Raw genomic sequence first — 57671 nt, 5'->3', positions numbered from 1 at the left:
AAACGACTGCGGCGAAATTCCGGTTGTAGATGATTCCGGCACACTGGTCGGAGTGATTACCGATCGTGACATTGCTTGTCGCTGCGTCGCAGACGGCAAGTCTTCTGACACGTCGGTAGAAGACGTGATGACAAGCTCTCCGATTACTGTCACACCCGACACGAGTGTCGATGATTGTCGCAGCAAAATGGAGGACAACAAAGTTCGGCGGCTTCCTGTTGTGGACGAGAGTGGCAAATGTTGCGGCATCGTTTCACAAGCCGACATTGCTCGGCACGCGAACGAAAAAGAGACCGGCGATCTGGTGCGTGAGGTATCGGAACCCACCGAGGAAGCGTCAAAGTCAGGTTGCTGTTAGGCAAATTTGAGCAATAGGTTTGGGCTTCGGGTTTGCTGAAGCGAAAACATAAATCTGACCTTTGTCTTCAGCCTGATAACCGACTTGCACATCGTATGCGTTCGGACTATCCCAAACCGGTGACGTATATTCGTGCTCTTACTTTGATCTGCTTCAGCTTCGGCCTGTTTGTGCAGGACGCAGCACAGGCAGCTGTTCCGCAGATTGAAGTGGCCGGAACGACTGATTGCGCTGAAATGGTGCAAGGCATGCCCAATCACACAATGCCCGAGCAGGTGATGGCCGATAAGGACAATGCCGAGCAGCACGGGCCTTGCTGCGAGATGACACTCGATTGTCTCGTTGCGATGAATTGTTTTCCGCCCCTGGCGCTTACCGGCTCGGGACTGGCGCATACAGAACCGCTTTTTGTTGCGCCTCAGTACCTTTCCGCGAGTGCCAGCAGGCTCGAGAGCCAGCCGCTACCGCCGGAATCGCCACCTCCACAACGCCAGCTCACCATCTAGCATTTCCCGGGCGGTGCATCGCATCGCTTGCGAGCTTGACGGATAAACAGGCCCAGCGCCCGGTCGATTGACCGCGTGCGCCGTGGACCTTCCCGGTCAGCTTGCTTTGAAAGAGTGAGAATTATGGATTGGCGAATTGGCTGGGTGCCGTTTTCGGCCCTGCTCGCCGCGCAGACTGCACAAGCACAGTCTGTCGGATACGAGGAAGCACTTGCAGCGGTACGGGGCGAACAGCCCGTTCTGGAAGCTGGCGCGCTGCGTGTTCAATCACGGCGCGAAGCAGCAGAGGCGGCGGACGAGCTTCCCGATCCGCGTGTGCGTGCAGGGATCATGAACCTTCCTGTGACCGGACCTGCCGCGTTCGACCCAGACCGGCAACTCCCCACGCAGATCGCAATCGGTATCGAGCAGGAAATCCCCAATCTCGCCCGTCGACGGGCGAGGTTCGGCGTTGCCAGTTCGGAAGTGCGCCTCGCCGAGGCACGCCTTGGCATGGCCGAGCGTATTCTTCTCGCCGATGCGGGAACGGCCTGGGTCCGGCTCCATTATGCGCAAGCGCGGCTTCATCTTGCCCAAGGCGCGCTCGACGAACTGAGAGCATTCGTTCCGGTGGCCAACAGTGCTGTCGCTTCGGGGTCGGCCCGCCCGGCAGAGAGTCTGGCCATCCGGCGCGAGCTACTCGGAATTGAGGATGCGATTACCGCTATCGAAGCCGAGCGCGACGCGGCGCAAGCGCAGATTTCCCGATATGTACCGCTCGCAGATCCGGTTGCTCTGGGTGCCGCGCCATCGGCTGTCCTCGATCAGGAACGGCTGCGGTTCGAGCTCGAGAGCAATCCCGAAATCCTGCTGGCCGATGCCGAACGAGGCCGGGCCGAAGCCGGTGTCGCGCTCGCACGCGCCGAGAAACGACCCGATTTCGGCGTGAGCGCCACCTATGGTCGCCGCAACCCCGATTTCGGCGATGCGGTGTCGATCATGGGGTCCATTACACTACCGATCTTTACCGACCGGCGGCAGAATCCGCGCATTGCCGCAGCCGAATCCGAGGCCGCCGCCGCATCGGCCGAGCGCGAGGATCGCAGGCGCGCCTTGGTTGCCGGCTTCGAAGCCGATCTGGCCACTTGGCGCAGCACAGTGCGGCAATGGGAACGCGCGCGTGACGAGCTTCTCCCGCTGGCGCGCGACCGCGCCGACCTCGAGACAGCCAGCTTCGCGGCCGGGCGTGCCGATCTCGTCGATGTCATTGCGGCGAAATCCGCGCTCGCGCTGCTCGAACTGGAGATACTCGAGCGCGAACAGGCAGCTGTCGAGGCGGCGGTGAGGCTGCGACTCACCTACGGGGAGAGCAGGCCATGAACTCCGCGCTCGAACGATTCACACCGCGCCAGCGCATGTATGCGGCTGGGCTTGGCATTGCTCTGGTCAGTTTGTTGGCGGGCTATGGTTTGTCCACGCTCGGCGGCGAGAGCGGCGGCGGCGATGCAGCGACCGATACGGGCTGCGAGGACGTGCTCTACTGGTACGATCCGATGGTCCCTGATCAGCGCTTCGACGAGCCGGGCAAATCTCCTTTCATGGACATGCAGCTTGTTCCCAAATGTGCGGGCGGCGACGCGCAGGGCGCCGGGGGTGTGAGCATCGATTCGACGCTCGTCCAGAATTTCGGGATCCGGACTGCTGAAGCGGAATATGGCGTGCTGGAGCCCGAAATCAGCGTCACCGGCACGCTCGCTTATAACGGCAGCGAGATGGCGATCGTTCAGCCGCGCGCCGGCGGCTATGTTCAGCGGACCTACGGCCATGCACCGCAGGACCTGATTGCCAGAGGCGCTCCGATCGTCGACATTCTGGTGCCCGAATGGGGCGGCGCACAAAACGAGTATCTTGCTGTTGCCGCAACCGGCGACGAAGCGTTGACCCGGGCCGCTCGCGAGCGCCTGCGGCTGCTTGGCATGCCGGACTCGATGATCGCCTCGGTCGCCCGAAGCGGACGGCCGCAAACGATCATCACCGTCACTGCACCGCAATCGGGCGCGATCACGTCGCTCGGGGTAAGGCCGGGCATGACCGTGGCGGCGGGCCAATCGCTGGCCGAGATCAGCGGGTACAGTCCGATCTGGCTCGAGGCGGCGGTACCCGAGGCACTGGCTGGCAACGCGCGTGTCGGGCAGCCGGTGAGCGCCACGCTCACTGCCTTTCCCGGCGAACGGTTTGCCGGACGCATCATCGCCATTCTGCCGAGCGCGCAGGATGCGAGCCGCACGATCACCGTGCGGGCAGCGATGCCCAATCCGGGCCTGCGGCTCAAGCCTGGCATGTTTGCCCAAGTGATGCTCGCGCCTGAACGGCGCGAAGCGCTGCTGGCCCCTTCGGAAGCTGTCATTCGCACCGGCGAGCGGACCCTGGTGATGATCGCGCAGGAAGGCGGCGGCTATCGGCCCGCCGAAATCCGTATCGGCCGCGAAGCGAACGGACGGACCGAAGTCCTTGCCGGGCTGGCTGCAGGAGAGAGAGTGGTCACCTCGGGCCAGTTCCTGCTCGATTCCGAAGCCAGCCTTGCCGGCATCGACGTGCGTCCCGTCGATCAGGCACCATCCGGTGCGAGCGAAGACCGAGGATCGGACGATGCAGATGAGCCACAGACTTATCGCGCGACCGGGACGATCGAGCGCATAAACGCCAACAGCGTGACCTTGCGCCACGGTCCGGTGCCTGCGCTCGAATGGCCGGCGATGACCATGCCCTTCGCCAGCGAAGGACCGGAACAGCTGCGCGGTTTCGCGCGCGGCGACCGGGTCTCCTTCACATTTGTGCAAGCCAGTACGGGTCCGCGCATCGTCTCGATCCGGAAAACCGGGCAATGATCGCGCGCATTATCGATAGCTCGATCGCCAATCGCTTTTTCGTGGTGCTGGCAGCGATAGGGTTGGCGCTGGCCGGTTTCTGGGCGGTACGGACAACGCCCGTCGATGCCCTGCCGGACCTTTCCGATGTACAGGTGGTGATCCGCTCGAACTATCCAGGTCAGGCGCCCCGTATCGTCGAGGACCAGGTGACCTATCCGATGGCCACGACCATGCTGTCGGTCCCCGGTGCCAAGACCGTGCGCGGCTATTCCTTTTTCGGAGACAGCTACGTCTATGTGATCTTCGAGGACGGGACCGACCTCTACTGGGCGCGCTCTCGCGTTCTGGAGTATCTGAACCAGGTCCAGAACCGCTTGCCCGACGGGGTTCAGAGCACACTCGGCCCTGATGCAACCGGGGTGGGCTGGATCTACGAATATGCGCTGGTCGACCGCAGCGGCGGTCACGACTTGGCCGGGCTCAGGAGCCTGCAGGACTGGTTCCTGCGCTACGAGCTGAAAACCATTCCCGGCATCGCCGAAGTCGCCAGCGTGGGCGGCATGGTCAAGCAGTACCAGATCGTGCTCGACCCCTATCGCATGGCTTCGCTGGGCGTGACGCACGCGCAAGTGGTCCGCGCGGTGCAGGCAGGCAATCAGGAAACCGGGGGCTCTATCGTCGAAATGGGCGAGGCCGAATATATGGTCCGTGCCTCGGGCTATCTCGGCACGCTGGCGGATTTTCGCAGCATACCCTTGCGCGCCCAAGCGGGCGGCACTCCGGTAACGCTGGACGATGTGGCCAATATCCAGATCGGCCCGGAGCTGCGGCGCGGCATTGCGGAACTCAACGGCGAAGGCGAGGTTGCCGGCGGTATCGTCATTCTGCGCCAGGGCGCCGATGCGCGCAGCGCAATTGCGGCGGTCGAAGCGAAGCTCGAACAATTGCAGGCAAGCCTGCCCGAAGGGGTCGAGATCGTCACCACCTACGACCGTTCGCAATTGATCGATGCTTCGGTCGAAAACCTGACCTCCAAGCTCATCGAGGAATTCATTGTCGTTGCCCTGGTGTGCCTGCTGTTCCTGTGGCACGCGCGCTCGGCACTCGTCGCGGTCGTCACCCTTCCGCTCGGCGTGCTCGCGGCCTTCATCGTGATGCGCTTTCAGGGCGTAAACGCGAACATCATGTCTCTTGGCGGGATCGCCATCGCGGTCGGCGCGATGGTCGATGCTGCGGTGGTGATGATCGAGAACGCCCACAAGCATCTGGAGCGCTGGGCCGAGGAGAACCCTGACACGGTTCTGTCCGTCCAGGAGCGCTGGCGGATCGTCGCGGATGCCTCGAAGGAAGTCGGCCCGGCGCTGTTTTTCAGCCTGCTGATCATCACCTTGTCGTTTCTGCCGGTGTTCACCTTGCAGGCGCAGGAGGGACGGCTGTTCGCACCGCTGGCCTTTACCAAGACCTATGCCATGGCGGCTGCTGCGATCCTGTCGATCACTCTGGTTCCGGTGCTGATGGGATGGCTGGTGCGCGGAAAGATTCCGGCAGAGGACAGCAACCCGGTCAATCGCGTGCTGACCCGGGCCTATCGGCCCGGGCTAGACTGGGTGATGCGCCGCCCGAAGACCGCTTTGGTCATCGCTGGGCTGGTCTTCCTGACCACGCTCGTTCCCTTCTCGCGGCTTGGCGGCGAATTCCTGCCGCCGCTCGACGAAGGCGACCTGCTCTACATGCCCAGCGCCCTGCCTGGATTGTCTCCCGGAGAGGCGTCAGCGCTGCTACAGCGCACCGACCGGCTGATCATGACCGTACCGGAAGTCGAAACCGTGTTCGGCAAGGCCGGGCGCGCCGATACCGCCACCGATCCCGCCCCTCTCACAATGTTCGAGACGACCATCCGCTTCAAACCACGCGATGAGTGGCGCGAGGGCATGACACCGGATATGCTGGTCGAGGAACTGGACCGCGCCGTGCAGGTGCCTGGCCTTGCCAATGTCTGGGTGCCGCCGATCCGCAACCGGATCGACATGCTCGCAACCGGGATCAAGAGCCCGATCGGGGTCAAGGTTTCGGGCGAAGATCTCGGCGAGCTGGAACGCGTCGCGCTCCAGATCGAACAGGCGGCAAAGAACATTCCCGGCGTCAGTTCTGCGCTGGCTGAAAGGCTGTCGGGAGGCCGCTATGTCGATGTCGATATCGACCGGCTGGAAGCGGCCCGCTACGGTCTCAACATCGCCGACGTGCAGCAGATCGTCTCCGGCGCAATTGGCGGTGCCAATGTGGCCCGTACAGTCGAAGGCCTCGCAAGATACCCGATCAATGTTCGCTATCCGCGCGAGATCCGCGACAGTGTCGACGAGCTGCGCAATCTGCCGGTGCTGACCCCGTCTGGTCAGCAGATCACGCTTGGTACCGTTGCGCAGGTGCGTGTGACCAGCGGCCCGCCCATGCTCAAGAGCGAACAGGGCCGTCCCACAAGCTATGTCTATATCGATGTGCGCGGGCGCGATCTGTCTTCTGTGGTTGGCGATCTGCAGGAGGTTATCGCGGCCGAGGTCGATCTGCCTCCGGGCGTCAGCCTGTCCTATGCCGGGCAGTTTGAATATCTCACGCGGGCCTACGAACGTCTGCAGATCGTCGTTCCGGCTACGCTCGCGATCATATTCCTGCTGCTTTACCTGATCTTCCGCCGGTTCGACGAGGCGCTGCTCATCATGGGCACCTTGCCGTTCGCGCTGACAGGCGGCTTCTGGCTGCTTTACCTGATGGGATACAACCAGTCGGTCGCGACCGCCGTCGGCTTCATCGCGCTGGCCGGGGTGTCAGCCGAATTTGGCGTCATCATGCTGATCTATCTGAAAGCTGCGCTGGAGCGGCGCGGTGAGGACCCGGATGCGGAGGAAGTCTCCGCCGCCATCCGTGAAGGGGCATTGTTGCGCGTCCGGCCCAAGGCAATGACCGTCGCGGTCATCCTCGCCGGCCTGTTTCCGATCCTGATCGGCACTGGGGCTGGCTCCGAAGTGATGAGCCGCATCGCCGCGCCGATGATCGGCGGGATGATCACCGCGCCGCTCCTGTCCATGTTCGTGCTTCCCGCAGCCTATCTGTTGCTGCGTCGTCCCCGGCCGGAACGGCCAACCCAACCCCAAGGAGAAGAAGAATGCGTCACACAACCCTCATAACCCTATTGGCCGCGCCGCTGGCGCTGGCAGCCTGCGATTCTGGCCAGGACACTGCCGAGATGGAGGACATGCCGATGGCTGAAGATGCAATGATGATGGACGGCCAGGATATGCCGATGGCGGATACCGGCAACGCAATGCAGTCCGCGAGTGCGCAAGGCACCGTCACCGCCATCGACGCCGAAGCGGGTACGATCACCGTCGACCACGGCCCGGTTCCCGCAATCGAATGGCCGGCAATGACCATGGCGTTCGAAGCCGATGAGCAACTGCGCAGCGAAGTAAGCGTCGGTGAGGGAATTGCCTTTGAATTTCGTACTGGTTCTGAAGGCAGTGTGATCACGTCGATCACGAAGGAGTAAATCGGTTGGGTGGTGCCAGGCAAATCTGGTGCCGCCCATCGCGAAACAGGAGGAGCATGATCCGGATACCGCGCATCACCCAGGCATTCCCCGTGGACCGCCGCACACTGATCAAAAGCGCTGGTTTTGCTGCTGCAGGCTTTGCCGCGTTCCCGCTTGCGGGATGCAAGGCGCAAGACGCATCGATGCTGGACAGCACTCCAGGGTCCAATCCGCTCGCTATACCGCCCTTGCAGCGTGGCGAGATTGAGCAGGGCGCACGGGTTTTCCGCCTGTCTTTGACACCGGGCCAGAAGGAATTCGTCCCCGGTGTTGCTTCGCCCACCATCGGCATCGACGCACCCTATCTGGGACCGACGCTTGAAATGCGCCGGGGCGAGTGGGTGCAGTTTCATATCGACAACAAGCTGGCCGAAGGCGCTACGGTCCATTGGCATGGTTTCGAACTTCCTGCCGCAGCCGATGGCGGACCGCATCAGTTGATCCGTCCCGGCGAACGCTGGAGCCCCTCTTTCGAAGTTCGCCAGCGGGCTTCGCTCTACTGGTGTCATTCGCATTTGGAACGCGAAGCCGGGCCGCAGGTCTATGCCGGGCTTGCCGCGCCGATTTTTGTTCGCGATGACGAGGAAGAGCGCCTCGACTTGCCGAGCGACTATGGCGTCGACGACATTCCGCTGATCGTGCAGGACCGCGTCATCGATGGATCCGGCCGCTTGGTGTACCCGCTGAGCATGCACACGCGGATGATGGGCGTGCGCGGGAGCCGGATATTCGTCAACGGCACTGAAAACGCTGTGTTCGACGCACAGACAGGCCAATTGCGGCTGCGCATCCTCAATGGATCGAACGCCCGCCTTTACGATCTTTCGCTCGAAGGTGATCGTTCGATGCAACTGATCGCGAGCGATGGCGGCTTGCTCGATCGTCCGCACATCGTCCGCTCGGTCAGGCTCGCCCCGGGGGAGCGCGCGCAGGTAATTATCGATCTCTCGGAAGGACGCCCGCTTCGCCTTCTTGCCAGCAGTCCCGAAAACGCCATGGACATGATGGGCGGACGCGGAATGATGGGCGGCGGGATGACGGGGCGCGGCGATAGCGGCGATGCTTCCGCAGACGTGTTTCAAATCCTCGATATCAGGCCGGCAAGTTCGGCCCAGCGCATCAGGGTGCCGACACAACTGGCATCGCTTGCTCCACCCGACCTGTCGTCAGCCGTCCGAACCCGGCGTTTCGTTCTCGACATGGGCATGATGGGCGGCGGAATGTCCATTAACGGTGCGGCGATGGACATGGATGTGATCAACGAACGTGTGCCCGTCGGCCAATGGGAAATCTGGGAGATCGCCAGCGCTTCCATGATGGCCCACCCGTTTCATATCCATAACGTCCAGTTTCGTGTGATCGACCGCGATGGCCGAGCGCCCCCACCATTGGAAACCAGTTTGAAGGATACCGTGATCGTCAACCCGCGCGAGCAGGTACGCCTTCTCCTGCGTTTTGAAGAACACACCGACCCAGACCTGCCCTACATGTATCACTGCCACATTCTCGAACACGAGGATGCAGGCATGATGGGGCAGTTCGTAGTCGTGAAGAGCTAGGAAGGACAGGCGATGAGCAAGAACGAGAGCGTAATCGAGGGTACTGCGATCGACCCGGTTTGCGGCATGAGCGTTGCAATCGACGGGGCTCAGCATATCGCGACGCATGATGGCGCGAAACACTATTTCTGTTCGCCGCGCTGTCACGACAAGTTCGTCACCGATCCCGAGCTCTATCTCTCGGGCGCGCATCTCGACGCGGTCGAGGATGTGCCCGAAGGCACGATCTACACCTGCCCGATGCACCCTGAAATCCGCCAGCCCGGGCCAGGTTCATGCCCGATTTGCGGCATGGCGCTCGAACCGGAAACGGTTTCGCTGGGCGATGGCCCCGACCCCGAACTGGTCGACATGCGGCGTAGGTTCTGGTGGAGCGCACTGCTTACGCTGCCGCTGTTCGTCTACGCGATGAGCGACATGGCACCGGGGCTCAGTTTCGACGGGCTGATCGAACCTGCCTGGGCGCAATGGGCGCAGTTTGCCCTTGCCACACCGGTTGTTCTTTGGGGAGCCTGGCCGTTCTTCGTTCGGGCCATCCAGTCGCTCAAGACGCGCAATCTCAACATGTTCACGCTGATCGGGTTTGGCGTTGCCATCGCCTATCTGTTCAGCGTGGTGGCGACGGTCGCGCCCGATCTGTTCCCTGCAGCGTTCCGCGACCATTCGGGACGGGTCGGGGTCTATTTCGAGGCGGCAGCGGTCATAACCACGCTTGTCCTGCTCGGACAGGTCCTCGAGCTCAAGGCCAGGGGCTCGACCTCGAGCGCCTTGCGCGCATTGCTCGAGCTGGCACCGCCCAGCGCGGTCAAGATCTTCGGCTCCGGCGATGAGCGCGAGGTGCCGCTCGACCAGCTGGCCACAGGCGATCGTCTGCGCGTCCGCCCCGGCGATAAGGTTCCGGTCGATGGAGAAATCGAGGAGGGATCGAGCGCGATCGATGAATCCATGATCAGCGGCGAACCGCTTCCGGTCGCCAAACAGGCTGGCGACACAGTCATCGGCGGCACAGTCAACCAGACTGGTGGGTTCATTATGCGCGCAACCGGCGTGGGCAAGGACACGATGCTGTCCAAGATCGTCCAGATGGTGGCCGAGGCGCAGCGCAGCCGCGCACCGATCCAGCGACTGGCGGATCAGGTGGCGGGCTGGTTTGTGCCTGCGGTGGTGGTGATAGCCATCGCCACCTTCGTGGTCTGGGGAATCTGGGGTCCCGCACCTGCGCTTGCCTATGCGCTGGTCAATGCCATTGCGGTCCTGATCATCGCTTGTCCCTGCGCGCTTGGTCTCGCTACGCCGATGTCGATCATGACCGGCACGGGCAAGGGTGCCCAGCATGGCATCCTGATCCGCAATGCCGAGGCGCTGGAGACACTCGAGAAGATCGATACGCTAGTGGTCGACAAGACCGGCACGTTGACGATGGGCAAGCCCGATCTGGTGGCGGTGACGCCAGCAGAAGGAATCGACGAAGCCGATTTCCTGGCTGCGGTTGCAGGCGTCGAAATGGGGAGCGAACATCCGCTGGCCCACGCCATCGTCGAAGGTGCGCGGACGCGCGGGGTCTCGCCCGCCAATGCCACGGATCTCGCTTCGACGACCGGGGAAGGTGTTGAAGCCAATGTCCAGGGCCGCCGGGTTGCGATCGGCAATGAGAAGATGATGCGGCGCGTCGGGATCGATGACGAGGCCTGGCTCGGCACGGCCGAAAGTGGCCGCAGGCAGGGTCAAACAGTGATGTTCGTGGCATTCGATGGCCGTCCGGCAGGGCTCATCGCGGTGGCCGATCCGATCAAGCCTACCAGTGCAGCGGTCATTGCGGCGCTGCATAAGCGCGACATCCGGGTCGTTATGCTCACGGGCGACAGCCGCGGCACTGCCGAAGCGGTCGCCCGTGAAATGGGAATCGACGAAGTGCATGCGAATGTCTCGCCCGAAGACAAGCACCGCAAGATCGAAGAGCTGAAAGCGCAAGGTCGCCGGGTCGGCATGGCCGGGGACGGGATCAACGATGCTCCTGCGCTGGCTGCCGCCGATGTTGGTATTGCGATGGGGACCGGCACCGATGTCGCAATCGAAAGCGCAGGCGTGACGCTGGTTCGCGGCGACCTGACAGGAGTGGTGCAGGCCATCGTGCTGTCGCGTGGGACGATGCGCAACATCCGGCAGAACCTGTTTTTCGCCTTCGCTTACAACACACTCGGCATTCCGGTCGCGGCAGGCGTGCTGTATCCCTTCTTCGGAGTGCTGCTCAGCCCGATGATTGCGGCCGCAGCCATGAGCCTCTCTTCCGTATCGGTGATAGGCAATGCGCTGCGGCTGCGGGGTCTGCGCCTCGAAGTCTGACAGGCCAAACTTCAGCCATGCGCGTTTTTCCAAGCGCCCATGGAACCGAGATAGATGTCGAGGCGCTTGAAGCCCTGGCTTGCGAGCCAGCCTGCCGCAACGCTCGCCCGCATGCCGCTCGCGCACATCAGCGTGTAGTGGCGGTCGCGGTCGAGCTCTTTCCATCGCTTGTTGAGCTCGCCAACATAGATATGCTCTGACCCGTCGATGCTTGCATCTTGTCGTTCGTCCGCGTCGCGCACGTCGAGCAAAGTCCATTCGCAGCTGTCTTGATCGAGCCTGCGCGCGACTTCCTCGGTGCCAATCATGGGAATGCTGCGCATCGCTTTGCCCTGAGCAGCGGCTGGAACCACGCCGACATAGCCGCCGACAACATTATCGAGACCGATGCGCACCAGATGGGCCATGGCGTGGGCTAGCTGGTCTTCCTCGGAAGCGACGAGGGCAATCCTGTCGCCTTCACCGAGGAACCATCCGGCAAAGGCCGGTATCATTCCCACCGGAAGGCACATGGCACCCGGCATATGACCGGCGGCATAGGCGAGCGGCTCGCGCACATCGACCAGGTGATCGGCGCCGCTCTCGCGAAGGTCGTCCAGCCCCAGACGCCTTGGCCGCATAATCCGCGGCGCGGCATCGGCCCCTTCGAGGTTAAGCCGTTCCATCAGCCGGAAATAGGGAGGTTGGTAGTGGTGTTCTGCTACCTTCGCCTTGATGAACTCATCGCGGTCGGAGATGCGCAGGCGCGGGTTGTTGCGCCGCTCGTGGCCGATTGTCGAGAATTCCCGGTCCGCCATTCCCGACCCGCAGACCGAGCCCGCACCATGCGCCGGGTAGATGATCGCCTGGTCGCCGAGGCGGCAAAGTTTCTGCAGGGAGTCGAAAAGAAGGCCCGCGACTTCTTCCTTGCGCTCGGGATAGAAATCGGTGCGTCCGACATCGCCGACGAACAAGGCATCGCCGGTAAAGACGCCGACCGGTCCCTCGGAATATTCGCTGTCATGGATGACGAAAGCGAGATGATCGTCGGTGTGTCCAGGTGTTTCAAGCACTTCGATCTTCAATTGACCCAGCTCGAAACAATCGCCTTCGCGCGTAGTGTTGGCGAAGGCCACGTTTCCGGCCGGATTGGGACCGTGGTGAACCGTCGCACCAGTCAAGTCCGCAAGGATCGGCGAGCCGCTGAGCAGATCCTCATTGCGATGGGTTTCGAAGATATGCGTTATCTCCAGCCCTTCAGCCCGGGCCCTTTCGACATAGACCTCGAAGTCCCGGCGCGGATCGATGACCGCTGCCTGTCCGCCCGAACCGATGATGTAGGAAAGGTGCGAGAGGCCAGGGGTTTTGATCTTCTCCAGAAACATACAATTTTCCTTGTCTGTTGCTCAAAACTTGTAACGTTCGGGCTTGTTACAGAACGATAAATGATACGACGCTCAATCGATACCGAGTTCGGCCTTGATGGCACCAGGACTTTCGAAACGTTCGGCTTCGGGCCTGCCGATGGCAGGCTTTGCGTTGATCCAGGTGTCTTCGCACACGAATTCAAGCAGGCTCGCCGCGAGATCAGCATGACGGCACCGGAAACAGCCTTCCGCCAGCCGCTCGTCCGTAATCACGGCGTCGCCAGTGTAAGGCTCATCCAGCAGCCAGCCCGGCCGTGCGGCCGTCCATTTAATACCTTGGGCGTCGCTGAGCATCACTTCCATGGAGCGCATCTGCTCGAGTATATTGAACAATGCAGGCTTGGCAGTGAGTTCAAACCAGGCCGGGACGCTCGACTGATGTTCGACGAAGGCAGCGGAGATTACGGCAATGCGGTCGATCTTCGCTTGTGCCATCGCCTCGAGCAGGTTGCGCGTGCCATCGGTATAGAGCGGCGGTGGATCGATCGCATTGCCCGGACCGAAAGCGACACCGAGGGTCGAGATAACCGCGCGGCAGCCATCGAGATCGCCCGCGAAATTATCCGACAGCACATCGCATTCGATATATTCGAAGTCGCCCACCCGCTCGCCTGGCCCAGGCACGGTGTGTTCAAAGGCGCGGATCGGTATGTCTCGGGCAATGGCACGCCTCAAGAGCTCGGTGCCGGTCTTCCCGCCTGCGCCGAAGACAGCGATGGGCCTCGTATCGGTCATCTGCTTGTTCCTGTAAAAATGGTGAGGGCGACGAAGGGCGGAGGCGCGGGCGCATGGGTTAGCCGACGGCCCGCCCATGCGCCCTGCCAGTATCAGGCTCCGTCGGCCGGACAGGTGGTATAACCCCAAAAGCCGAACTCATCCTTGGCTCTTGGTGCTGCCACGATCATCTCCTGCATTTGCAGGCCCGCATCGCCTTCATCATCCAGCATGCGGGTTTTGATCCGAAGCTCGCCGTTCGCATAGCTGCCAGGGCCATCGGCGGTCACGGGGATCAATTTGCCATTGATCTTGATCGCTCCGCCCCCGTCACCGTCATAGACAAACGAGGGAAAGGCCACTTCGGTCAGGCGGAACTGGCAGGCCTGTCCTGCGCCCAGAGCAGCAAGGTCCGCGTCATTCATGGTCCCGGGAAGCATGAGGCCCGGGTCAACATTTGCCAGTGCACTGGCCGCGTCCTCGATCGGCGCGGCAGTGGCAGGCGGGTCGAGCTGGGCTTCGCGGTCGTTGCCCGGAGCGGTGTTCGAATTGCAGGCGGCAAGCGGCAGCGCGATGAGCGCCGTGAAAGCTATCTTGTTCATGGCTGCATCTCCTCGGGCAGGCGTTCTTCGGTTCGAGGACCGTTCTGCTCGATATCGTCTATGAGGTATTTCATCTCGGCGATTTCGCGGCGCTGTGCGACAATGATGGCCTGCGCGAGTTCGCGCACGCGAGGATCTTTCAGGCTCGCGCGTTCGCTGGTCATGATCGCGATTGAGTGGTGCGGGATCATTGCTGCCATATATTCGGTATCGTCAACGGTGGTCTGGCTGCGCACCAGCCATAGTGCGAGCGCGAACACAAAGGCCCCGACGCCCAGGATGATCAAGTTCTTGGTCCGGTCCTTGTACATGCCCCACATGAAGAGCAGCATGACAACCATCATCATCGCGCCCATGACGAACATCATCCAGAAGCGCGTTTCGCTCCAGAAAAGATCATCGACGGTAAAGGTGTTGGCATACATCAGGAAGAACATGATCACGGTCGAGGTCGACACCATGGCCATGAATCGCCAGTAGCTGCCGCCCCCTCCCTTGTCCGAGTGGGAGGTCTTTTCGGTCATGCTTTTTCTCCTTTTTGCATCATGGTCCAGAATAGCTGCGCCGAGCAGCTGATGAGAGCGAAGCCGGTAAGGGCCTCGACGCCGGCGAGAACTCTCAGGTGCTCGGTCGGATAAATGTCGCCCAGGCCCAGTGTGGTCACGTTGATGAGCGAGAAATAGAAGTAGTCCATCCAGTCCATGGAAGGCGCCTTGTCGAACCCTCCCAGGCCCCATTGCGCGCCCAGCCAGAAACCTGCGGCAAAAAGGATCGCGACCAGGAAATGCGACGCGAGCACGAGTAGCGAGACTGCAAGCTTTCCCAGCGTATCGCGGCGGCGATCGAGAAGCCGGTGGCCGACACCCAGAATGGCAAGGTGGGAAGCGACGGCTGCAAGGAACAGAAAGACGGCGAGAAGGAGCGCGGTGATCATGCGAGAAGCTTCGCGCCCATCCACAGACCCATTCCGATCATGAACAGATTTTCGGTCAGCGAGACGAAGCCGAGCGGCACATTGCTGCCCCCACCGACGCAAGCGCATTTGAGCTCACGCTTGTCGATGTAGACAGCCTTGAAGACGCTGACAGTGCCGACGGTGCCAATGAACAATGCCAGCGGGGCCGAGAGCCAGGTCAGCGCGCCTGCGGTCATCAGAATGCCGGCAGCGGCTTCGCCGAACGGGTAGACGAAGCCATAGGGCACCCAGCGCCGTGCGAGCAGATCGTAGTTGAGGAACATTGTCGAGAAACTGCGCACGTCCTGAAGCTTCTGGACGGCGAGCAGGGTCATCGACAGGCTGACGAACCATTCCGCGGCCCGGACGGTGAACAGATCGTCAAAAAACGCCCAGCTCAGCCCTAGCGCGAGCAGCAGCGCGACCGCGAAAATCGCAATGACCGGCTGATAGCTGGTCTCGCCTTCCTCTGGCTGCGAACGGCTCTTGCCGAAGAACTCGCGGACATCGTCATAGCCGCCAATGCGCTTGTCTTCGATAAAGGTCTGCGGGGTGGTCTCGACGTTGTGCTTGTCCTTGAATGCGTCGGTTTCCTCCCTGCTGGTCAGGTGATGATCCTCGACCTCGAAGCCTTGCCGTGTGAGGAGATCGACCGTCTTGATGCCATAGGGACAGACATGGTCCTCCATGACCATACGGTAGACCGCCGCTGTTCGGGTCGTCATGAATCGCTCCATCTGTTTTGCCTGACGTTTCTCGTGCTCAACGCCGGTTTTCGGTGAACGGTTTCGAAAAAGCCCGGCGTAAAAGCGGCAAAGCTGGTTGAAGAAGTTGCCATCACCTTTTCTCTCCTGACCCATCATCTTCAGGAGATGCGGGCGCTTCGGAATTGCGCGAGAGGTAGATCCATTCTCCCACGAAGACTGCGACGATGCCGATCGCCGCGTAGGCGACAACGGCAGGATCGCTGCGCAATTTGGCCGCGGTAAAGGCTGCGAGGACCACGCCATCTGCCGCGAGCGCTGTCAGAAGTATTGTTGCGCGCGCGCCGACTTCCTTGCGCAGGTGGCGCAGGACGCCCCAGTGAACCAGCATATCCATGACGAGGTAGAAGAAGGCGCCCAGCGAGGCGATCCTTGACAGATCGAACAGGACCGCAAGCGTCCCGGCAATGACCACCGTATAGACCAGCATGTGGCTGCGAATCCCGCCGCTCATGCCGAAATGGCTGTGCGGGATCATCTTCATGTCGGTCAGCATCGCAAGCATGCGCGACACGGCAAATACGCTCGCTATCACGCCCGAAGTGGTGGCGGCGATCGCGATCGCCACGGTGAAATAGAAGCCCAGTTCTCCCAGCGCCGGACGCGCCGCAGCCGCGAGCGAATAATCGCGCGCCTCGACGATCTCGGATATGCTCAGGCTCGAACCCACCGCCACTGCGACAAGCAGATAGATCACGATGCAGACGGCTATCGAGATCATGATGGTTCGGCCGACATTCTTGTGCGGGTCAACGATTTCGCCGCCGCTATTGGTAATCGTGGTGAAGCCTTTGAAGGCGAGGATCGAGAAAGCAACCGAGGCGAGCAGGGCTTCTGCATTGGTCAGCGAAACGGACTGCGAAAATGCGCCTGATGAAAATCCGCTGGCCCAGATCGCCGCGACTGCGAACAGCGCGATACCGCCGATCTTGATGGCGGACATGATGAGCGAGAAGCCGCTTACCGACTTGTTGCCCGCTGCATTGACGAGATAGGCGAAGATGATGAGTGCAAGCGCTGCCAGCGAAACGAGCCACCCGCTGCTTTCGAGGCCAAACGGGCGCAGCGCGTAAGTCGCAAAGGTGCGGGCCACGAGGCTTTCATTGATGACCATCGACAGAGCCATCAGGAGCGATGCCGACGCGGCAATGACGCCGGGTCCGTAGGCCTTCTGCAAGATCATCGCGATGCCGCCCGAAGACGGCCATTTGTTCGACATCTTGATATAGCTGTAGGCCGCCAGCGAAGTTACCAGCGCGCCGGCGATGAAAGACAGGGGGAAGAGCGGACCGGCGAGCTCGGCGATCTGCCCGGTCAGCGCGAATATGCCGGCACCGATCATGACGCCGGTACCCATCGCAACGCCGCCCAGCAGGGTTATCGAGCCAGCCGTTTCGCTTTGATTCTCGTGCTCATGGTCTTGCAAGACTTTCCCCTGTCGATGGTCTCCCGTGAAAGAAAGATTATGTCGACCAGTACGTTCGCCCTTGCCGCGTCCCTCAAAAAACTTTCAGGACAAAGCCGGAGAGTTGCGTTTTGCTCGGGGCGCTCGAGCAAATTGCGGCCTAAAGCGGACTGCCTGCGCGACCGAAAAACGCTCCGCGAGTTTCAAGGCAAGCGGCCATCGCCGCCGATCTGCTACGTCCTGAATCGGTTCCGGAAAAATCGCAGCATTGGCACCCCAATGATCGCGATGTACCAACCGTACAAAAAGCTGCCGAGAGCGCCTGCCAGAAAGCCCGAGATGGTCAGCCATTCGAACCCGGGAAGCAGCGGCGCCCACGCTTCGTGCATGTGCGCCTGTTCGGGCGCGAGCAGGCCGAAACCGATGCAGATCAGGTAGCTGAAAAGCAGGAAGAGGCTGAGTGTCCAGCCCCATATCAGTATTGAGGTTTTGACCGAATAGTCTGACATGATGGTCCTCCGTTAGAGTTGGCGCTGAGATGGCTTGTCCATGGTCACGGGTAGGATGCGAAAACGCGCTGCCCGCCTGAGCCGAAGGCGATGACATCATACGGCTGCACCCGGTCCCCGGCTTCCATTCCGGGCGAGCCAAGCGGCATTCCGGGCACAGCCAGGCCTGCCACGCCTTCGGGGCTTTCGCGTAATAGTTTCGCGATGGCATCGGCGGGCACGTGGCCTTCGATGATATAGCCATCGACTTCCATCGTGTGGCACGACCACAGATCCTGCGACACACCCCTGGCTGTCTTGAGCGCAGCCATGTCGTCGGTGTCGACCGAGGCGACCTCTGCTTCGAGTCCGTGTTCTACGTGACCGGCCCAATTGAGACAGCAGCCGCACCCTGCGTCGCGGAACATGGTGTAGGTCGCGGCCTGGGCCGCATTCGAGCAGGCTGCAATGGCGAGGAGGAGCGAGGCCGCCAGCGAACGGCGTAGCGGTCTCGAATCTTTCATGAGGTTCATTGAGCATTGCCTTTCTTGATGCCGCCCAGAGAGAAATGGTTCCGGTCGCGGTATGGATACGATCGAGCAATTCGGCGTCCGCGAAAATCTCGGCGAGCAATTTCTCGACGGCTCCGTCGGCGCTCGGCTGGGTGTCCTTGACGCCGTCGAGAAGCTGAACGCTCGAACGGAACAGCGCGCGCATGAGTGGAGCATCCTGCCGCATATAGTCGGCAATCAGCGCCATGCCCCCGGGGGCGAGCAGGTTCTCGATCTGGTCGAGGATCGCGCGCTTTTGCGATACGGGGACCTGGTGAAGGACGAGGCTGCTGACGATCTTGTTTGGCCGCCAGCCGTCGGAAAGCTCGAGACTATCGAGAAAGCCGTTGTGCCACCGGACCATATCGGCTCCGGCACCGAACTTGCGCTGCGCGATAGCCAGCGCTGCGGGGTCGGGCTCAACGCCGATGAAGCCGGCTTCGGGGCAGTTGGCCATCAGCGCCCTGAGCAAGGTCCCGGTGCCGCACCCGACATCGATGACCTTGTCGCCGGGCAGCAATGCGGCCTTTTCGACGATTGCGCGGCGCCACCGTCTCTCGCGCGTAAAGACTGCGATCGCGCGATCATAGAACGGCGTGAGCCAGCTTTTGCCCAGCGGCGGAGTGAACTCGCGCTCTTTTGGCGGAACTGCCGCGCTTTTCATGCCATGGCTCCTATTCGACGCTGGTACTTGCCGCTGTTGCTTGACTTACTCCTCTTACGCGTCGCCGACCCGCACCCCTCAAAAAAGAAACTTGAGGGTTTGCGCGAAGCATCGCGTATAGGAACCGTGCAACCGACAGGAGCAAGGGATGCGTGACAATCAGACACTCGATGCGATGCTCGGCACCATGGCCTCGCAGAAGGCTGGCGACGTGCCGCCCGACTTCATGAACGGCGTCTGGCAGCGCGCAGGGCAGCTGGGGGAAATTGCCGATCAGCGACGCAGAATGGCCTTGTTCGCCGGTCTGTTTGTCGTCGGGCTGGCAGCTGGCGCAGGGACCAGCGGATGGCCTTCCGAATATGGCGCTCCTACAGAAATTGTTGGCGAGAGCCTCGTTGGCGGAGAATCCCTGTCACCCGCTGCATTGCTTCATGTGGGGTCATAGACGTTGAAGAAGTTTCACCTTGTCCTTGCGGTCCTGCTGGCGGCGCTCGCCGGATGCCTAGGAGCGCTTGCCGCCGATCGCTGGGCCAACAACGATGCCGAGGGCGGCCTGCACCAGTTCGTGCACGATGAGCTGTCGCTCACGGCTGACCAGGAGCAGCGGCTCGATGCGCTCGAAGCGCGTTTCGCGGTAGAACAGGCAAGGCTCGAAGCCTCTGCGCGCGCAGCCAACGCCCAGCTCGCCCAGGCAATGGAAACCGAGCACGAATACGGGCCCGAAGTCAGTGCCGCGATCGACGAGGTGCATGCGCGCATGGGCGATTTGCAAAAAGCGACCGTGCGCCACGTCTTCGACATGCGGGAAATTCTCGATTCCGATCAGCAGCTCCAGTTCGACCGGAAAGTGTCCGCGGCCCTCACGCGCGATCCGCGTGACTGACCAGCCTTGGCAGCGGTGGATGACACTTCGGATGAAGCTCTGATCGGGCGGGCGATAGCCGGTGACAAGCGGGCGTTCACAGCTCTCGTCGAGAGCGAGATCGCCCGGTTGATTGCGCTTGCCACGCGCATGCTGGGTTCACCATCGCGGGCCGAAGATGTCGTTCAGGACGGTCTCGCGTCGGTCTGGCTGACACGTCATCGCCTCGATCCGAGCAAGCCCATCGGTCCCTATTTGACGACAATCGTTCTCAACCGGTGCCGCGACAAGCTCCGCCGCAGGAAAGTTATTGGCTTCCTTGGTTTGCCGGATGGGCGGGAAGCCGACGCCGTTGCCGACGATGCCCCTAATCCCGAAAATGTTGCCGGAGCCCGCGAACAGCTGCGGCTGGTCCAGGCCGAAATCGGGCGCTTGCCGGTGCGCCTACAAGAGGCGCTCGTGCTGGTCACTGTCGAGGGGTACAGCCAGGCCGAGGCTGCCGAGCTGCTCGGCACCACCGAGAAAGCCGTCGAGACGCGCATCTATCGTGCGCGCAACCGGCTGAAGGAGCGGTTCGAAAAGTTTGAGGGGTAGGGCAGCTGACCGCGTATGTGACGGTATACGCATTTTCAGGAGCCCCCTATGCCTGCCCTCAATCGCCGAAAATTCCTTGGAACAAGTGCTAGCGGGCTGGGCCTGCTTGGTCTCTCCGGTGCCATGCCGGCCTGGGCGCGCGGCGCGGACATCCTGGCGGGTAACGCTAGGAAAGGACTGGACGAGGTAGCGGGGCTGAATATCGACCTCACTGTCGCACGTTCTGCCTTCGCGACGGGTAACAGGCGCGGCGGCGCCATCGCCGTCAACGGCACGATCCCCGGTCCGCTGTTGCGTTTGCAAGAGGGCACGACCGTGCGGTTGAACGTTCATAATCAGCTCGAGGAAGATACCTCAATTCACTGGCACGGTCTGCTCGTGCCGTTCCAACTGGACGGTGTACCCGGCGTGAGCTTTCCCGGCGTCAAACCAGGCGAGACATTCACAGCGGAATTTCCCGTGCGGCAGGCAGGAACTTATTGGTGGCACTCGCATAGCGGGTTGCAGGAACAGGCCGGGCACTACGGCGCTATCGTGGTCGATCCCGCCGGACCCGATCCGGTGCAGGCCGACCGCGAATATATCGTGGTGCTGAGCGAATTCAGCGATATGTCGCCCCACACGATCTTCGACAAGCTCAAGAAGGGCGAAGGCTACTTCAACTACAACCAGAACACCTGGACCGACGATTATCCGCTTTCGGGCGGGGACCGCCGGATGTGGGCGAGGATGCGCATGATGCCGACCGACATCCTCGATGTGTCGAGCGCTGCCTACACTTACCTCCTCAATGGTCACGGCCCGCTCGACAACCTGGAATATCTCTTCCGCCCCGGCGAGCGCGTACGCCTGCGCTTCATCAATGCCGGAGCCATGACCTTTTTCAATATCCGTATTCCCGGCTTACCGATGACTGTCGTGCAGGCGGACGGGAAGGATGTCGAACCGGTCGAGGTCGACGAGTTCCAGATCGGCGTTGCCGAAACCTACGATGTCGTCGTGACGCCGGGCGAGCAACAGGCTTACACGCTGGTGGCAGAGTCCATGGACCGCTCCGGCATGGGTATTGCCACACTTGCGAGCACACCCGGCGCGCGCGCCGCCATACCTCCGCTGCGCGATCCCCCGCTGCTGACCATGGCCGATATGGGCATGAGCGGCATGGACCATGGCTCCGGCGGCGATGCCGGCAAGACCGGAATGGACCACAGCAGTGGCGGTGACATGGCGGGAATGGACCATGGTTCGTCCGGCGATTCGGATATGGCGGGCATGGCCGGAATGGCGGGAGGCATGCAGATGCGTGATATCTCGCGCTTGCCTCCCGATGTGAAGGTCGGACCCGGGCTAGACATGGTCTCGATGAACCCGGTCGACCGAATGGGCGATCCCGGCATCGGCCTCGCCGATGTCCCTCACCGCACGCTCGACTATCGCAAGCTCCGCTCGCTGACACCTCATCGGGAGGGCCGGACTCCCTCGCGGCGGATGGAAATCCATCTCACCGGGAACATGGAACGCTACATGTGGTCGTTTGACGGCAAGAAGTTTTCCGCCGTCTCCGACGAGCCGATCCGGTTCGCCTATAACGAACGCGTGCGCGTGAAGCTCATCAACGACACGATGATGGCGCACCCGATCCACTTGCACGGGCACTTCTTCGAGCTGGTCAATGGCGCCCCGGCCGACCGTCAACCGCTCAAGCACACAGTTATCCTGCAGCCGGGTGGCAGCGCGCAGTTCGACCTGACGGCGGACGAGCCGGGCGACTGGGCCTTCCACTGCCACCTTCTCTACCACATGCATGCCGGGATGTTTCAGATTGTCACGGTTGCCAATCCGGACGGGAGCGAAGCATGAAGACTTTCAATTTCAGCTTCTTCGCCTCCGTCGCAGCAGGTGCAGTCCTCGCTTCGCCCGCCGCAGCCCAGCACGCCGGTCACTCGCCGGCGGAGCCGCAGCAGAGCGCCGAGGCGCAGGCTGACGCCAAGGTAAAGTGCGAGGAGGAAGCCGCGCGCCATCGTGCGATGGGGCATCCGGTAACAGAGGGGGCGTGCGAACGTACTGCCCAGCCTGAAGCTGCGATGGACCATTCGACGATGGATCATTCGCAGATGAATCACGGCGACATGGGGCAGGCGGAAGCCAGCGGCTCGTCGACAGACCATGGGCAGATGGATCACAGCCAGATGAACCACGGGCAGACGGGATCGCAGGACATGCAGGGCATGGACCATTCGTCGATGCAGATGGGCTCGAACGACGATATCCCGCTGCTGCCGCCTCCTCCCGAAGCCGGGAGCGGTCCCGCGCGCGCGGCGGTTGCGATCTGGGGCGAGGAAGCCATGAACGAAGCGCGGCGCGAACTTGTCCGCGAGACCGACGGCGGGATGCGCTTCTGGTTTCAGGGCGACCGGCTCGAATACCGCGCCCGCGAGGGAGCGGATGGATATCTTTGGGATATCCAGGGCTATTATGGCGGTGATATCGACAAGTTCTGGTTCAAGTCCGAGGGTGAAGGCAGCTTCGGTGAGCCTGTCGAGGGCGCCGAAGTCCAGGCGCTCTGGAGCCGGGCGATCGCTCCCTTCTTCGATTTCCAAGCCGGTGTCCGCCAGGATCTGACAGGGCCCGAGCGCACCCATGCGGTCATTGGCATACAGGGCATTGCTCCCTACCAGTTCGAGGTAGACGTTGCAGCGTTCGTATCGAACAAAGGCAATGTGACGGCGCGTTTTGAGGGCGAGCTTGATCAGCGCATCACGCAGCGGCTGATCCTCCAGCCGCGTGCCGAAATCGCACTTTCGGTGCAGGATATTCCCGAACTCGGCATTGGCGCTGGCCTCGACCGGATCGAGGCAGGTCTGCGTCTTCGCTACGAGTTCGCACGCGAATTCGCGCCCTATGTTGGCGTATCCCAGGAATGGCGGATCGGTGACAGCGCCGATTATGCCCGCGCCGCAGGGGAAGACTCTAGCGTGACGAATTACGTCGTGGGAATTCGATTCTGGTTTTAAGAGAAGGAAATATACAATGAGGACAAGACTATCCCTAAGCGCGGTCGCCCTGGCCTTGGCTGCAGGGGGCACTCCCGCCCTGGCACAATCCATGGACCATTCGGCGCATTCGGAACATTCGGTATCAACGCCGATGGACCATACGGAGCAGGGCATGAACCATGCCGAGCATATGGCTGCGATGAACGACGACGTCGCTGGGGCAGAAGCGGTTCTGACATCATATCGCGATGCCCTGACGTCGCGCGATGCAGAGGCCATGGCCGCGCTGTTTGCCGAGGAATCCTTCGTTTACGAAAACGGCAAGGCGGAAGGCAGCTTCACGCATTACATGGAGCATCACCTGGGACCGGAACTCGATGCAATAACCAGCTTCACCTTCGGCGAACCGACGCTCGCAGTCACCCGGATGGGACATATGGCTTATGGCCGCGAAACGTACACCTATCGGATCGAACTGGCCGACGGCCGCGTAATCGACCGCGAAGGGGTTGCGACCTCGGTCCTCGCTCATGATGCAGATGGCTGGAAGATCGTTCTGTACCATTCATCGTCACGCGCACCGCGTAACAACTGATTTGATCGGGGGAACACCGATTGGCGTTACGCTCTTTCAAGCTGCGTCTTCATGTGCTGGGCAGCAAGCTTCACAAATGGCTGGCGATCTTTGTCGGCGTCCAGGTGCTCCTGTGGATGATCACCGGGGCGCTGATGTCGTTTCTCGACATCGAAGAGGTTCGGTCCGAACATGTCGTTTCGCGCGCGCCGGAGGTCCTGCCCGCTGATGCTGTCATGCCCCAATGGCTCGATAGCAGCGAGGGGGTGGTTTCCCTTGCGACGCGCGCGGTCGGCGGCAGGGCAGTAACCGAGGTCCGCCGGGACGATGGAAGCGTCACGCTCCGCGACCCGGATAGCGGGATGCTCCTCTCGCCCCTTCCCGCCGCGAGTGCACGGGCCATCGCCCGACGTGCCTGGACCGGGCCATCGACCACCATAGCGACCACACGCCTCATCGAAGACGCTGTCGGGACCGAATTCCGGGGTCCGTTTCCGGCGTGGCAGATCACCTACGGCGATGAGGACAATACCCGCGTCTACATCGATGCATCGAGTGGCTCGGTGCTCGCTGCCCGCAGCGACACCTGGCGCCTGTTCGATTTTATCTGGGGGCTGCATATCATGGACTGGACGCAGCGCGACCGCATCAACAGCTGGTGGCTGCTACTGTTCGGGATCGGCGGGACGATTATCGCGGTTTCGGGCTTTGTCCTGCTTGCGAACCGGTTTCCCAGGATCAGGCGGCGGGCGAAACATGTGCCGAATGCACCCTGAAGCCGCTCCCAGTTTAATCAGGTTCGGCTCGGGCAAAGCGGACCAGAAGGATCGTTAGCGCCGGCACGACCGTCCACATCGCGATCGGGATCAGCGCTAGTCCCGTCACTGGCTCGTGCGGCATCAACTCGCTGTAGCGCCAGCTCAGGAAACTGTTTGCCGGAAGCGATGTGGCGATCATTTCGACGGCGATTGCGACGACAAGCCCGAAGCCGAAATAGACCGCATAGGGCATTTTGGCGGCTTGCCAGAGCCATGCGTGCCCGCCACGTAATGCTGCAAGGCTATAACCTGTCAGCAGGATCACGCCATCGCCCAGGCTTGCAATGCCGCAGCGAATGGTCCGCTCGAAGGGTTCGAGATCACCCGGTTCGAAGAATGGCATCTGGAAAATCTCCCAGACGAACGCGATCAGGCTCCCGCAAACAAAGATCAGCCAATGGGTTCTGGTCATGCTTCGGATACGCCGGAATGATGTGCGCAAGGAAATAGCGGCGGGCCGGAGTTCCACGTCCTGCATAACGCCTTTGCTGCCCCAAAGCCTGGATCAGTCACGGTCTTCGCGGCTCTCGGTTTTGGCCATGCGAGCAGCGCGTTCGAGAAATTTCCGCATGTCACCTGCTGCCAGTTCGGTAAGCGGATGCCGGCTCGCATCGGGACGCGGTTCGATCATGTCCGCACGTTTCCTGATCTGTTCGATCTGTTCGTCGCTCGCCCCGGACAAGAGGCCGAGAACTATGTTCTCGAGAGTTATGAGGCGAATGCGCATTTGCACCAGCTCGGCATGATCGGGCTCCGGAACATCCCAGCTGCCGTCCTCATTGACCGTGCTCACGACTGCTTCTCCGACGGCTCTGCTGGCACCATGATACTCCCCATTCGTCGTTATCAGCTTCTCTCAAAAAGGTGGCCGAAAAACAGCACCGCTGCAACCGGCCGTGCTTCGGCCCACCAGCCCCACCGCTGCTGCGGATTGTTTGAGGGGAAGAGATGTCGGCTGCGTAAAGAAGATGAATGCACACAGCATCCACCGCAAGACCGACTAAAGGAAATCGACCATGAAACGGACAGTTCTAGCTTTCGCGCTCGCCACCGGCTTGGCAGCCACCCCGGCAATGGCCCAGCAACAGCATGACCACGGAGATCAAGCGGCGGCGCAGCAGCAGTCACACGCTGGCCATATGATGCAGGATTCCGACGCTATGGCGGCCCATCGTGAAAAGATGGCAGAAATGCGCGCGCTGATGCAGCAGGCCCACGCGGCGGGCGATCCTGCCGAACGCCAAAGGCTGATGGCCGAACATCGTGCAAAAATGCAGGAGCACATGGCGGGCATGATGCAGGGCGGCAATGCCGATATGATGGCGGCCTGTCACCAGCGCATGATGATGATGCACGACATGATGGAGCAGATGGCGGCTCACGAGAACATGGCGCAAGACGATTAGGAGATGGTGGCCGGGCTTTCGCTTCGTACCTGAGGCTGGCCACCCTCACCAAAGCGCTGTGCAAGGCAGGAGGCCCGACCATCTCGTGATTTATATTTGAACCCTAACGCGCCGTCGTTCGCCTCGCTGCATTACCGCGAGAGATGAGGGTTCGCAGAGCACTACCGATACAATAGGTCGCACGACTGTCGCTAAGACCGGAGCCCAAAGAGAATGAAACCAATCCAATTCATGGCTATTGTGGCCGCCAGTCTGCTCTCGATAAGTCCGGCCCAGGCCCATGGCGACGAAGAACATGGTGAAGCGGCCAGTGCTGTCGTCTCCGATGCGGCGTCAGAAGATATCCAGTCTGCGCAGGGGCACGGCGATACGGCTGCTGATCATGACGGGGCGAATGGACAGGATGCAGGCGAAGGCGACAAGGGCGTGGTCGGTGTGCTCAAATCGCTGCATCCCGCCACCGTACACTTTCCGATCGCTTTGTTCTTTATGGCAGCTCTCACCGAGCTATTCATCATCGCACGGAAGGGCACAGGCCTAGAGCCGGCAGTGCGCGTACTTGTTTATGGCGGTGCCGCCGGGGCGGTCGTGGCGGCCCTATTCGGTTGGATCCATACCGGTCTCTGGTTCGGCGGAGATACTGCGATGCAGGTTCATCGCTGGAACGGAATGCTGATCGCCGTCCTCGGTCTGGCGATGGCCTATCTTGCGAGCCGTGCTTCCGCGAGCCGGACCCTGCTTCGCGCCGCAATCTTTTCCATGGCCGCTCTCGTGCTGGTGCAGGGGTTTCTGGGCGGCGAGCTTGCGCACGGTGCCAATCATCTTGGTATCTCCTGGCTTTGAAGGATAGAATGATGCGTAGATCGAATCGGAACGCGTTTGTTGCCCCCCTTGCTGCGGCGGCACTGGGGCTAGGGCTCGCTGCATGTCATCAGACGCAGGACACTTCATCAGAAGCTGAAGCCTTGCCACTGTATACGGCCCCGCCGACCGAGAGCACAGGTGCTGGTGAAGGCGAAAGAGACAACGCTGCCTCTCCCGCTGGAGAGGCCAACACGAACCGGTCGGGTGAAGCTGCGACTGCCGGTAGGCAACCAGACCGACCGGCGAGCACTCCGGTAGTAGCGCCGTCACCTGCGGCCACTCCCCCGCCGATGAATGCGAAGCCTAGCGACACACCCGATCCGCATGCGGGCCACAATATACAGTCCATGCCAGACCATGACATGTCCTCGATGTACAATCGGGCGGATGGTTCATGACCTGGCGTTTCGCCTTCTGATCGGCCCAAAAACGGCCGACGCTCATTTCACCTGTCACTACGAATAACATGTCGTCGTTTGCCAAAGGCGCTTTATCTCATCTGTCCGATTTTGGGGGTATTGATGGGGGTATTTGCATGGCGATCCAAAAAGTTGATAAGGTAAATCAGCACGTTATAGGCTCCCTGTATTTCCCTCCTCCGCTACCAGAAAATTGCGTTCGTAAAGGTTAGGATGCGCCCCGATCCCGGCATGAAGCACCAACTCTGAAGAGAAGCTAGCTCGAGATCCCATTGGGATTTCCTCGCGCGAGGCCTTGAGCTCTAGGAAAACGACCGCACGCACGTTCACGAGGCGAGTTATTGTCGTCTCGAAATAGAACTTCTCAAGAGTGAGTATGAAGGAAAATACTCGCAGGTCAGTCACCAGCGCTACCCAGGTTCACTCGCTGCGGATGTCGGGCTGCTGCTTTCGTTATGAATGCAGAGTCTCTCTTGGGATTGTGGCAAGACGCAATCTCCTGCTTGAGTACGTTTTGCGTATTAAAAAAACTTGGTCACATTAACTATTTTCCAACTCGCTACGTGACCAGCTATCCGCAGAAATCAGCGGTTTCCGCCAATTCGCTTACATCTTGGTAACCTTTACCGCCTAATCGCGGTAAGTATGAACACGCATACAATCATTAGGCATCTCGCTATCGGTTCGGCGGTCGCGCTTTGTGCAATTGCTTCGCCAGCTTTCGCCGACGGTGTCGATGCAGGCACGCTGATCGAAAACACGGCTACTGCGACCTTCGACGCAGGCGACGGGCCGCAGACGATCGAGTCAAATACGGTGGTCGTGCGGGTCGATGAACTCCTCGACGTCACCGTCACCTCGCTGGATGCAGGTGCGATCGGCGCGACGCCTGGCGAGGCTGTGCTTACTTTCGAAGTGACCAATACCGGAAACGGCCCGGAAGCGTTTACGCTGACTCCGAACACCGCGGTGGCCGGCAACGACTTTGAGGTGCTCGTCGAAAGCATCGCCGTCGATACTAACGGAAACGGGGTCTACGATCCGGGTGTCGACGAAATTCTCACTGCCCCTCAAGCGCTTGAGCCGCTCGCCGCTGACGAGGCTGTGACCGTATTCGTGATCGTCACGGTGCCCGACAGTGTGACGGACGGGCAGCAAACCAATGTCGAACTTATTGCAGAAGCCGCGACTGGCACGGGCGCGCCGGGCGACACTTTCGCCGGGCAGGGTGTCGATGGCGGCGACGCTATAGTCGGCACGACCGGCGCAAGCGCGACAGCGACTGGAGCTATCCAGGTTGGCCTGACGTCCGTCGACCTGACGAAATCCGCTTCCATCGTCGATCCGTTCGGGGGGGAGAGCGCGGTTCCCGGTTCCATCGTGACATTCACGATCGTTGCCGAAGTCTCCGGTAGCGGCTCGGTAAGCGATCTGGTCGTCGCCGACATCATTCCGGACGGCACCACCTATGTCACCGGGTCGCTCGCCCTCGATGGCAACCCGCTAACGGACGCTGCAGGCGACGATGCGGGCGAGGCTTCCGATGCGGATGGGATTGCGGTCGATCTTGGATCGGTCAGCGCACCCGCAACTCAGTCCATATCCTTTAACGTTACCATAGATTAATTCTAGGTTGGGATTATAACATAATGAACACGCTCATAAAAATGGTCGCAAGCGTATCCATTCTTGCTTTCGCTCCTACCCAGGTGCTGGCGCAAGAAGATACGCTCACGGAAGCGCCTTCTCCGAATGGCTCGGTTAAGCTTTCCGGCGATGTGATGGCCGTCAAGGTCATCGCTGACGACACCGGGGCAGAGCGCACAGAGCTCGTCAAGCCGGACCTTATCGTGCCTGGCGACAGGCTCGTATTCGGTACCGATTACGCGAACGAGGGCGCCGAAGCGGTGACCGATTTCGTCGTGACCAATCCGCTTCCCTCGGCAGTCCGCCTTGCTTCGGATGCCGACGCAGGACTGACGGTTTCCGTCGATGATGGCGCTAGCTGGGGCATGCTTTCCAGTCTGAGCATCACCGAAGACGACGGCTCTGTCCGTTCCGCCACCCACGCCGATGTAACGCATGTCCGCTGGACAATCGCGTCGATCGCGCCGGGCGCAAGCGGACGGCTCGAGTACCCCGCCATCATCCGCTGACAAGCGAAGGATAGCCGCCAGGTCTCGCGGGCGGTGTGTGTAGCGCGGGGCAAACGCAGAGGACACTTCAATGAAACCTACCTCCCAGTTGCTGGGTGCGGTAAGCTCGGCTGCGCTTATTGCACTTTCCAGCGCTCCGGCAATGGCCGAAGGGACCACCGCCGGAAGTTCGATCACCAACAATGTGACGGTTGATTACCGGGTCGGCGGCGTCGATCAGGTGGCCGTGACCGATAGCGACACGTTCACTGTCGACCGCAAGATCGATGTGAACGTCAACTTCACTGGCGCGACGCCCGTTTCCGTGTCGCCTGGTGAAGAAAATGTCGCCCTGGCATTCGACGTCACCAACCTGTCGAACGCCACCGTCGACCTCGATCTGACGGCAGTCCTGACCGCAGGCACCGGCGCCAACATCGAGAACTTCGAGATTTATCTCGACGGCAACGGCAACGGTGTACTCGATGCCGATGAACTTGCCGCAGGTCCGATCAATTACCTCGACGAAGTTCTCGCAGACGATGGAACCGGGGACGAGACGATCGCAGTTCTGGTTGTCGCCGATATCACGCTCGATGCCGTCAATACCAACACATTTGACGTCGCCCTTGTGGCCGATGCGCATGAAAGCGGGACTATTGGTAGCCTTGGTGCGAATATCGACGCTACCGCCGGCGCGAATACCGCGGGCATCGACACCGTTCTCGCCGACGGTAACGGCGGTACCGGCGAGGAAATCGACAATGACGGCGCGTTTTCGGACGAAGGCACCTTTGCTGTGTCCGGTGCGAATGTCACGGTCGTCAAGTCGAGCAGCATTATCAGTGACCCGGTAAACGGTACGACCAATCCGAAAGCGATCCCGGGCGCGACGATTCAGTACTGCATCGCAGTCTCCAACGCGACCGGCAGTGCCACCGCGACCAATATCGCCGTGACCGACGACCTGCCCTTCGATGTGACCTACCTGTCGGCCTTCGGCATTTTTGTCGATGGGACCGCAACGATCGACAGTTCGGGCGCAGAACCGGTTGCGAGCTGCAACGCCGACGGTTCGGCAGGCGGAACCTACGGTGCCGGGACCGGCGATGCTGGTGAAAACCAGGTGCTCGGCAATCTGAGCGACATCGCAGCGGGCGCGACGCGTTCGCTCTACTTCCGCGTGACCATCAACTAACCACGCCGGAAGCAAACCTTTGCGTTCCACCCCCTCTCTCGGGCAGATGGCAGCAGTACTCCTCGCAGTACTGCTGCCTTTGGTCCTGCTCGCGGAGGGGGTACTCGCACAGGTCGTGGCAGAACCTGCCCGGACCATTTCCAACACCGCAACCGCAAGCTGGCAGTTCGCTGGCCGGGAACGGGAAACGGCGTCCAACACGGTGACGTTCGATGTTGCTGCACCGGCTCCCGAGATCCGGACTTTCCGTCCCGTTCCGGGGGGAAGCTTCGATCTCGATTTCCAGGCGCCTGTCTGCGCCGCTGCGGGCGAGCAGAGGCCACTTGCCGGGAATTCGGACACGAGCGGCGGAAGGGACGGCAGAAATCAATTGGAGGCTGACGAGACCAGTATCATACGCGTCGGCCAGCCGCTGCTTTTCGATGTCGTCGCGCGATTGGCGAACCGCGATCCTGCAGCGATCGATACCCTTGATGTCGTAATAACCACGTCCAGCGGCGATCGCGAACAGCAGACCATTTACGAAACGGGACCGGATACCGGGATATTTGTCGGGCGGATCGGCACGGTTCGTATTGCACCCGCACCTACTCGCGACGATTGCCGCCTCAGCCTTTCCGACGGCAGCACCATCGAAATCACCGCTTTCACGCCCGGCGGTGACGCAACGATCGCCAGCACCACCGTTGACGTGCTGGCTGATCCGTTCGGGGTGGTTTTCGACAGTGAGACAGGCGAGCCCGTCGATGGTGCTCGCGTGACGCTGATCGACGATGTCACCGGACTGCCGGCAACGGTATTTGCCGAAGATGGCGTGACCCCGTGGCCTTCGACGGTCATATCCGGCCAGCCCGCAACCGACGGCGCCGGCAATGTCGTAGAGCTGGGGCCGGGCGAGTACTGGTTCCCGCTGACCTTTCTCGGACGCTATCGCATCGAGATCGTGCCGCCCGAGCCCTATTCCGCTCCTTCGGCTGTTTCGCCCGAAGATCTGGCACGGCTTACGCGTCCCGATGGCGGCAGCTTCCTTATCAGCGATTCGTCGTATGGTGCGCCTTTCGCACTCGATACTCCCGTACCGGTACAGGTCGACATCCCTCTCGACAGGCCCAGCCTCGAGATCGGTTTGACCAAGACGGCATCGCGCCAGCGCGTGGTGCCCGGCGATGTCGTGTTCTACACGGTTACGGCTCGCAATGCCGACCCGAGCCGGGTGAAGCGCGCGGTCGTCCTGACCGACACGCCAGCGCCGGAGCTGAGGCTTCGCCCCGACACGATCCGCATCGACGGCGAGGAGGCTGCCGACAGGATCACCATCGCGCCCGATGGCAGCAAGCTGACGATCGCGTTGGGCGATATTGCCGGCGGTGCAACCCGCCGGGTAACCTATGCCATGAGCGTGCGCCCCGATGCAGCACCGGGCCGTGCGCTGAACGATGCGCTCGCGACCGATTCGCTCGGCCGTGCTGCGCGGGCAAGCGCCGCAATCGACATCGAACGCGAAACCATCGCCGACCGCCTGACCATCATCGGGCGCATCACGGCCGGTCCATGTACCCGGCTCGAGGATCTGGACGATCCGCGCCCGGGCATTCCCGGCGTGCGCGTGATGATGGAAGACGGCAGCTATGCGATAACCGATGCCGACGGCCGCTATCATTTCGAAGGCGTCGTGCCGGGCACGCACGTCGTGCAGGTGTCGCAGATGACGCTGCCTGAAGGCGCGGAGCTCGTCGACTGCCATCGTGGCACTCGCAATGCCGGCAGCACGAATTCCCGCTTCGTTATCGGGCAGGGCGGCAGTCTCCAGGTCGCAGATTTCCACGCGATCGTCCCCGAAGGCGCCCTAGAGGACGTCGCCAGGTTCGCGGAAACACGACCCGAGGGAGCAGGGGCGCGCGCGATTGAGGCCATCGCATCGGATGCGGTACTGGATGGCGCCGACGAACTGGTGCAGCAGGTTGTCCTCCTGCCGGTCGCGAATGCAGCCAGCGCGCCGAACAGCCTCGCACCAAACACCGATTGGATCGCCCTAGGTGACGGAGAAGACGGTTTCCTGACGCCGGGTGTCAATGCCAATCCCCGCGCTCCCGCTATTCGCGTCGCTGTGCGTCACCGCCGCGGCCAGACGATCAATCTCAAGATCGACGGCGAACCGGTAAATCCGCTCGCCTTCGACGGCACGCTTACTCCCGAGAGGGGCGGTTTCGCCGTCAGCACCTGGCGCGGCGTCCCGCTCCTCAACGAGAAATCCATCCTGACCGCTGAAGTGGTCAATTCGTTCGGCGAGCCGACGAAGGCGTTTGCCCGCGAAGTCTTCTTCACTACCATGCCGACCCGGGTCGAGCTTGTACCCGAGCTTTCCAATCTGGTTGCCGATGGACGCACTCGGCCGGTGGTCGCCATTCGCGTTCTCGACCGAAACGACAAGCCCCTGCGCGAGGGGGTTTCCGGCAATTTCCAGTTGAGCGCTCCCTATGAAAGCGCCGAACAGCTCGATCGCCAGCAGCTCAACCAGCTCACCGGCCTTGCGCCCAGTTCTGCGCGCTGGACCGTCACCGGTACTGACGGCATCGCTCTCATCGAACTCGCTCCGACCATGGTGAGCGGGTCGCTGCAACTCGATTTCGTTTTCGACGACGGCGAGATCGCGCGTCGTCAGGAAGTGGAAGCATGGATCGAGCCCGGCGATATCGAATGGACGGTGATCGGCCTGGTAGAGGGGACGGTCGGGGCGCGTTCGGTCGCCGATAACATGGAACGCGCAGGGCGCTTTGACAGCGACCTCGGCGACGATGCCCGCGTCGCGCTTTATGCCAAGGGGCGGGTTCTCGGGAAATATCTCGTCACCCTGGCTTACGACAGTGCCAAGCAGCGCGAAGAACAGCGCGTGTTGGGAACTATCGATCCGCAAGCCTATTACACCGTTTTCGCCGACGGTTCGCTCCGCCGGTTCGATGCCGCCAGCCGCGAAAAGCTCTATGTCCGCATCGAGACTTCGACTTTTTACGCTCTCTACGGTGATTTCGAGACCGGTTTCGATCAAACCAGGCTGGCGCGCTACAATCGCGCCGCCACCGGCGTGAAGGGCGAGGGGCGGCTTGGGCAGGTCAAGGCGCAGGGCTTTGCCGCAGAGATTTCCAGTCGCCTGCAGCGCGAGGAAATTCAGGGGCAGGGCATCTCCGGACCGTACCAGCTCGGCAGCCGCCGGATCCTGGCCAACAGCGAGCGGGTGACTATTGAGACACGCGACCGCTTCCGTTCCGAGCTGATCGTGTCGTCGCAAACGCTGACGCGCTTTATCGACTACGACATCGACCTGCTGTCCGGCACGATCAGTTTCGCGCGCCCTGTTCTCAGCCGCGACGAGAACCTCAATCCGCAATTCATCGTCGTCGAATACGAAACGGATGGCCTGGGCGAGGCGAAACTCAATGCCGGTGTCCGCGCCGATTGGAGCAGCGATGACGGCGATGTCCGCGTCGGCGCGACGGTCATCAGCGACAAGGGCGACGGAGCCCGCACCGAGATCGGGGCTGTCGATGTGCGCGCGCGGATCGCAAACTCCACCGAAGTTCGCGGCGAGATCGCCGTAAGCCGCAGCGAAGGGGACACCGCCACCGGTTGGCTTGTCGAAGCCCAGCACCAGACCAAGAATATCGACCTTCTCGCTTACGCCCACCAGCTCGATGCCGATTACGGCATAGGCCAGCAGAACGGGGCCGAGCTTGGCCGCCGCAAGGTCGGCGTGGATGGGCGCGTGCTGCTGGCTGACCACCTCAGCATTCTCGGAAGCGTCTGGCAGGACAACAGCCTCACCGACGACACTCGCCGCCGGGCGGTCCAGACCCAGCTCAATCTGACTCGCCAGAACACCGACTTCCGCCTCGGCCTTTCGCACTTCAACGACCGGCTCAGCGATGGCTCGACAAACAGCTCGACGCTGCTGGAAGGCGGTGTCACGCAGCGGCTGCTGAACAACAAGCTCGAATTGAGCGCCGCCAGCGCCATCGCGCTGGACGATGCGGAAAGCGTCGACCTGCCCGCGCGTCACCGCCTCGGTGTGCGTTATGCGATCACACCGGATGTCCGCTTGGTGGGTGCCTACGAGATTGCCGATGGCGAAAACGTCAGCGCCCGCCAGCTGCGCGGCGGCATCGAATTTACGCCGTGGCAGGGTGGCCAGATCGTGACGACGCTGGGCCAGGAAAGCATCAACGAGTTCGGCAATCGCGCCTTTGCCGCCTACGGGCTTTCGCAGGCTTTGCAGATCAGCAAGGAACTGACGCTCGATGCGACGATCGACGGCAATCGCACTCTCGGTGGTTCGCCCGATATTGCCGATGTCATCAATGCCGCACAACCTGTCGCCAGTGGCGGCCAGCTCACCGGCAACGCCTTGTTCGAAGATTTCACGGCGCTTACACTGGGTGCTGCCTGGCGCAAGGATCGCTGGAGCGTCACTGCTCGCGGCGAATACCGGGATGGTGAAGAAGCAGACCGCGCCGGAGCAATTTTTGGGGCAATCCGCCAGTTGGGAGAAGGCAGCATCGTCGGCTCGGGCGCCACGTGGACACGTGCCGAGACCGAAGGCGGCGCCACGACCGAAGTTATCGACGCGGGCATTGCCATTGCGCATCGCCCTGCCGCCTCGGAAGTGGCGATGCTGGGAAAGCTTGAGTATCGTAGCGACCGGGTCACGGGCGCGATTGCGGGCCAGGCCGGCGCGGCCGGCCGGACAGCGCTTACCGTCGACGGCGATGCCATTTCGCGACGCCTGGTCGCCAGCTGGTCCACCAATTGGTCGCCGCGCGGCACTGACTTGGACGAAGGCGGCATGGAGCACGAGACGCGCCGCGACGAATACACCCTCTTCCTTGGTGGCCGGTACAATTTCGACCAGTTCGAAGGCACGGAGTTTTCGGGGACGACCCTGCTTGCAGGAGCTGGTGCGCTTTTCGGCATCACCGATCGTTTCGAAATCGGTGCCACCGCAACGGTCCGGGCAAACCTTGATGATGAAGTTTACAGCTTCTCCTATGGTCCCCAAGTCGGGTTCACACCTGCGGACGACGTACTGCTTACGGTCGGCTATAATGTCGACGGCTTTCGCGATGCCGATTTCTCTGCCGCGCGCAATTCCGAGCAGGGTTTCTACGCAGCCGTTCGGATAAAATTCGATGCCAACACCTTCCGCGGCCTCGGCCTTGGGAGGGACGCGCAATGAGCACCGGCAAATCCGGTTCGGTAAACACACTGTTTACCATGTCTGCCTATCTCGAAGGCATGGTTTGGACTGCCGCGAAATCTTTCCGCAAGATCGCCATGGCTTGGCTGGCGCTTGTTATCGCCATTCTCATGCCAGCGACCGCCAGCGCACAGGATGCGACTGTGGATTGGGCGAATGCGAACGCGGTTTCGCTGACATCCCTGCCGAGCGGCACCACGGTGGCGGGCTCGGATGGCACGACTGCTACGGTAGACTGGGGTGTGACGCTGAACGGATCGGGCTCGTTCACGCCTGCGTTTGCAACCGATTACGTCAGCTATTTCGCGGGACAGATCGGGAATGGGCAATCGCCCCTGTTCGTCGGCTTCAACAATGCGTCGTATGATCCGGGTGACAAGATAACCGTCACCATCACGCTGAGCCGTGCGGTCGGCAACCTGCGGTTCTCCTTGGACGATATCGACGCCGGCAATTACGTCGATGCGATCGAAGTCTATTACGACGACGACACTGCGGGCGTGATGTCCAACGCTGCGAGCAATCCCGCTTTCTGGTCCATCGGCAGCTCCGTCGCGCGCACCAATGACGCGACCGTCAATGGCTGGCGCGGCGTCGGAGCATCGGACCAGTTTGCAAGCGACGGTACCATCTCGTTCGCATTCGGCGAGCAGGCGGTACGCCGGATCCGCGTCGTCTACTACAGTTACACGGGTACGGGCAATCCGGGGAACCAGTATCTCGGCCTCTCCGACCTGACCTACCAGGGGCCTGGAGCAGACCTTTCCCTTAGCAAGGCGCTCGTGGGATCGCCTCCTGTCCAGGGGGGAACGGCTACCTGGCGGCTGACGGTTTCGAACAGCGTCACTTCCACCCAAACGCCAACAGGTATCGTCGTGCGCGACACTTTGCCGGCGGGTTTCAGTTTCGTCTCCTCCAGCGGGACGGGGAGTTTCAATTCCGCAACAGGGGACTGGTCGGTCGGTTCGCTAGCGCCGGGCAACAGCGTCAGCCTGACGATCACGGGCACCGTCTCATCGGCGGCAGGCACTACGATAACCAATACTGCCCAGATAACGGCTAGCAGCGCCAACGATCCGGATTCGACAGTGAACAACGGCGTGACCACCGAAGACGACTACGCTTCTTTCAGCTTCGTCGTGCAGAGCGGAAATCCCCCTGGCATCCCGCCGACACTCTCTTGTTCCGCGGGAAGTTCGGTCTTCGATTGGGATCGCATAACCACATGGACGCCGGGAAGCGTGGACAATTCCTACGCTTTCTCAGCCTTCGGGAATGTCAGGTTCCAGCTGACCAACAATGGAGCCTACATCAATAATGCTGCCTTCGGAGGGCAATCCCCTACCGTTGCCAATGTATTTACCGGCGGGTTGCAGCCTGCGCAAAGCAGCCTCACCGTTTTGGCCGATCAGCCGAACCGCAGCGGTGTGGTGCAGGTGACCATCACGCTCCCCCGCGCGTTCACCGGGGTGCAGTTCTCAATCTACGATGTCGATTTCGCAGCGGGCCAGTTCACCGATCGTGTGCAGGTCACGGGCAGGAATTCCGGCACTACAGTCAATCCGATCCTTACCAACGGCAACGTCAACACGGTGTCCGGCAACACCGCCACCGGAACCGGCGCGTCGAATTCGGATCAGGCACTCGGCAACGTCGTCGTGACCTTTAATCAGGCGGTGGACACAATCGTCCTGACTTACGGCAATGCGGCCAGCGCCCCGGTCGATCCTGGGCAACAGGGCATCGGCCTCCACGACATTACGGTGTGCAATCCGTCGACGACCTTGTCGGTGACGAAGGTCAGCTCGGTGATTTCCGACCCGATCAACGATGATTCGAACCCGAAGGCTATCCCCGGCGCGATCATCGAATATCTGATTACGGTGTCGAATACCGGTGGCGTAGCGACCGATGCCAACAGCGTGGTTGTAACCGACGACGGCCCCGCGGATGCAAAAATGTGTCTTGTTTCCAGGACTGGCGGACCGGTGATCTTCGGCGCGGGCAGTTCGAACGTTAGCTATACCTTCAGCAGTCTGGCGTCGGCCACGGATAGCATCGCATTCTCAAACGATAATGCCGCGACATTCAACTACACCCCAACCGCCGACGCGGACGGCTGCGACCAGGCAATTACCGATTTCCGCGTGGTGCCCAGCGGGGCCTTCTCCGGCGGCGGGAGTTTCACGATCAGGGTGCGCTATAAAATTGAGTAGTACACTGGGTTTTATGCGAATGCATCGCTTGGTGGACACAGTAAGGAAGCACTCATTAGCAGTCCTACAAAGAAGTCATTGAAGAGCGGCATAAGGAACGCTGTAACCTTCAACTGAGACCGTACAGCCGCGTCGCCCTGGTACGAAGAATAGGAAACTTGAGGACAACACACGAGATGTCACGGCACAAGGGGTATCCATGGGGGTATCGTCAGGAAGTACGGGGGGAAGATCCTATAATTCTCTGAGAGTTACTTGAGTCATTTGTATCCCTCCTCCGCTACCAAAACGGCATCGTGCCTTTAGCAGACACTTTCCATCAAATACGCTTTGTTGCGCAGGCTGTCGTCGCTGATAGCGCGCAGCAGGACGGCTGCCACATCACCGCGTGCCGCCTTGCCCTTGGGATCTACATCGTCGCTCAGCTTCACGTCGCGATCGCCATCGTCGTCAGTGAGTGCGACGGGACGCACAATCGAATAATCGAGACCCGAGGCCTCGAGATGCTCGTCTGCGGCATTTTTCGCTTTCAGATAGTGATATAGCTCGGAATCGGGGTCGGGATTGTCCGCTCCTACCGAACTCAGCATGACGAAGCGGCTGACATTGGCGGCCTTTGCCTGGTCGATCAGCTTGATGGCCCCGTCGCGATCGACCTTTTCGGTCATTTCCTCGCTCGTGTCGCCGCCCGAGCCCGCTGCAAAGACCACCGCATCGACATCTGAGCAAACATTGCCGTCCAATTGCGTCAGATCGGCTTCGCGCGTCGCAACACCTTCAGGCAATTCCGACGTGTCGGAAGAGGCGCGATGCATCGCGATCGGTTCATGACCTGCCTCCATAAGCTGGCGGGTGAGGCGGAGTCCGGTGTTGCCGGTCGAGCCGGCGATAAGAATTTTCATGAAGTGCCTACAGTCTGGAAATCGGGGTTGGAAAGAATGCTTGTTCGAAGGCTGAACGCAGCCGACGCTTGATCGTTTCGACATCCGTGTTCGCTGCGAGCGGGGAAGGAGCGTCTCGGAACACGGCAGTGCCGTCACCGTTGGCCACGTGAAGTCCAACCTCGCGAGCGACGTCCCAGAGCGCTTGCCCAACGACCAGAAAGTCCCTCCCATGAGCACCATCCAGACCAAGAACCCTGCGACCGGGGAAAATCTGCAGACCTATGACCTGATGAGCGAAAGCGAGGCGTTTGGGATCGTCGAGGCTGCGCATGAGGCGTTTCTGGACTGGCGCAAGAAGTCCCACGAGGAACGCGCGCCATATCTGCGCAAAATCGCCGAAGTTCTGAGAGATAATGCGGACAAGTTTTCCGAGCTCATGACCAAGGAAATGGGCAAGCTCTACAAGGACGGCAAAACCGAAATCGAGATTTGCGCCCGCATTTGCGAGTACACGGCCGACAATGGACCCGATGCGCTCGCCGATGAAGAACGCCAGCACAGCGGCGGCAAGAAGCGCGGCATCGTCACCTATTCGCCGATCGGCGTGATCTACAGCGTGCAGCCGTGGAATTTCCCGGTCTACCAGCCCATGCGTGTGCTGGCGGCGAACATCATGGCCGGAAACGCCGTTGTCCTGAAACACGCATCGATCTGCACCGGCAGCGGCCTGTTGCTGCGTGACCTGTGTCTCGAAGCCGGACTGCCCAAGGGGCTGTTCGATGTGATCCTTGTCGGCCACGACGTATCGGACAAGATCATCGAACATGACCTGGTCCGCGCAGTGACAATGACCGGCAGCGATGGTGCGGGCAGCCATATCGGCGAACTGGCGGCCAAGAACCTCAAGAAGACGGTGCTGGAGCTCGGTTCGAACGACGCCTACCTCGTCCTGGAAGATGCGGACATCGACCTGGCAGTGAAAACATGCGTCCAGGGCAGGCTGTATAACAACGGCGAAACCTGCGTGTCGGCCAAGAGGTTCGTGGTGACCGACGCCGTCTACGATGATTTCGTATCGGCATTCGTCGAAAGCATGAAATCGGTAAAGATGGGCGATCCCTTCGACGAGGACACCCAGCTGGGCCCGGTTTCGAGCGAGGAGCAATTCGACACGCTGGTCGAGCAGGTAGCCAAGAGCCTCGATGGAGGGGCGACCCTGCTGTGCGGCGGCGATCCGGACAAGGACGCGAAAGGGTGCTATTACCCGGCAACGGTCCTCGCCGACTGCAAGCCGGGCACTCCGGCCTATGACGACGAGCTATTCGGCCCTGTCGCGTCGATCATCCGCGCAAAAGACGACGAGGACGCGATGCGGATCGCCAATGACAGCCGCTATGGCCTTGGCGGGGGCATCTTCACCAAGGATGAGGACAAGGCGATCCGCCTGGCCCGCGATCATTTCGACACAGGCATGGTCCGTATCAACTCATTTGGAGCGGCAGACCCGAACATGCCTTTCGGCGGGGTCAAGGATTCAGGTTATGGCCGCGAACATGGCGGCTTCGGCATGAAGGAATTCGTCAACGCGAAGGCGATTTTCCTGCCGTCGTAATGCTGTGACTTGCCTGTCGTGGCCGGGGCCTATGACGCTGTCCCGGCCATGCGGGCGAGGAACTGTCCGTGATCGGGCAGCCCCTCTGCGCTCTTGCGCAGCGAGGCTGCAATATGGGCGATCCGGTCTGCGATGGGTTGCGGCTGTGCGCGCGCCGTGGCCGGATGGGGCCGATCCGGTTCAAGGTTCTGCCCGAGCAGCAGCGACGTCCACGACCCGAGCTGGAAGAGGTGTCCGCCGTCTATGGCCACGCTTCCGTGCGAGCGCCAAAGTTCGAGGATCGTCGAAAGGGTATCCGGCAATTCCATCGTGCGGCAATGACGCCAGAACTCGCTGTCGTCGCGCTGCATCACTGCATAGTGCGCGATTACGAAGTCGCGGACCTGCTCCCATTCCTGCTGCGTCTGCGCGTTGAAACGGTCGCGCAGGACGGGGTCGATCGCCTTGGTCGGAAAAAGCTCTACCAAGCGTTCGAGGCTGGCCTGGACCAGATGGATACTGGTCGACTCCAAGGGCTCCAAGAAGCCGGCGGCGAGACCGATCCCGACGACGTTGCCCGACCACGCGTCCTGCCGCCTGCCGGTCCGGAATGTGATAATGCGCGGGTCGCCGCGCAGATCGCCCGATATAGTCGCCAACAGACGCTCTGTCGCCTCGTCCCCGCTTGAAAACGCGCTCGAGAAGACGTGACCGTTGCCGGTCCTGCTCCGAAGCGGGATGCGCCATTGCCAGCCAACGCTGTGGGCGATGGCGCGCGTCATCGGAGATATCGTCTCGCCCACGTTTTCGGTCTGCACGACGAGCGCGCGGTCTGCAGGCAGCCAATGGCTCCAGTCGTCGAAGGGCACTTCCATCGCTTCGCCCAAAACGAGGCTGCGGAAGCCGGAACAGTCGATGAAGAAGTCGGCTTCAAGGGTGGCGCCGTCATCCAGGCCGATTCCAGTGACTTCCCCCGTGTCGGAAGCGCGGTGGACGGCGACAATCTTTCCCTCGGTCCGCTTTACACCGCGGCTTTCCGCGACCTTGCGCAGATACTTACCGTAGCTAAGGGAATCGAAGTGATAGGCATGGGGAAGGAGGCGTGAAAGTTCGCTGCCCGGGCGCTGGTCGATGGCAAAGCGGTCGAGATCGGCGGCGGCGCGTCCAAGGAACAGCTCCTGCCACTGCGGATAGTCCGGCCCGCCCGCCTGCTTGCCCAGCAGCCACCAGTGATGAAGGCGCACCATCGCATCGAGTTCCTGGCCGACATGTCCGAAGGCGTGGAGGTATCGATCGCCAGGCACACCCCAGTTCTCGAACTCGATGCCGACCTTGAAGGTGGCATCGGTCGCCTTGACGAATTCGACCTCGTCGATCCCCGCCATGCGATTGAATTCGCGGATCGGCGGGATTGTTGCCTCGCCGACACCGACCGTGCCGACCGCTTCGCTTTCGACGAGTTCGATCGCCACGGTATCGGAGAGCGCACGCGACAGATAAGCAGCGGCCATCCAGCCTGCCGAGCCTCCGCCGACAATCAATATCTTGCGAACAGGGTCGGTCATCGCGCTTCCCTACATCTCAGTTTGCAGCAAGCTCACCCAGGGCATCGGACAAGGGAGCGAGATGGGCCTCATAGTCCTTCCATGCGCCGATCCCCTTCCGGTTCAAGGGCTTACGCACCTGTTCGGAACTGGCCGTCGCCACCGCTTCGGACGACTGGTGAAAAGCGAGCATTGCCTCATCGTAGGAAACGCCGAGAAATTCGCACACATCCCCGAGCACCTCCTGCGGACGATCCACGAGGTTCTCGTATTCGACCAGCATGATCCGGCCGGGGTACCGTTCACGCAAGGCGTCGGTGAAGTGCGTATAGGTGCGATAGAAGCTCGCGATATCCTCGAGATCGCTGGAAGCCGCATGGCCGCGTGCGAACAATGTGCGATAATTCGACCAGCAGCAATCCATCGGATCACGCCGGATATCGATGATCTTCGCTTGCGGAAGCATGCGCAGGATCAGGGGCAGGTGGCGCCAGTTCATGTGCATCTTGTCGATGATGATGCTGGAATTGCTGCGCATCATCTCGCGTGCACGATTGCGATACCATGTGCCCATGGAGGCAAGCGCCTGGTCGTTCAGCCCGGCTATCGTTTGCGGAAGCGCTTCGCGGCCCTGGGTCAGCATCAGGCGCTGGACCATGTGGGAGACGACCTGCAACTCCCCGAGCGGTTCGATATCGTCCGACTGACCGAGCATTCGTTCAAGCAGGGTCGAACCTGCCCGCGGCATACCCACCACGAAGAGGGGTAGGGGGGACGCGGGCTCGATCGCATCTTTCGGCGCAGCTGCGATCGAGCTGGCGTAATCGAGATGCCTCGTCATCAATTCACGGAACTCGGCCGCATCGAAAGGATCGGCTTCCCGGCGTTTCCGGTTTCCGGCTTCGAAATGCGCGAATGCCCGGTCGAAATCCTTCTGCGCGTGATGAGCCATTGCGAGGGCGAAGTGGAAATTGATCTCGCGCTCGCCCTTGAATCCGGCTGTTTCCAGTCGCTTGGTCAGATAGGCGATATCGTCATCGGAGAGACTGGAAGCCTCGAGATCGGCGAGACTCCACCACGAGCGCGCATGATCGGGATCGAGCTCAAGCGCCTTGCGATACGCCTCTTTCGCCTCATCGCTCAGCCCGACGAAGCGCAAGGCGTCTGCGTGATCGGCGCGGAAATCGGGCGATTTCGGCTTCAGATCGATCAGCTGCTGCGTCGTCTCCACGCAGCCCTCGAAATCGCCAGCGCCGGTCAACAGGCGGTTCTGAAGCGAGAGAAGGCCGATATCGTCCGGGTTAGCGGCAATGAGCGGTTCCAGCGTCTTGCGAGCTTCGGTCAACTGGTCCGACAGCATCAGGCCGTTGACCAACAGCACGCTGGCGTGGGCGAAACCCGGCGCGCGATCGAGGACCATCTTCAGCATGGGGATCGCCTTGTCGTGCAAACCGATACCCAGCGCGCTTTCGGCGGAGAGGACTATAGCAGCAAGATCTCCGGGAAAGTCCTTGAGATGCTTGGCGGCAAGATCGCTCGCCGCGGGGAAATCACCTGCATTGAGCGCCTTGGCCGCCTGCGCCAGCACGGGATACCGGCGCGCTTCGTCGATAGCGAGGAGCTCGGCCTTGGCGGCGAAATCCGCCTCGCCCCTGGCGCGATGGGCAGCAGCGGCAAGACGCAGCGCGCGCGGTTCGCGCCCGTCCTTGCGCAGGATGACCTGAGCCTGCTTCAGGGCCAACGCTGGGTCGGACTGGAGCAGGGCGGCGCCGCGGGCGAGCGCTTCGTCAAGCGAACCGCCGACGGTTTCGACTGGGCGTCCGCCGCTCATTGTGCGTACCCCAGGATGGTGCGCAGGCGCGGCGACACCAGATCCACGATGTCGCGCTGTGCTTGCGGAAGCGTGTCGGGAATGGTGACCCCGCGCATGGTCAGGTTCTGGCGGGCCGTACCGCTCTGCTCCGGATCCGCACCAATGCGGACCCGTTCGCGCCAATCGTCGGGCATGGCAATGCCGCACGCCTCGAGAAGTTTGGCGAAATAGGCTTCGCTTTCGTCGCTATCGAGGTTCTTTACCGCCTCGCGCAATTCCTCGAACCTGACGAGGTATTCGCCCGTGCCGAGCCATGCGACCGCGTTGAAAAGAAACGTCTCGTGAAGGCCGGGGCTCTGGCGCGGCAGGCCGAAGATCACGACATTCATGAGCTCCTCTGCGGTAAGGGGAGCCTTCTTGAGAATATCGAGATCGCCGGAAAACTCGTCCGACAGCATAAAGCGGGCCATCGCAAGAACCCAGTCGTAGGGATCGCGCACGAGGAGGATACGGCGCGCGCCACCCGTGGTCGCAGCCGAGATGTCGGCGAAGAACAGGTGCCCCCAGCTCAGCTTGGCGGGCGGCCCGTCGAAGGCGGCCACGTGGCGCTTGAGATTGGCGAACTGGATGAAGTCGGCGTTGTACTGGTGCTCCACCGGTACGAACATGCGGATGATGTTGCGCAGCAAGTGGCTGCCGGACTTCGGAAGGCTGTTCAGGAATACCGGCCGATCGAGCGGCGCCTGCGGGAATTCCGCATTCCGTTCGTCCAGATTGTCCGGCTTGACGTGAATGGTTTGCATGCCAGCCGGATTAAGGGTGCGGGCGCAAAGTGCAAGGCTGGCGAGGGCTTCTACCGCGCAAAAGAAAAGGGGCGATGCCTTCCGGCACCGCCCCCGATCTTTCGCTAAGCGAGACGCTTAGAAGTTGATGCCTGCACGCACGAACAGACGCCGGCCAAGCCAGTCGTACTGCGAGACGAACGGCGAGGCGCCACCGATGGTGGTGATGCCGGACACTTCAGGCGGTCGCGTGTCGAAGATGTTCGAAACACCGGCGGTGATTTCGAAACGATCCGCGAATTCCTTCGTCAGCGAGAGGTTGTGGTAGAAGACCGCATCGGTACGCGGACGTACACAGTACGTGCCGAGGTACACGAACTCAGCGAATTCGCTGGTTTCGGGGCTGCGGCAGAGATTGCCGAAGTCTTCGATGTAGTCTTCTTCGCTCGACGATGCACCGACGATGTCGAGACCGTAGAGCAGGCCCCAGCCCTTGTAGTCATAGCCGAGGTTGATGTCGGCCGTGAACTTGGGATCGCCGACTTCACCGTTGAAGTCTTCGAATTCACCCAGACGCGAGACGACGTCTTCCAGCTGGTAGGTAGCCTGAGCAAGCAGCTGGAGACGACCTGCATCACCGAAGTCGTGGCTTGCACGGATGGTGAAGTCGATACCGCGGTTCAGCTGTTCATCGACGTTGATGAACTTGCGGAAGATGTTGCGGATGTTGGTCGGGTCACCGTCCTGACCACGCTCGAAGAGATCGCAGAACGGGCTGTTCGGGAAATCTTCGGAGTCGTAGCAGTTACGCAGGATCGCCGTCGGCGTGAGCTGGGCGATTTCGTCCTTCACCTTGATATCGAAGTAATCGATGGTGAGGGCGAGATCGGTGTCCGCACCGACGTAAGGCGTCAGGATCGTGCTGGCCGTGATGGCGCGCGACGATTCCGATTCAAGGACGCCGACACCACCCGAAGTGAAGACGCTGGCCTGGATGCCCTGGCCGGTGCGGTCATCTGCCAGACCTTCGGCTGCGCAGTTGTCAGCGATACGCTGCGTAATTGAACCTTCGGCAAGTTTCTGGCCCCAGTTTACGCACGGGTCGACCGTCTGGCGAGCGCCGCTGACCTGGTCGGCCAGGAAGAGCTCGAACAGGGCCGGTGCACGGTAGGACGTACCGTAGGTTGCGCGGAAACGCAGCCAGTCGTTGACCTGCCAGTTACCCATCAGCTTGTAGGTGACGTTGCCGTTGTCGGAGTCCGAGAAGCCATCCGATCCACGGACCGAGTTCACGTTTGTGACACGAGCCGATGCCGACAGGACGAGGTCCTGGACCAGCGGACGGTCGCGCATCAGCGGAACTTCGATTTCGGCGAATGCTTCGGTCGTCTCACGATAACCGAAGGTGTTGCCCGAGGAGAACGGGTTCGCAAAACCGTTGTCGACGAACGGACGCTCGTAAGCTGGATCGTCTTCCGACAGGGTCGGATCGAAATCGGGGTTCGGAGCATAGGTGACGTGACCCGGGAGGTCGTTGATTTCGTCGCGGCGGTAGACGGCACCGGCTGCGAAGCCGAGCCAGCCTGCCGGCATTTCGAATGCCTGGCCCGAAACCGAAGCTTCGACGAAGACCTGTTCGTACAGGGTGTTACCGACTTCCGTCTCCGTGAAGTAGGCTTCTTCTTCATCGGTGAAGTCACCGGCCATGATGCGCGGATCGACCCAGTTGACCTGGAGGCACTGGCGGTTGCTGATCGGCGTGACGAGGCCAGCGCAACCTGCACCGAATGCGCGGCTGGTCTGCTGGTCGATAACGTCCTGCAGGATCTGGTCGATCGCGTAGTCACCGTCCGAACGGCTGTACTGACCGTGGATGTCGAAACCGATACGGTCGCTGAAGTCACCCGTCAGGCCGAGAACAGCGCGATAGTAATCGACGGTGATCTCGTTGTCGTAGTTGTCCAGGATACCGGTCGGCGACAGGAACTGGAAGTTGCCGTTCCAGCCCGGGAACGGATCGTCCGGATCGCCTTCGTCGTACTGCTGCGTGTAGCCGAAGTTGTAGAACTGGCTGTAGCTGTCGACATAGGTACGACGCTGGTTGAACAGGCCTTCACCATAGAGGCGGAGTGTGTCGGTGATGTCGAACGAACCTTCGACGTAAGCGGTGTAGCGCTCGGTCTCGGGGATGACGGACGACTTCTGTTCGAACGGGTGATAGCTGTTCGTCAGGCCCTGCGAAAGCGGATCCCACTTCGCCACCGGATACCAGCCATCGGGCGACGAAACGTCGAATGCACCGGTGATCGGACCAGGACGATCAAGGTACTGACCCAGATTGTCGTTGCCGTAGCTGAACTGCATGAGCGTAGATGGCGCATTCGTCTGCGGAACATTGCTGGCGTAATATGCCCAGACGTGACCCCAGGTCGTGCCGTTACAGGCGAGGTCGCCCGTACGCGGATCGATCAGGTCGACGCGCTCGTCACCGTCTTCGGTGCGGAACAGGTAGTCATAGTCGCAACCGAGATAGTCGCGGTCCTGACGCTCGAGTTCTTCCTGGCGATAGTATTCACCGGCGAACATAATGTGGCCGCGGTCGAATTCCTTACCCCAGGCAGCTGAGACCTGGTAGATTTCGCCACCGCTTTCGAATGGCAGGGTAACCGAGCCGTCGAGTTCGAGGCCGTCGGTCGAGCGCTTGGTCAGGAGGTTGACCACGCCGGCCACAGCGTCCGAACCGTAGATCGACGATGCGCCGTCCTTCAGGATTTCCACCGACTGGATGATCGAGGAAGGAAGGACGTTGAGGTCGAACGACGAAACGCCGCCACGCGTACCGGCGGGACCGGCGCGACGCGAGTTGAGCAGGACGAGGGTACGTTCCGCACCCAGACCACGCAGCGAGATCGTTTCAGCGCCCTGGCCGCCGTTGGAGACAGCGTTGGCCGAGATAGCAGCAGTGATCTGCGACGAACCGCTCGCGATCGGCGAGTTCTGGACGATCTCGGCGACGTCGGTGGCGCCGGTGCGGCGAGCGATGTCGGGATCGATGATCTGCAGGGGCGAAGAGCTGGTCGCTTCGCTGCGACGGATACGCGAACCCGTAACGAGGATGGTGGTACCCTCGGGGACTTCCTGACCTTCTTCCAGGATTACGACTTCTTCGTCTTCCTGCGTGTCAGCGTCCTGGGCAACGGCCGGCGAAGCCAAGGTTACGGCGAGTGCGGCCAGGCCGGAGCCTGCCAGCAGGCGCGTAGCCTTAGGATTCGCACCGTAAATGCGACTATTCATATATTCTAAACCCCCTAAGCAAACCGGGTTTTCCGGTGTTGGCGATTCCCAAAAATTGCGCTGCCCGGGAAGGCAGCGCAGGCGTTAATGCCGGCACTTCTGCGGAAGAACGGTTGGAAAACAATCAATCAGCGCGGTTTTTGCCCATTTTGATGAGGCCTTGTTGTCTTTTCGCCACAAGGCAGCGCCGGATCAGCTTCCCTTGAATTCGGCCTTGCGCTTCTGGAGGAAGGCAAGCGCGCCTTCGACCGCGTCCTGGGTGCTGCCGGCGATACGCTGCGCGTTGGCTTCTGCCGCCAGCGTCGCGGGGAAATCGGCCTGCAAGCCATCGCGCAGGGTGCGCTTCATCTGGCCGATTGCCACCGTGGGGCCATTGGCCAGCTTCTCGACGAGAGCCTGTGCCTCGCCCGCCAGCGCGTCGTCCTCGACGCAGCGATAGATCAAGCCGATACGCTCCGCTTCCTCTCCGTGGATTTTCTCACCCAGCATCATCATGCGAGTGGCTTGGGCGGTGCCGATAAGGCGGGGGAGCATCCAGCTCGATCCGCCATCGGGCACCAGGCCGATGTTGACGAACGCCTGGAGGAAATAGCCGCTCTTGCTTGCCAGCACGAAGTCTGCAGCGAGGGCCAGCGAGCAGCCGACGCCAGCGGCAGGGCCCTGAACGACGGACACCACCGGGACGGGGAGGGTCGCCAAGGCCTGGATCATCGGGTTGTAATGCTGGCTCAGGGACGCAAACGCGCGGTCACCGCCACTGACGGACATTTCGGCATTCGCGGCCAGGTCGGCGCCCGAACAGAAGGCGCGGCCTTCACCGCGCAGGAGGACGGCGCGTGCATCGCCGATATCGCGGATAGCCGTGAAGATCTCGTCCGCCATTTGCGGCGGGCAGGCGTTGAGGCGTTCGGGACGGTTGAGCGTAATCGTGAGAATGGGCCCGTCGCGTTCGGCCTTGATCATTTCGAAATCGCTCATGGGTCCTCTATCTCCTGTCTCTTGTGTCCGACCCGTTTGGTCAAAAGGGTGCGCAAATGCAACCTAGTTCGCTCGCAAAAGCGAGTGGGGGACCGGTATCGGAAGAATGGAGAAGAGTGGCTGGGGTGGCAGGGACCTCAGCCAAGAAAATCGCGCCTCGAAAACCGCAGAAATGCGTCGGACAATTGCCACCAAAGGGGTGAGTTGGGACAGTTACTTGGGGCAGGCCGACAGAGCAAGGGTTACCTCAAGGTGAATTATGAGTTGAATGGCTATCTCGAGCCTGTGCCGAACCAATCACCCACCAAGGATTGAGATGATGCAGGGGGACTGCCTACACGCCGCTCACCGCGCTTATCACGAGCATGGACCGCGCTGATTACTCCTCTAATTTAGGAACGAACGCTATCAATCGGGAGACACTTCACCGCACAGCGGCCAACAACTTACCTTAGCCGATGGCTAATTTCCGAATCCGCTGGGCTTTCGCCAACCTTGCTGAAAAGTCGGCCTCAAGACTAGCGAGCTGCTCAATGAGATTTTCCAGAATGGCAGATTCCTTTTCGATCTCCGCCATCAATTCGCTTCCGATCCTTAATTGCGTCCCCCGACAATCATCCAAGATACGTTTACCTATTTTCTCTGCAGCGCTCCCCATTTGTCGTCGGTGATGGCTTTGCAAACTCGCGTTTTTTTCCATTTGTTGATCGAACAAATACCAAGCCAGACCTGCACTGGCGCCTATTATTAGTAGAGGCAGAAGATAAAAGAAGAGGGCGAGAGCAAATAAACCGCCCGCGGCAAGCACCCAACCCGATTCATTAACTCCTAGAAGGATCGTGGCGCCTCCGAGAATGGCAAGAAGAATGAGCACAGAAAAGATTCCGCCATTATCCGCAATATTCCCAAACGACCACATGGCTAATGGGTAGGTGAAAATCGCTAGGATAAGCCCTGCGACACCTCCCAGAATGAGGTATGATTTCTTCTTTTGCTCGATTTCGTCATCCGAGTATCCAGAATGACATTCTGCAATCGATTCAAGCTCTGACTGAATGGAGCTTGCTGGGATGGACCGGTAGAAGTCCGCGATCGAGTAGCGTTGAAATAAGTCCTCTAGCTCCCACTGATGCTCATGCAGTAGCTCGATGGACAGATCGTCAGCGCGCTCTTTAAGTTGTGTCAACCGATCGCGAACATTTTCGATGGATTTCTCGGCTTTCCCAAAAAATGAGAACCTATTTTGACTTAAGTCATCCGCATTCTGCTTCGAAAAAGCATGATCGGCTTCTAAATAGAGATCGGATAGTGAAGTATCGATATCACGCACTATCGATTCTCTTTTTAATTGAAGAGAGTTTAGGTTGTTGCGATATCCCTCCATGTTTCCCTCGACGTAGGAGCAGAAGGCACTAGCTCGACTATAGGAGGAGTCTATTTTTTCAAGAAGTGCACCAATTCGGTATCCGTTGGCGGATAGCGATTTTGTTATCTCATCAGCCGGATCGAAATCACGCATTTCCACGGAGACTCTCCATATTCATTAGTCCATGCATGGATTGCTCCTGACTACGTAGAGCATTCTTGATAATTCGGATTACCCTAGATCCTGCCTCGCTGGTATAAACGCGGATATCGGCAACGATGACTTCCAAGAGTGCACGAATGCTAAACAAGTTCATAAACTCGTTTACATCAGCTTCGATTTTCTCGTTGTAGCCCTCGTGCATCATGGTTGCCTTAATTACAGCGGCTTTGACGGAAAAACCGAAGTCTTCAGCCCCGTGCTCAAGGCAGCTATCTGCGTAGTCCTCTAGAAATTCCCGCCACAAACCGGACTGGCACATGCATTGTGACGTGAGTTCTGCGAGAAACGGGGCAGTTTTCTTGGCTATTTCTCGCTGGACATCGTCGCTGCTGTGAAGTTCGGTTTGTAGAACGCGCCATGCCTCGGCAAAATAGTCCAGCCACCTTTGGTCGTTGGGGTTTATGAACCAATTCCAATATGCCTTCAGCATCCAGGCGCGCTCATTGAACGGGTCGAGGGCTGTAGACCTGTCAAATTGGCTCAGCGCCTCTTGGATCAGGGCTGCTCTCCGATCTGATTTGGCATGAGCTTGGCTGGCGATTAATTTTTCACCCTGCTCGAGGATTTCGGCCGCCTCTACTTCGTTCTTCTTGTTGAGAGTTCGATTTATACTTGTAAGAATATCTGACTGTTTTTGAACTTCCATCAATTGGAGGCGGAGTTGGGAAAGCATTGATTGCGACACTGAATTTAATGAATTCAGCTCAAAATTCGTCAACAAGGCCTGTTGATGTGCTTGTTCAAATCCTTCCCTTATCGCCAGGTAGGTTATTCCTTGAGCACGTTTAATGTCTTGAAGAGTGTCGTTCGCGACGTCTTGGCTCTCGAGCAGAAGCTGGTTCTGCTCCAAGGCAATACGGCCTTGATACTTTATTTCGGCAATTTCCTGGTTCGTATGCACGGCGACGGCAAGGGTCGCGGCCTGCAGGCGATCCTCACCTTTACCGAATTTATATCCGGCGTAGGCCATAGTTCCGGCCCGAGCGAAACTAGCCAAATTCATGATCGTGAACCACCCTTTGCCTCCCACAAAGTTTTGATACGAAAGCCACGAGTTCGGACCGATTGCAAGATGCGCAGGAGGTCAAATCCTATTTAGGCCCAACAATATAGCCGAGGTCACTTAGCGGTGAGCATGATCTGGAAAGTCCGTGTTAGGGGGTCGATCTTTGTTATTTTATCGGGCAGTCGGAAAGGGGGATCTAGGATGCAGAGTCTCAAATGAGAGCAGATTCATTGGAAATGGGATTGGGTGGCTGTGGTGAGTAGCGAGGCGTTTTTCAGTTCCCCTATACTTAACTCGCCATACAGGCGTCCTGATCGCCATTGGCAGCTGGGAGACGCCGGGCAGCCCACAGGTGTGGTGGAAACTGGAAGGCGGCGTAGCGATCTCACCACGCCGATACCGAAGCCCAGAGCCATGCGCGGCAAAAGCGCAGCGCAAGCCGACATCTTCGCGGACGCGCAAGGCGACATTTATGATCCAACAGAGATCATCAACGGTATCCGCCAAGCCGTCGATACCTGGCGGGAGCTTCCCGAAAGCCAGTGGCAGGTAACGCCAACGACCGCGCGCCTCTTGCGCCACTGGCGGTCTGGCGAGATGCCGCTTCCGCCGTTCTTCTGCCAGATCGAGGCGGTCGAAACCGTGATCTGGCTGACCGAAGTGGCAGGCAAGCCGGAGCACAAAGGACGCAAGGCAAAGCTTGCTACCGCGCAGCGTTATTGGGAGCACCTGTTCGCGGCCAACGAGGCGTCGAACCCTGATCTCGTTCGTATGGCGCTGAAGCTGGCGACGGGCGCGGGTAAAACGACAGTCATGGCCATGCTTATCGCGTGGCATACGCTCAACGCGGTGCGCCATCCCAACGCCAAGCGCTTTTCCAAGGGTTTCCTGATTGTAGCTCCTGGCATCACCATCAAGGACCGTTTGCGTGTCCTGCAGCCGAACGATCCGGAGAGCTATTATAGCACCCGGCACATCGTGCCTGAGGATATGCTCCGCGATCTGGGGCAGGCAAAGATCGTCATAACCAACTACCATTCCTTCAAGAAAAAGGACGAGGTGAGTCTCAACAAGGTCCAGCAGGCTGCCTTGGCGACCGAGCCCAAGCAGGAGAGCGACGGTTCCATGCTCCGGCGGGTGGCCGGACCCTTAATGGGTATGAAGAATATCGTCGTGCTGAACGACGAAGCGCATCACTGCTATCGCGAACGCCCGTTATCGCCGGAAGAGGAAAAGGCGCTCAAAGGCGACGAAAAGGCGGAGGCCAAGGAGGCCAATGAAGCGGCGCGCCTGTGGATCAGCGGGCTGGAAGTAGTGAAGCGGACGCTCGGCCTCAACATGGTCTATGACCTGTCTGCCACGCCCTTTTTCTTGCGCGGTTCCGGCTACCGGGAAGGCTCGCTCTTCGGCTGGGTGATGAGCGATTTCTCGCTCATGGATGCGATCGAGTGCGGGATCGTCAAGTTGCCGCGCGTGCCCATCATGGACAATGTCGAGGGCGGTGACACGCCGATGTTCCGCAACCTGTGGGAGCATATTGGAACGAAGCTACCCAAAAAGGGGCGCGCAAAATCCGGCTTCGACGATCCGCAGAAGCTTCCTAACGAACTTCTGTCCGCGATCGACGCGCTTTATGGGCATTACGAGAAGACCTTCGAAACCTGGAAGGAGCACGGCCTCGGCGTCGAGCCGGTCTTCATTGTCGTCTGTAACAACACCGCGACGTCCAAGCTCGTCCACGACTACATCGCGGGCTACGAGATCGAGGACAAGGATGGCAACAAGCGCCTCATGGCGGGCGCCTGCAAGCTGTTCCGCAATTTCGACCCGGACGGCGTCGCCCTGCCGAAGATGCGGACCCTGCTTATCGATAGCCAGCAGATCGAAAGCGGCGAGGCGATCAGTGCCGAATTCAAAGCCGCCGCAGAACCGGAAATCGCCCGCTTCAAGGACGAGCTGGTTCAGCGCACTGGCGATCGGGCTGCGGCCGAGAAGATCGACGACACCGCTATCCTGCGCGAAGTCATGAATACGGTCGGTCGTCCCGGTCAGCTGGGCGAAGCCATACGGTGTGTCGTATCGGTATCGATGCTCACCGAGGGATGGGACGCGAATACGGTCACTCACGTTCTCGGCGTCCGCGCGTTCGGCACACAGCTTCTGTGCGAGCAGGTAATTGGTCGCGCGCTGCGCCGTGTTTCCTACCGGTTGAATGATGAGGATCGCTTTGACGTCGAATACGCCGACATCTTCGGCATTCCGTTCGACTTTACGGCGCAGCCCCAAAATGCCACGATCAAGCCGCCGCCACCAATGGTGCGTGTCGAGGCGATCAGCCCGGAGCGCGACGACGTCGAAATTCGCTTTCCACGGGTCGAGGGATACCGCACCGAATTACCGCGCGACACGCTTCGGGCCGAGTTCACCGATGACTCGACGCTGGAGCTAACGCCTGATCTCGTTGGGGCCGCTCAAACGGTGAACTCAGGGATCGTGGGCGAAGAGGCCGAGATGAACCTCGATCATCTGGCGGATACGCGTCCAGCGACGATTCAGCTACGTCTCGCGGATCGCATCGTTCGTCGCCGTCTCACCGAAGATGGCGAGGTTCCCAACCCAGCCCTCATTATGGAAATGCGCAAGATCGTGCGCCGCTGGATGAGCGAACATCTCGTCTGCAAAGGGAATACTCAGCAAGCGCAGCTGCTCTATTATGACATTGCCGACCGGGTGGCCGATCGGATTATGGCGGCGATTACGCGCGGGGCCGAAGGTGGCAACCGCGTGATCGCCATGCTCGATCCCTACAACCGGGAAGGTTCGACCCGGCATGTCGGTTTCAACACGAGCCAGGACCGATACGAAACCGGTCCGAAATGCCACATCAATTATGCGATTGCGGATAGCGACTGGGAGCTTGAGTTCTGCCGGGTCGCCGATGCGCATCCGCGCGTGCTGGCTTGGGTCAAGAACCACAACCTAGGCTTCGAAGTTCCGTATCGCGCTGGGGGCGAGGCACACCGATATCGACCGGACTTCATCCTGCAAATCGACGATGGAAAGGGGGCGGACGATCCGCTCCATCTCGTGGTCGAGATCAAGGGGTTCCGCAACGAGGACGCCAAGGACAAGGCTGAAACGATGGCGACCTATTGGGTGCCGGGTGTGAACAATCTCGGCACCATGGGCCGCTGGGCCTTTGCCGAGTTCACCGACAAATGGACGATCCAGACCGAGTTCGAGGGCGTTATCAAGGGTTGGTTGGATCAGGTTGGGGGAGAGCAGGGATGAAGCCGACAAATGAGAACCTAGAGCAATACGCGCACGCCCCTTTGATGCGGATGCTGATCGCGGTCGCTCTGGATGGCTCCACCATGACATATGGGGAGGGTAAAGATCGCTTGGAGAGCGAACACGACTTCACCACCATTTTCTCACCGAAGATGGGATACATCGTCGGCTCGATGATCGATCGGGTCCTATGGGAAGACGACGAGGCTCCGCTCCTGAATGTCCTGATGGTCAATCAAGGCACCCGACTGCCGAGCGATGGTGCGGCAGGATACATGGCGGACCGGTTCGAAATCCCCGGTTTGCGCGAAAAAGGGACTGATCATCCTCGTTGGGAGGAATGCTTCGACGACGCAGCGCACGAGGTTTACGAATACACGGCTGAAGACTGGATCGATCTTTACCAGCGCACCTTTGGCCAACAGCTCACGGTAGAAGAGATCGCGGCAGAGCGCAGCCGTCGTAAGGCGGGGTCGGAAGAGGATGGCCTGAAATACGGTCGTATCGGCGAAGGGCCAAACCATGAAGCGCTTCGTTTGTGGGTGAAGGACAATCCATCGCTCATCAATACCGACTACGTGGATTGCCGCTCGGAGACCGAAGTGACACTGGATTCTGCGGACCGTGTTGACGCGGTTTACTACTGCGATGACCGGGTGGTGGTTCTCGAAGTGAAGTCTCGCGACTCAAACGAAGCGGATTTCCGCAAGGGCGTGTTCCAATGCGTGAAGTATCGCGCCGTCCAATCCGCGATGGATGTGCGGCAAGACGGCTACGTCGAAGCAATCCTCGTGACGGAAACGCCGATCACCGGTGAAATCCGCGATCTCCTTCGATTGCATGATATCCGACATTTCCAAGCCCCACTGGAACGCAACTAATGGCCCGCTCACCCAAGAAACCCCTCCGCGTCGAAACGCTCACCCACGACGAGGCGACGCGCAAGAACGCGCCCACGGCGGAACTCGAAACCTTCGTCGACGCCGAGACCAAACGGCCGATCGAGGTCGCTTACGAACGGCGCAACCGCGATCTCGATCCGCAGCTGGTGTGGAGGGGGAAGGATGTGGCGGACTGGTCAGACCTCGTGGTCGAGGCGCCGCCGCTCTATATCCAGGAGAAAATCCATCCCAAGGCGCTGATCGAGGATCTGAAGCGCGCCAGCCAGCGTGGCGAACCCGACGACGCGCCCGATCTTTTCGCCGATTTCAACGGCGTCGATCCGGAGGCGCGGACCGAGTTCTACGCGCATGACCAGCACTGGTCGAACCGCATGATCCTGGGCGACGGGCTGAAGGTGATGGCATCGTTGGCCGAGCGCGAGGGGCTGAAGGGCCAGGTGCAGTGCATCTATATCGACCCGCCCTATGGCATCAAGTTCAACTCCAACTTCCAGTGGTCTACCACCTCGCGCGACGTGAAGGATGCCAAGGCCGACCACCTGACGCGCGAGCCCGAGCAGGTGAAGGCCTTCCGCGATACCTGGGCGGACGGCATCCACTCCTACCTTACATACCTGCGCGACCGCCTGACCGTGGCGCGCGACCTCTTGACGGAAAGTGGCAGCGTCTTCGTTCAGATCGGCGACGAGAACGTCCACCGCGTGCGCGCGCTGATGGACGAGGTGTTCGGGGAGGAGAATTTCGTCGTCTCCGTGCTGTTTCAAACGACCCCGTATGCAACGAGTGCGACGCTGCCTTCCGTAAACGACACAGTATTGTGGTATGCGCGGAATCGCGAATTGGTCAAATATCGACCTCTTTTCAAAGAGAAGGAGGAGATCGGTAGTATCAATCTTTATCGATCGGTCCTCGATGAAGATGGTGAGACGGTAGTTCCTGTCGATCACACAAATGACCGTAACCCAAAGCGTTACCGCCTAGTATCACTCATTTCTCCGGGTTCTTCTGGCAAAGACGATCGATTTGAGTTCCGCGATCAAACCTATCGTGCTGGCGGAAGCAGTCATTGGAAAGTTCGCCACGAGAACCTTGGCAGGGTTGCTAAAGCTTCACGCATCCAGAAAACGCGAAGTTCGATCCAATTCCGAAGCTATATCGGTGACTTCCCTATCTCGGTTCGAACGAATATCTGGACCGATACAATCACGGGCAGCTTCACTGACGACAAAATCTATGTCGTTCAGACCAATAGCAAGGTGGTTGAACGCTGCATCCTGATGACCACCGATCCTGGCGATTTGGTGCTCGATCCCACCTGCGGTTCGGGCACCACCGCCTATGTCGCCGAGCAGTGGGGACGGCGTTGGATCACGATCGACACGAGCCGGGTCGCGCTCGCGCTCGCCCGGGCGCGGATCATGGGGGCGCGCTATCCCTGGTATTTGCTCGCCGACAGCCGCGAGGGGCAGGTGAAGGAAGGCGAGGTCACTCGCACGCCGCCGCGCGATACGCTGACGCAGGGCCGCATCCGCCAGGGCTTCGTCTACAAACGCGTTCCGCACATCACGCTCAAGAGCATCGCCAACAATGCCGAGATCGACACGATCTGGGAGGAGTATCAGGAAAAGCTCGAACCCCTGCGCGCCGAAATCAACGCGATGCGCGGCCGCGACGGCTCCGATCCCGACCTGCCGCCCTTCGAGGAATGGACCATGCCGCGCGAACCCGGCGCACCGTGGCCCGACGATGCCGCCAAGGCGCTGGAGAAGGCGCGCAACGAGAGCGCCAGCGATGCGACCCGCACGAAGTGGCTGAACACGCTGAACGAAGAACTTGAGCGCGACTACACGCTCGACACGCTGCCCGAACACCCGGTCGATCCTTGGAACGACCCGGAATGCGAGAAGCTGCACGCCGA

The 57671-nt window shown here is 60.5% G+C and carries 45 protein-coding genes and 1 pseudogene (2 of these 46 only partly in view); 26 read left to right on the top strand and 20 right to left on the bottom strand.

The window, feature by feature from the left end; genetic code table 11:
- The 8 genes from BM173_RS06710 to BM173_RS06675 form a co-directional block, all read left to right on the top strand.
- On the top strand, positions 1–358 hold the 3' portion of the coding sequence (locus BM173_RS06710) for a CBS domain-containing protein (protein WP_090479084.1). It extends 86 nt beyond the left edge of the window; 358 of the gene's 444 nt are visible here — the last part of the coding sequence; the start codon falls outside the window, past its left edge; its stop codon occupies positions 356–358.
- Positions 359–477: 119 nt separating this feature from the next.
- Positions 478–864 (top strand): hypothetical protein, encoded by a 387-nt coding sequence (locus BM173_RS06705; protein WP_240049144.1) that lies wholly within the window; start codon positions 478–480, stop codon positions 862–864.
- A gap of 123 nt (positions 865–987) precedes the next feature.
- Positions 988–2223, top strand: coding sequence for a TolC family protein (locus BM173_RS06700; protein WP_090479078.1), 1236 nt, complete (start codon positions 988–990; stop codon positions 2221–2223).
- The gene (locus BM173_RS06695; protein ID WP_090479075.1) at positions 2220–3731 is read left to right on the top strand and encodes an efflux RND transporter periplasmic adaptor subunit; all 1512 of its coding nucleotides are present in this window, start codon (positions 2220–2222) and stop codon (positions 3729–3731) included. The genes BM173_RS06700 and BM173_RS06695 overlap by 4 nt, the downstream gene beginning before the upstream one ends.
- Positions 3728–6895: an efflux RND transporter permease subunit gene (locus BM173_RS06690; RefSeq protein ID WP_090479072.1), complete on the top strand. Its 3168-nt coding sequence runs from the start codon at positions 3728–3730 to the stop codon at positions 6893–6895. The genes BM173_RS06695 and BM173_RS06690 overlap by 4 nt, the downstream gene beginning before the upstream one ends.
- Entirely contained in the window at positions 6874–7257 is a 384-nt protein-coding gene (locus BM173_RS06685; protein ID WP_225982093.1) for a copper-binding protein, read from the top strand. The genes BM173_RS06690 and BM173_RS06685 overlap by 22 nt, the downstream gene beginning before the upstream one ends.
- 56 nt (positions 7258–7313) lie before the next feature.
- Positions 7314–8858, top strand: a complete 1545-nt coding sequence (locus BM173_RS06680) for a multicopper oxidase family protein (RefSeq protein ID WP_090479069.1) — start codon at positions 7314–7316, stop codon at positions 8856–8858.
- 12 nt (positions 8859–8870) lie between these two features.
- Entirely contained in the window at positions 8871–11201 is a 2331-nt protein-coding gene (locus BM173_RS06675) for a heavy metal translocating P-type ATPase (RefSeq protein WP_007163847.1), read from the top strand.
- An 11-nt stretch (positions 11202–11212) separates the two neighbouring features.
- On the opposite strand, the gene BM173_RS06670 is transcribed toward BM173_RS06675, so the two are convergent.
- The 10 genes and pseudogenes from BM173_RS06670 to BM173_RS06625 form a co-directional block, all read right to left on the bottom strand.
- A complete protein-coding gene (locus BM173_RS06670; RefSeq protein ID WP_086438288.1) occupies positions 11213–12565 on the bottom strand; it encodes an MBL fold metallo-hydrolase in 1353 nt (450 codons plus the stop codon).
- 72 nt (positions 12566–12637) lie between these two features.
- A complete protein-coding gene (locus tag BM173_RS06665) occupies positions 12638–13342 on the bottom strand; it encodes an NAD(P)-dependent oxidoreductase (protein WP_086438289.1) in 705 nt (234 codons plus the stop codon).
- A 92-nt stretch (positions 13343–13434) separates the two neighbouring features.
- Positions 13435–13923, bottom strand: a complete 489-nt coding sequence (locus BM173_RS06660; protein ID WP_007163850.1) for a DUF6692 family protein — start codon at positions 13921–13923, stop codon at positions 13435–13437.
- On the bottom strand, positions 13920–14447 hold the full coding sequence (locus BM173_RS06655; RefSeq protein ID WP_007163851.1) for a DUF305 domain-containing protein: 528 nt from the start codon (positions 14445–14447) through the stop codon (positions 13920–13922). Before BM173_RS06655 ends, BM173_RS06660 begins: the two co-directional genes overlap by 4 nt.
- The gene (locus tag BM173_RS06650; protein WP_007163852.1) at positions 14444–14857 is read right to left on the bottom strand and encodes a potassium channel family protein; all 414 of its coding nucleotides are present in this window, start codon (positions 14855–14857) and stop codon (positions 14444–14446) included. Before BM173_RS06650 ends, BM173_RS06655 begins: the two co-directional genes overlap by 4 nt.
- Entirely contained in the window at positions 14854–15603 is a 750-nt protein-coding gene (locus tag BM173_RS06645) for a glutaredoxin family protein (RefSeq protein WP_090480206.1), read from the bottom strand. The genes BM173_RS06650 and BM173_RS06645 overlap by 4 nt, the downstream gene beginning before the upstream one ends.
- 112 nt (positions 15604–15715) lie before the next feature.
- Positions 15716–16999 carry an APC family permease gene (locus BM173_RS06640; RefSeq protein ID WP_232725834.1) on the bottom strand — a complete coding sequence of 428 codons (1284 nt, stop codon included), beginning with the start codon at positions 16997–16999 and terminating at the stop codon, positions 15716–15718.
- 281 nt (positions 17000–17280) lie between these two features.
- Entirely contained in the window at positions 17281–17556 is a 276-nt protein-coding gene (locus BM173_RS06635; protein ID WP_007163855.1) for a hypothetical protein, read from the bottom strand.
- A 44-nt stretch (positions 17557–17600) separates the two neighbouring features.
- Positions 17601–18068, bottom strand: a complete 468-nt coding sequence (locus tag BM173_RS06630) for a DUF411 domain-containing protein (protein ID WP_007163856.1) — start codon at positions 18066–18068, stop codon at positions 17601–17603.
- A 229-nt stretch (positions 18069–18297) separates the two neighbouring features.
- Positions 18298–18750: pseudogene (locus BM173_RS06625) on the bottom strand (class I SAM-dependent methyltransferase); the annotation flags it as partial.
- Between the two features lie 148 nt (positions 18751–18898).
- Here BM173_RS06625 and BM173_RS06620 point away from each other — a divergent pair.
- From BM173_RS06620 to BM173_RS06590, 7 genes are read left to right on the top strand one after another with little or no spacing between them, the layout of a single operon-like run.
- The gene (locus BM173_RS06620; RefSeq protein WP_090479066.1) at positions 18899–19195 is read left to right on the top strand and encodes a hypothetical protein; all 297 of its coding nucleotides are present in this window, start codon (positions 18899–18901) and stop codon (positions 19193–19195) included.
- A gap of 3 nt (positions 19196–19198) precedes the next feature.
- Positions 19199–19633 carry a periplasmic heavy metal sensor gene (locus BM173_RS06615; RefSeq protein WP_086438292.1) on the top strand — a complete coding sequence of 145 codons (435 nt, stop codon included), beginning with the start codon at positions 19199–19201 and terminating at the stop codon, positions 19631–19633.
- Between the two features lie 15 nt (positions 19634–19648).
- Positions 19649–20206, top strand: coding sequence for an RNA polymerase sigma factor (locus tag BM173_RS06610; RefSeq protein ID WP_371876727.1), 558 nt, complete (start codon positions 19649–19651; stop codon positions 20204–20206).
- A 48-nt stretch (positions 20207–20254) separates the two neighbouring features.
- The gene (locus BM173_RS06605) at positions 20255–22066 is read left to right on the top strand and encodes a copper resistance system multicopper oxidase (protein WP_090479063.1); all 1812 of its coding nucleotides are present in this window, start codon (positions 20255–20257) and stop codon (positions 22064–22066) included.
- The gene (locus BM173_RS06600) at positions 22063–23220 is read left to right on the top strand and encodes a copper resistance protein B (RefSeq protein WP_090479060.1); all 1158 of its coding nucleotides are present in this window, start codon (positions 22063–22065) and stop codon (positions 23218–23220) included. Before BM173_RS06605 ends, BM173_RS06600 begins: the two co-directional genes overlap by 4 nt.
- 16 nt (positions 23221–23236) lie before the next feature.
- Entirely contained in the window at positions 23237–23797 is a 561-nt protein-coding gene (locus tag BM173_RS06595) for a YybH family protein (RefSeq protein WP_245755804.1), read from the top strand.
- A 20-nt stretch (positions 23798–23817) separates the two neighbouring features.
- On the top strand, positions 23818–24552 hold the full coding sequence (locus BM173_RS06590) for a PepSY domain-containing protein (protein WP_233994312.1): 735 nt from the start codon (positions 23818–23820) through the stop codon (positions 24550–24552).
- A gap of 13 nt (positions 24553–24565) precedes the next feature.
- On the opposite strand, the gene BM173_RS06585 is transcribed toward BM173_RS06590, so the two are convergent.
- Positions 24566–25006 (bottom strand): hypothetical protein, encoded by a 441-nt coding sequence (locus BM173_RS06585; RefSeq protein WP_011413854.1) that lies wholly within the window; start codon positions 25004–25006, stop codon positions 24566–24568.
- A gap of 93 nt (positions 25007–25099) precedes the next feature.
- Positions 25100–25387: a hypothetical protein gene (locus BM173_RS06580; RefSeq protein ID WP_090479056.1), complete on the bottom strand. Its 288-nt coding sequence runs from the start codon at positions 25385–25387 to the stop codon at positions 25100–25102.
- Between the two features lie 223 nt (positions 25388–25610).
- On the opposite strand from BM173_RS06580, the gene BM173_RS06575 reads away from it, so the two are divergent.
- The 7 genes from BM173_RS06575 to BM173_RS06540 all read left to right on the top strand — a co-directional run bounded on the left by BM173_RS06575 (position 25611) and on the right by BM173_RS06540 (position 38080).
- Complete coding sequence (locus BM173_RS06575; RefSeq protein ID WP_245755803.1) at positions 25611–26000, top strand: hypothetical protein; 390 nt, start codon at positions 25611–25613, stop codon at positions 25998–26000.
- A 213-nt stretch (positions 26001–26213) separates the two neighbouring features.
- Positions 26214–26843 (top strand): DUF2231 domain-containing protein, encoded by a 630-nt coding sequence (locus tag BM173_RS06570; RefSeq protein ID WP_090479053.1) that lies wholly within the window; start codon positions 26214–26216, stop codon positions 26841–26843.
- Positions 26844–27928: 1085 nt separating this feature from the next.
- Entirely contained in the window at positions 27929–28909 is a 981-nt protein-coding gene (locus BM173_RS06560) for a hypothetical protein (RefSeq protein WP_090479048.1), read from the top strand.
- A gap of 23 nt (positions 28910–28932) precedes the next feature.
- Entirely contained in the window at positions 28933–29439 is a 507-nt protein-coding gene (locus BM173_RS06555; RefSeq protein ID WP_090479045.1) for a hypothetical protein, read from the top strand.
- 70 nt (positions 29440–29509) lie between these two features.
- Positions 29510–30616, top strand: coding sequence for a DUF11 domain-containing protein (locus BM173_RS06550; protein ID WP_090479042.1), 1107 nt, complete (start codon positions 29510–29512; stop codon positions 30614–30616).
- Positions 30617–30662: 46 nt separating this feature from the next.
- Positions 30663–35843 (top strand): DUF11 domain-containing protein, encoded by a 5181-nt coding sequence (locus BM173_RS06545; protein WP_090479039.1) that lies wholly within the window; start codon positions 30663–30665, stop codon positions 35841–35843.
- Positions 35840–38080: a DUF11 domain-containing protein gene (locus BM173_RS06540; protein WP_245755802.1), complete on the top strand. Its 2241-nt coding sequence runs from the start codon at positions 35840–35842 to the stop codon at positions 38078–38080. Before BM173_RS06545 ends, BM173_RS06540 begins: the two co-directional genes overlap by 4 nt.
- 302 nt (positions 38081–38382) lie before the next feature.
- On the opposite strand, the gene BM173_RS06535 is transcribed toward BM173_RS06540, so the two are convergent.
- The gene (locus BM173_RS06535; protein WP_090479037.1) at positions 38383–38982 is read right to left on the bottom strand and encodes an SDR family oxidoreductase; all 600 of its coding nucleotides are present in this window, start codon (positions 38980–38982) and stop codon (positions 38383–38385) included.
- Between the two features lie 211 nt (positions 38983–39193).
- Here BM173_RS06535 and BM173_RS06530 point away from each other — a divergent pair, with 211 nt between their 5' ends.
- Positions 39194–40576, top strand: a complete 1383-nt coding sequence (locus tag BM173_RS06530; RefSeq protein ID WP_090479034.1) for an NAD-dependent succinate-semialdehyde dehydrogenase — start codon at positions 39194–39196, stop codon at positions 40574–40576.
- A 29-nt stretch (positions 40577–40605) separates the two neighbouring features.
- Here the strand turns inward: BM173_RS06530 and BM173_RS06525 are convergent, their stop codons facing one another.
- From BM173_RS06525 to BM173_RS06495, 7 genes are all read right to left on the bottom strand, one after another.
- Positions 40606–42120 (bottom strand): tryptophan halogenase family protein, encoded by a 1515-nt coding sequence (locus tag BM173_RS06525; protein ID WP_090479031.1) that lies wholly within the window; start codon positions 42118–42120, stop codon positions 40606–40608.
- Positions 42121–42136: 16 nt separating this feature from the next.
- Entirely contained in the window at positions 42137–43930 is a 1794-nt protein-coding gene (locus tag BM173_RS06520) for a tetratricopeptide repeat-containing sulfotransferase family protein (RefSeq protein WP_090479028.1), read from the bottom strand.
- On the bottom strand, positions 43927–44715 hold the full coding sequence (locus BM173_RS06515) for a hypothetical protein (protein WP_090479026.1): 789 nt from the start codon (positions 44713–44715) through the stop codon (positions 43927–43929). The genes BM173_RS06520 and BM173_RS06515 overlap by 4 nt, the downstream gene beginning before the upstream one ends.
- 117 nt (positions 44716–44832) lie before the next feature.
- Entirely contained in the window at positions 44833–47988 is a 3156-nt protein-coding gene (locus BM173_RS06510) for a TonB-dependent receptor domain-containing protein (protein WP_090479023.1), read from the bottom strand.
- A 192-nt stretch (positions 47989–48180) separates the two neighbouring features.
- Positions 48181–48966: an enoyl-CoA hydratase-related protein gene (locus BM173_RS06505; RefSeq protein ID WP_090479020.1), complete on the bottom strand. Its 786-nt coding sequence runs from the start codon at positions 48964–48966 to the stop codon at positions 48181–48183.
- A gap of 451 nt (positions 48967–49417) precedes the next feature.
- A complete protein-coding gene (locus tag BM173_RS06500; protein ID WP_143089585.1) occupies positions 49418–50485 on the bottom strand; it encodes a hypothetical protein in 1068 nt (355 codons plus the stop codon).
- Positions 50478–51524 carry a hypothetical protein gene (locus BM173_RS06495; RefSeq protein ID WP_090479014.1) on the bottom strand — a complete coding sequence of 349 codons (1047 nt, stop codon included), beginning with the start codon at positions 51522–51524 and terminating at the stop codon, positions 50478–50480. The genes BM173_RS06500 and BM173_RS06495 overlap by 8 nt, the downstream gene beginning before the upstream one ends.
- A 291-nt stretch (positions 51525–51815) precedes the next feature.
- Between BM173_RS06495 and BM173_RS06490 the strand changes: the two genes are divergently transcribed.
- The 3 genes in view from BM173_RS06490 to BM173_RS06480 are tightly spaced (each overlapping or abutting the next) and all read left to right on the top strand, a layout consistent with a single transcriptional unit that may run on beyond the window.
- Positions 51816–54851, top strand: coding sequence for a BPTD_3080 family restriction endonuclease (locus BM173_RS06490; RefSeq protein WP_425438803.1), 3036 nt, complete (start codon positions 51816–51818; stop codon positions 54849–54851).
- The gene (locus tag BM173_RS06485; RefSeq protein WP_143089584.1) at positions 54848–55732 is read left to right on the top strand and encodes a hypothetical protein; all 885 of its coding nucleotides are present in this window, start codon (positions 54848–54850) and stop codon (positions 55730–55732) included. The genes BM173_RS06490 and BM173_RS06485 overlap by 4 nt, the downstream gene beginning before the upstream one ends.
- Positions 55732–57671 carry the 5' portion of a site-specific DNA-methyltransferase gene (locus BM173_RS06480; RefSeq protein ID WP_090479008.1) on the top strand. It continues 1036 nt past the right edge of the window, so the window shows 1940 of its 2976 coding nt (coding positions 1–1940); the start codon lies at positions 55732–55734; the stop codon falls past the right edge of the window. Before BM173_RS06485 ends, BM173_RS06480 begins: the two co-directional genes overlap by 1 nt.

Origin of the sequence: Qipengyuania nanhaisediminis, assembly GCF_900115585.1 — a bacterium.
GTDB lineage: Bacteria > Pseudomonadota > Alphaproteobacteria > Sphingomonadales > Sphingomonadaceae > Qipengyuania > Qipengyuania nanhaisediminis.
Note: the sequence above shows the minus strand (reverse complement) of the source record. Positions and strands in the feature narration are given on the sequence as shown.

What these genes read in the sequence shown, in the direction of transcription:
- BM173_RS06700 (WP_090479078.1), top strand. Translation starts at nt 988, where the DNA reads ATGGATTGGCGAATTGGCTGGGTGCCGTTTTCGGCCCTGCTCGCCGCG.
- BM173_RS06695 (WP_090479075.1), top strand. Translation starts at nt 2,220, where the DNA reads ATGAACTCCGCGCTCGAACGATTCACACCGCGCCAGCGCATGTATGCG.
- BM173_RS06690 (WP_090479072.1), top strand. Translation starts at nt 3,728, where the DNA reads ATGATCGCGCGCATTATCGATAGCTCGATCGCCAATCGCTTTTTCGTG.
- BM173_RS06685 (WP_225982093.1), top strand. Translation starts at nt 6,874, where the DNA reads ATGCGTCACACAACCCTCATAACCCTATTGGCCGCGCCGCTGGCGCTG.
- BM173_RS06680 (WP_090479069.1), top strand. Translation starts at nt 7,314, where the DNA reads ATGATCCGGATACCGCGCATCACCCAGGCATTCCCCGTGGACCGCCGC.
- BM173_RS06675 (WP_007163847.1), top strand. Translation starts at nt 8,871, where the DNA reads ATGAGCAAGAACGAGAGCGTAATCGAGGGTACTGCGATCGACCCGGTT.
- BM173_RS06670 (WP_086438288.1), bottom strand. Translation starts at nt 12,565, where the DNA reads ATGTTTCTGGAGAAGATCAAAACCCCTGGCCTCTCGCACCTTTCCTAC.
- BM173_RS06665 (WP_086438289.1), bottom strand. Translation starts at nt 13,342, where the DNA reads ATGACCGATACGAGGCCCATCGCTGTCTTCGGCGCAGGCGGGAAGACC.
- BM173_RS06660 (WP_007163850.1), bottom strand. Translation starts at nt 13,923, where the DNA reads ATGAACAAGATAGCTTTCACGGCGCTCATCGCGCTGCCGCTTGCCGCC.
- BM173_RS06655 (WP_007163851.1), bottom strand. Translation starts at nt 14,447, where the DNA reads ATGACCGAAAAGACCTCCCACTCGGACAAGGGAGGGGGCGGCAGCTAC.
- BM173_RS06650 (WP_007163852.1), bottom strand. Translation starts at nt 14,857, where the DNA reads ATGATCACCGCGCTCCTTCTCGCCGTCTTTCTGTTCCTTGCAGCCGTC.
- BM173_RS06645 (WP_090480206.1), bottom strand. Translation starts at nt 15,603, where the DNA reads ATGACGACCCGAACAGCGGCGGTCTACCGTATGGTCATGGAGGACCAT.
- BM173_RS06640 (WP_232725834.1), bottom strand. Translation starts at nt 16,999, where the DNA reads ATGGGTACCGGCGTCATGATCGGTGCCGGCATATTCGCGCTGACCGGG.
- BM173_RS06635 (WP_007163855.1), bottom strand. Translation starts at nt 17,556, where the DNA reads ATGTCAGACTATTCGGTCAAAACCTCAATACTGATATGGGGCTGGACA.
- BM173_RS06630 (WP_007163856.1), bottom strand. Translation starts at nt 18,068, where the DNA reads ATGAACCTCATGAAAGATTCGAGACCGCTACGCCGTTCGCTGGCGGCC.
- BM173_RS06620 (WP_090479066.1), top strand. Translation starts at nt 18,899, where the DNA reads ATGCGTGACAATCAGACACTCGATGCGATGCTCGGCACCATGGCCTCG.
- BM173_RS06605 (WP_090479063.1), top strand. Translation starts at nt 20,255, where the DNA reads ATGCCTGCCCTCAATCGCCGAAAATTCCTTGGAACAAGTGCTAGCGGG.
- BM173_RS06600 (WP_090479060.1), top strand. Translation starts at nt 22,063, where the DNA reads ATGAAGACTTTCAATTTCAGCTTCTTCGCCTCCGTCGCAGCAGGTGCA.
- BM173_RS06595 (WP_245755804.1), top strand. Translation starts at nt 23,237, where the DNA reads ATGAGGACAAGACTATCCCTAAGCGCGGTCGCCCTGGCCTTGGCTGCA.
- BM173_RS06585 (WP_011413854.1), bottom strand. Translation starts at nt 25,006, where the DNA reads ATGACCAGAACCCATTGGCTGATCTTTGTTTGCGGGAGCCTGATCGCG.
- BM173_RS06575 (WP_245755803.1), top strand. Translation starts at nt 25,611, where the DNA reads ATGAAACGGACAGTTCTAGCTTTCGCGCTCGCCACCGGCTTGGCAGCC.
- BM173_RS06570 (WP_090479053.1), top strand. Translation starts at nt 26,214, where the DNA reads ATGAAACCAATCCAATTCATGGCTATTGTGGCCGCCAGTCTGCTCTCG.
- BM173_RS06560 (WP_090479048.1), top strand. Translation starts at nt 27,929, where the DNA reads ATGAACACGCATACAATCATTAGGCATCTCGCTATCGGTTCGGCGGTC.
- BM173_RS06555 (WP_090479045.1), top strand. Translation starts at nt 28,933, where the DNA reads ATGAACACGCTCATAAAAATGGTCGCAAGCGTATCCATTCTTGCTTTC.
- BM173_RS06550 (WP_090479042.1), top strand. Translation starts at nt 29,510, where the DNA reads ATGAAACCTACCTCCCAGTTGCTGGGTGCGGTAAGCTCGGCTGCGCTT.
- BM173_RS06545 (WP_090479039.1), top strand. Translation starts at nt 30,663, where the DNA reads ATGGCAGCAGTACTCCTCGCAGTACTGCTGCCTTTGGTCCTGCTCGCG.
- BM173_RS06540 (WP_245755802.1), top strand. Translation starts at nt 35,840, where the DNA reads ATGAGCACCGGCAAATCCGGTTCGGTAAACACACTGTTTACCATGTCT.
- BM173_RS06535 (WP_090479037.1), bottom strand. Translation starts at nt 38,982, where the DNA reads ATGAAAATTCTTATCGCCGGCTCGACCGGCAACACCGGACTCCGCCTC.
- BM173_RS06530 (WP_090479034.1), top strand. Translation starts at nt 39,194, where the DNA reads ATGAGCACCATCCAGACCAAGAACCCTGCGACCGGGGAAAATCTGCAG.
- BM173_RS06525 (WP_090479031.1), bottom strand. Translation starts at nt 42,120, where the DNA reads ATGACCGACCCTGTTCGCAAGATATTGATTGTCGGCGGAGGCTCGGCA.
- BM173_RS06520 (WP_090479028.1), bottom strand. Translation starts at nt 43,930, where the DNA reads ATGAGCGGCGGACGCCCAGTCGAAACCGTCGGCGGTTCGCTTGACGAA.
- BM173_RS06515 (WP_090479026.1), bottom strand. Translation starts at nt 44,715, where the DNA reads ATGCAAACCATTCACGTCAAGCCGGACAATCTGGACGAACGGAATGCG.
- BM173_RS06510 (WP_090479023.1), bottom strand. Translation starts at nt 47,988, where the DNA reads ATGAATAGTCGCATTTACGGTGCGAATCCTAAGGCTACGCGCCTGCTG.
- BM173_RS06505 (WP_090479020.1), bottom strand. Translation starts at nt 48,966, where the DNA reads ATGAGCGATTTCGAAATGATCAAGGCCGAACGCGACGGGCCCATTCTC.
- BM173_RS06500 (WP_143089585.1), bottom strand. Translation starts at nt 50,485, where the DNA reads ATGCGTGATTTCGATCCGGCTGATGAGATAACAAAATCGCTATCCGCC.
- BM173_RS06495 (WP_090479014.1), bottom strand. Translation starts at nt 51,524, where the DNA reads ATGGCCTACGCCGGATATAAATTCGGTAAAGGTGAGGATCGCCTGCAG.
- BM173_RS06485 (WP_143089584.1), top strand. Translation starts at nt 54,848, where the DNA reads ATGAAGCCGACAAATGAGAACCTAGAGCAATACGCGCACGCCCCTTTG.